Below are 57,671 nucleotides of genomic sequence, written 5' to 3'. Positions count from 1 at the left end.
GAACGTTGGAACGAAGCAGAAATGGAGCAGGCAAAAGAGCATACACGCCTTGGCTTTGATATCATTCGTAAACAACACGACATTTCGTTATTGTCTGCTCACGTGGCTTTTCAACATCATGAGCGAATGGATGGAAGTGGCTATCCCCAAAAGCTACAAGGAGACAAATTCCATGATTATGCCCAAATCGTAGCCATTTGCGACATATACGATTCTTTAACTACCCCTAGACCTTGGCGAAGACGTTATATGCCACAAGATGCACTTGAATACTTGCTTGGCTCTGGCGGCTTTCTATTCCATCACCATTTGGTGGATGCCTTCCGCAAGCATATTGCTGTCTTTCCACTGGGTAGTGGTGTCGTGCTCAACAACGGGGAAGGCGGCGTAGTCTGTAAAGTAGATCCAGAATGCTGTCATCGCCCAACGATTCGCATTTTACGAGATGGACGTGGCAATGATTTGCTTACTCCGTATGAAGTAAATTTGAAGTACAATTTAAAATTATTTATTACGCAATTTGAAGATGAGACCTTATTTACGTTTATGGAATCTAAGCATATTGCACCGGACTTTTAAGACATCTTAGTTATATCGAATATTCATTGGTCATCAGCACAAACTCCCTCTTCTTAATTATGAGAGGGAGTTTTGCTTTGTTCTACATCTATTACTGTTCGTTCTGTTGATAAACCTGATAGATCATCTCTGCCACTTCTGCACGCGTGACTGTTTTAGTTGGTTCCGCATTTGTTCCTTTTGGTGTTTTCAGATAACCTAAGGCATATGCAATAGAAAAAGCAGGAACCTGTTCTGTTTTTACGTCTGGGTATGGAGATTGGAAGGCATCTGATTTATTTAATAATGCTTCTAAATGCAAGGTTTGCAAGAGGAATTCTAGCGCTTCTGCTCGTGTAATAGCGCGATCAGGCTCAAAGCGAGTAGTTGCTGGTATAAGCTTCATGTTAGCAGCTTGGGAAATAGCGGCGTAATAAGGGTGGGTAGCAGAAACATCGGAGTAAGTAACAGGTTCGTCGCTGTCATTACGATCAAAACCACGATCCAGATCATTTGACAATCCAATCAACCAACCTACAAATTCAGCCCGAGAAACTTCTTTATCCGGTTCTACCTTACCATCTTCCAAATTGAAAAAGCTTCTATCAAGCATGGCTCTCAAAGCTTCTTCACTTTTGTGACCCTCAATATCGCTCGCTGATTTATTTTCTATATAGCTCCAAGGGGACACTAATTCTCCCGTCACAGCATTAACATTTTTATTCTCTCCTACATAACGATAGACAAGTTGTACAGGTATACCCTTCGCAACCTCTTCCTTTGAAATCCCTTCTCTTGCTACATAGAAAGGAGCTTGAAAATAGGTTAGCATAAATTTTTTCTGTTTTATTTCGTTTGCTACCGCTTCTTCTTTTGATATTTTACTCACTTCAAAATTCTCTTCATTTTTCCAAGTGAAGCTGTCTTCTCCACTATCTAGATTAATACTGCTTACTTCATTGGAGTATTTGTCTACCTCAACGTCAATCTCATTACTCGTTATCGGGATACCTTTGTATAAGTAGCCATATGTGAACCGATAAGGTGCTGCCTCGTTACTATAAAAACGCTCCTCATCTGATTTCAGATAGATTTGTCCCGTGTGATTCGGAAAGATTTTTTTGACCATCGCAGAAGCCGTTTTCTCTGCTTCTTGCTTATCGATTGTTTTTTTATCTGAAGCTACTTCAAATGTACTACCTCGTCCACGATAGTTCCTATCATCTTTGGAGTAACTGGACAACTGGCCATAATCATTAATTGAAATGCGAATCTCAGACTCCTGATTTGAAGAAGACTCATCATGTAGAGGAGAGGTAAAATGGAAAGACCATCTCTGTGTTTTAATACCAGTAGAGTCGTAACTGGCTCCTCCTCGACCAGAACTGTTGAGTAGCCAATCTTTAGCTAACGATGTACCTAATTCCACTGCAATTTTTTGGGCTTCTTCCTTGCTGATTTTTTGCTGTTTCTGATTATTGTCATAGGTTGTTTTATCGCCTAGTGGTTCAATTTTCATATTTCCCTCTACCTTACGACCATGTGAACCAAAAGCTTCGCCACTACTTGCATCTAATAGCTGTGCATTATTCGTTTCATATAAATAAACAGGAGTAAATGTTGTCTGGCTCTTTGCAGTTTTTGTGTGTCTACCTAACTCTGTGTACTGTAGTTGCGGATCTAATAGACTTTTCAATTTTTTCTCTGCTTCGTCTATAGATAAAGTTGCCTTGGAGGAAGGTAACTCTCCTTTGTGCCAAGTAAGGCTGTAGGATGAAATTTCCCCAGTAGCATCAACGATAACGTTTACTCCATTTTCGATAAATGGAATATCATCTACTAATCTTGTATAGGTAAACATCAGACTATTCTCATTAGACGAAGGAATAATTTCATTCGCTTTAGATAAGGAATCGGTTTTATCTTTGGCTACCTTTTCAACAAAAGCCCAAGCCGTTTTCTCCGCTTCTTTCTGGCTCACTTTCTTAGCTGTAGCTTTATTACCAGGATCATACTGAAAAAAATGTAAAAGTTCCCCTGTTTGAGCATCAATCGTCATTGCAAGTATTTTTTCCAGCTTTTTCCCACTCGTTTCCCAGCTTAAAGACCAAGTTGGCCGTTCAGTAGTTTCATCATCTTTAGTTAATTGCGAATTACGGAGCTTGTACTCGGTAGGAATGGTAATCCATTGCTTCCCACGAGCCTCTGCTTCTTGCTGGTTTAAAAGGGTACCATAGGATACTTTTTTCTCTGCAGCGTATACAACTGAAGGGCTTTCAAACACTTGAAACGGTGCTGTCAATACGCCAACCGCCAATACACAACCGCAACTAGCCGCTATCCATTTACGAGATGAATAGTTAGTCATATTATCCCCCCCTTGTTTAATGTAAAGAATTGATAAATCATCTCTGCCGCTTCTGCACGGGTGATTGTTTTAGTTGGCTCCACATTTGTTCCTTTAGGAGTTTTTATATATCCCATAGAATAGGCGAGTGCAAAAGCAGGCACTTGTTCTGTTTTTAGATCAGGATACGGAGATTGGTAGATTTCTTTATTACTTAGCAAAGCCTCTAATTTTAACATACGCATGAAAAAGTCCATCGCTTCCATTCGAGTGATGGCACGATCTGGTTCGAAACGGTTTGTTTTTGGAATCAGATTGATTTTTGAAGCCTGAGAGATAGCCGCGTAGTCTCTATGAGTAGAAGGTACATCAGAGAAGCTCTCTGGTTTAACTTCGTCCAATCGATGGGAACGATGGTCTAAGCTTGCTGACAACTGAAGCATCCAAACTATAAATTCAGCCCGAGTTACTTCTTTATCAGGTTCTATCTTGCCATCTTCCACCCTCAATAATCCTTGTTCAATTGCTTCTAATAACGCTTCTTCACTCGGATGCCCTTCAATGTCACTAGGCGTTTCTTCTTCTAGACCATAACTAGATACTAGTTCTCCTGTTACTGCATTTATATTCTCGTCAGCTCCTACATAACGATAAACAAGCTGTATAGGAATTTCTAACTCTTTGATATCTTTTTCCTCTAGACCTTCTATTGCCGTGAAATAGGGAGCCTTATAGTAGGTTAACAGTAATTTTTTCTGTTTGGTTTCAAGTTCTACTGCTTCTTCTTTTGAAATTTTATAAGTTTCAAAGGCATCTTCATTTTTCCAACTGAAACTTTTTTGTCCTCTTCCAAACCAACCACTCTCAATTTGATTCGTATACTTGTTTACTTCTACTTCAATCCTACTTTGGTCAATAGGAATGTCATTATATGAAAATTTGTAAGTGAACGTATAGACAAGGGGTTCTTCATAATAGTTACTCTCGTTAATGAGATAAATTTGGCCTGTATGCTGTGCATAAACTTTTTCAATAAATTCATTAGCCGTTTTTTCTGCTTCCTGCTTGGTAATAGACTTCTGTTCAGATTTATTCTGTATTTTACGCTCTTCTTCTTGGTCGTAAGCTACTATTTGTCCATAATCGTTAATATGAATAGTTATAGCAGGATCGGTTTGATTGGGGGGACTGAAAGTAAATGACCAGCTCTGAGATTGAATTCCACTTCTGTCACCACTACTGCTACTTCCACGCTGACCTGTGTATATCCAACCATCCGTTAGTTTTTTGCTCCATTCTTTGGCAATTTTTTCTGCATCTGATTTATCTATCTTTTGTGGACTTTCATTATCAAAAGATTTTTTATCTCCTAATGGTACTATTTTCTTTTTATCTTCTGCTTTACGACCAGTCATACTAAGTGCCTCTCCGCTATTCGCATCCAGAAATCTTGCACTACTGTTACCATATTGATAAACAGGAGTAAAGGTTCCTTGATCCTTTTTTCTTGCTGTATAGCGATCTAATTCCGTATATTGCAACTGAGGGTCTAATAGACTGTAAAGTTTTTTCTCCGCTTCTTCTAACGAAATAGTAGCCTTAGAGGAAGGGATTTTTCCGCTATCCCAATCAAGCTGGTAAGAAACTATTTCTCCCTTTCTATCGACCTTAATTGTCACCCCGTTTTCAATAAAAGGAATGTTATCTACCATTCGGGTATAGATAAATGTGAGATCCCCTTCACTAGTTACAGTAATAATTTCATTCGCTTTAGAAAGAGAAGCTTTTTTATCCTTTGCTACTTTTTCTACGAAAGCTTCAGCAATTTGTTCTGCTTCCTTTTGACTAATCTTTTTTGTAGACGGTTTACTATCACGTCCGTATTTAAAAAAGCTAGTCAGTTCACCCGTTTTAGCATCAATGGTTACATCAAGTGATGATCTCTTCTTTTTGTCTGCCGCTTCCCAACTAAAAATCCATGAAGTAGAGTTTCTCCATTCATCAGCTTTTTGTAATTGAGAATCATCTAGCTTGTATTCAGCAGGAATCGTAATCCATTGCTTCGCACGAGCCTCAGCTTCTTTTTGACTTAACATTTCACCAGCAGATACTTTCTCTGCCGCATACACAATCGTAGCAGTCCCAGAAATTTGAAACGGGGCGACCAGCACACCAGCAGCCAATACACAACCACTAGTAGCCACTATCCATTTGCGACATGACAATAGGTTCGCGTTTTTCATTTTGTTGATCTACTCCTCCTCAATCCCCACTATAAATTTCAATCATTCTGATTATATCAATAATTACCAATAAAATGGGAACACAAATATATATTTAACAAAAAGGCTAGCTACACATAAGAAAAAGGCCGATCCCCTTTATCTGAGGAATCTGCCTTTTTGTATGAATTCAAATAAAATCCATTTTTCTAAATGATAAATATAAAATTACTACACCCGCGTGCTACCTGTTAATATTCGTTTCGACTGATTTACATGCTCTGATACATGCTTTACCAAATCGAGCACTCGGCAGGAATATCCCCACTCGTTATCGTACCAAGCAATTACTTTCACATGCTTCTCATCCATCACCATGGTTGACAAGCCATCTACGATTGAAGAATTTTCATTACCATTAAAATCAGTAGAAACAAGAGGTGCATCCGTATAGCCTAGATAGCCTTTTAAAGCTCCTTCGCTAGCTTCACGCAACACACGATTGACCTCTTGGGCAGTCACGCTTTTTGAAATTTGAACAACTAGATCGACAACGGAAACGTTTGGTGTAGGTACACGCAAAGCAAAACCATTTAATTTTCCATTTAGTTCTGGCAATACCTTTCCTACCGCTCTTGCCGCTCCCGTCGTTGTTGGGATAATCGATTGCGCACAAGCACGTGCACGGCGTAAATCTTTATGCGGGTTATCCAGATTCACCTGGTCATTCGTGTAGGAATGAATGGTAGTCATAAGCCCAGATTCAATACGAAAGGCGTCATGGAGCACTTTGGCTACTGGAGCTAGACAATTGGTCGTGCAAGAAGCATTCGAAACAATATGGTGTTGCTCGTGATCGTATTGCTCTTCATTGACACCCATTACAATGGTCGCATCTTCTTCTTTGCCTGGTGCGGTAATAACTACTTTTTTGGCACCACTTTTCAGATGCTTCTCAGCCCCTAAACGGTCAGTGAATTTTCCAGTTGCTTCCACAACCACTTCCACTTTTAGGTTATCCCATGGCAAATTCAAAGGATCACGGTCGGATAATACCAACGTGCTTTTGCCATCAATTACAATGCGATTACCATCTACAGTAACGTCATGAGCTAAGGTCCCATGAACGGAGTCATATTTTAATAAATGAGCCAGGGTTTCAGGGGGATAGCTAGCGTTAATAGCCACAACCTCGATGGATGGATCTTGGATCGCTTTGCGAAACACCATGCGCCCAATACGTCCAAACCCATTTATCCCGATTCTAATTGTCATTTTATGTTGCCCCTTCCTGAAATAAGTTACTCTAATCACTATTTATAATATATTAAGTATGTCATATTTGACAATGTGTTTTACTCAGAAAGCAACAAATTTAGGCAGTTGTCTGAGTGATCTGACCAAAAAGCTAAAATAAGTTACCTTAAGGAAAAATAATGAGGAGAGTAGCTTGCCTCAAATGCATAAAAGAAAAATCCAGAGAATTGATCAGTGGTGGTAAAGTTCCTTGAAAGTTCGAAAAAAGATACCATTGAATCGTTAGAGAATTTATTTGAAATAGCCGGAACTTTCGGAAATAACGATGTGAGGTTAACTCTTTACGGTGTTATTATTAAATATTCCAGAACGCACGGACTACCATTATATACAGCTAAAGGATTATTTCAAAAATATCTAATTGACAGGCAAGATTTTAAACGAATGGACAAATCTTTTAGAGATGGCGAAGAAATCATTCATTATGTCGATTTTTTACCCCATGAAGATAAAGTCACGTATTATAAAGAACTATGAAGCATGCATCGAACTAGGGAAAACAGGTCATGCCGAAGATTATACAATAAATGAATTGAAAGAACGTGTTGCTTTAGCAATTTGTAATTCTTACTTGCTTCTAGGCGATTACACTACTTTGGAAGAACACCTCACGTTGTATGAGAAATTGAACTACACTTTTATTATTGAGCGTATACAATATTATCGTGCCCTCATACTTTCGAAAACGGGAAATTATGATGAAGCACTCCCTTTGCTATGGGGATGTTTAAAGGAAGTTACAGATTACCAGAGATTACACAGAGCCAACATGTTACTGGAAGCATTGTTTCAGATTAACGATTTTGATGCTATTGGAAGAATTATTGAATCAGAAGAGAAGAGGTTTTTACTTTTAGAAAATGAACCATTCCAGTGTTTAGAATTAGGTAAGTACTATAGGTTCAAAGGGACTTACCTTGTTAAAAAGGAATCATTTGAATTGGGAATGGAAGCTTATCTTAGTGGTATTTATCACTATGGTAAAATAAATGCTTATAAAGAAATTGTGGAATGCTCAAGAGACATTTATTTTTATCATTGTTTAATGAAAGAGGGGATAAGTAATGAAGAAACATATTGTGGGTATCATAACGTTTTCGTTAATATTTTCCTTCTCTCTTTTCGCTGTAGAAGCTAATAAAGCTGAACATGTTACAATGATTCAGCATCACGCAATAACCGTATATACTGATAACCCTGGTTATTAATTCATTCTTTTCGAGACGCTATTAATTAGCGTTCTTTTTTTATGAGAAATTTGTAATATTTTGTTGAAATATAGCAAACGTTTCATTTTTTACGTTTTTAGGTAGTCCCCGCAACACATGGTAAAATAATACACAGGAGGAAGAAAGGAGGAAAATATTTTTAGTCTATGCTTTTTAACAATACAAAAGGACGTTCCCTCCGCCGCTAAACTTACGGGAACGCCCCCACCTTGAGCAACAAAAAAAGTTACTCAAGGATATTCTACCACTCATTTATAGGATGGGAAAACAGAAAATTTCCAATTAGAAAATAATTCACAAAAGCTTATAGAAGTCCTCCGTAAAGAGTTAGAGCATCGGTATTTCAAAAAAGGTTCATTTTTACATCCAGAAGTATTGCGGATGAGCCAACAACTAGATGAGTACATTGTTGTCTTTCAAAATCTTACAAAACACTAAACTAGTTGTCGATGAGAATAATCTGTACGGAAAACCCTTAGAACAAAATAAAGTCGTTTTTCAGCTATTCCTTGAAGACAATTATGTTGAACGGGAACAAAGGAATTTTTGCAAGTTTTCATGTAAATATATCCCTTTATTGAAAGAATTCGGAAAAGAGGTTATGCTTTATGATGAACCAAAAGTTAATTAAAGGTATTGCAATTTTATCTACTGTTGGGTTTCTAGGGACTGCTATAGCTCCAGCAACCAGCGCGTTTGCCCAAGAAAAAGTATCACAATCAGTTTCTTATCAAACTCCAATGTCGCAACAAGAAATGGATAAGATAATTAAAGAAACTGCTAAGGAAATTTTAGAAACTGCACCAAGAGCAGTAGTAGAAAAAGGGCCTGCCCAAGTTGAGGCACAAGGTTTTGTTTCTCTTGGAACAAAGCTACTGAAATATTTTGGGAAAGGCTATGTAAAAAGGGATTTACCGAAAAAAATATATGCTAAATTCCCAGACATAGTAAAAGAAAAAATGACAGAAGATATGTGGATTGGAACTTGGAACACCTATATTTTGATGGGGCCGTTGGAGGAAGTGAAAGAGAATGTAACTGAAGCCTTGGAGCCGTATGTTTGGGGATGGGTCGCAAAATCTTGCGGAATTATTGCACAAGGTATCGTGTACGCTATACTTTAAAAACAGAAAGGAGATAAAATGAACTCAAAGACTTTAAAGTTCATTCTAACTATTTTTTCTGTATATGGTACTATGCAAGTTACAAAAGAAATGAATATAGCTAATAATTGGTTTATTACAGAGTTTGTTCGTTTCTTAATTGTTTTCGTAGTAGTCTTCGTTGTTTCTATCCTTTTAAATAAAATATACAAAGATAAAGAGGAGTAGCCGACCCTTTTAATCTTAACTGAAAAATCATTATATAGAGAAACGTCCGAATCACCCCCTCGTATTCGGACGTTTCTTGTTCAAAATTATTTATTTTGTGGGTCTTGTCCACTGGCGACACGTACCCGGTCAGCCAGATCGCCCAAATATTTCTTTTTCTCACTGTAACCAAGTGTATCGCTGATTACCCATTGCTCTTTCAAAACCTTAATGATTTCATTTGCTAACATTTTATCCACAGTTGTTTCCTCCTTCATGTGTATATCCCAAAAGTCTTTTTCCATCCAGTTCATGTCTACGTTGCCGTTAATACCAGCCACTTTCCCACAATCGGAATACTGGAATACCGCCCAACGGCTCCATGTGGGATTTGACATAGGTTGATTTGTTCCATAATGAGCAACCCACAATAGGAAGCCAGCAAGCGCTTTACCTAAGTGAGTCTTAGCAAAAGATGCCCCTGTATAAAGGATAGGGGTCTTATCTGTGCGAGCCTTGATGTAAGTAAGAAACGCTAGACAAAACGCGGTTATCTGTGGCGCTTGTAATCCTTTCGTTTTTTCTATATCCAGCATGTGAGCGACAGAAATGATCCCAAAGATAAAATTTTTTTGCTATCCCGATCAGTCCAATTTTGCTTTTTAGCTTCCCTTCTGCCGCACCTCTCGCTACACCACTCCCATAGTCGATACCTACAAACACGATTAAAACGGTGAGTAAAGACTCATGCTTACTGTAATACTGATCCATACATGTAAAAAAGCCTTCATCCTCTACCATTTGCAACACCCTTCCTTGCTACTGCCCTAATTGATAAGAAAATCTACTTCTCTACTACTTTTGATAACAAAACAGCCCCCTGACAGATTACCTTCAGGGAGCAAGATTGGGAAAGCTATTCTTGTACACTTCTTTATAACGATCTTCGTAGTACAAAACACGTTGGACATAGTGGCGTGTCTCTCCAAACGGGATATCTGAGATCGTTTCACGCGTACCTGCCCATTGCTTATTGTGCAGCCAATTTTTTACGTTACCTTGACCGGCATTATAAGCCGCTAATACAAGTACTTCATTGCCTTTAAACATTTGTAACAAATAAGCCAAATACCAGGTACCTAAATGAATATTGGTGTCAGGATGCTCTAAATCAGCAGAATACAGTATATCCAGCTTGCCGTGTGACTGAATCCACTCTGCTGTATTAGGCATCAACTGCATTAAACCGACCGCTCCTTTTTTAGAAACCAAATCCGGCTTAAATTTTGATTCTGAGCGAATAACAGCAAGCACGAGGTATGGATTTACCTCGTATTTCTTACTAACTAACTTAATCTGTTCCTCATATTTGATGGGGTACATCAATTTCCAAACAAAGGAGGAGTTCAGCAGCAGATAGATGATAATAAAAACGGATAACAAGAGAATAACAGAGCGTAGCGTTCTCATGGGGTTGTCTCCGCAAGTAAGCTAGTCACCAAATCATCCACCTGTTTCAAAGTGTCTGTGCGACTACCTTGGTTGTCGATTACATGATGAGCTACTTTACGTTTTTCCTCAATATTCATCTGAGCACGTAAACGCTTTGTCGCTTGCTCCTCGTCAAATTCATCACGTTCCATCAAACGTGTAAACTGTACGGATTCCGGTACGTAAACAACCACAACTTTGTCCACCATATAGGAAAGCCTGCTTTCATATAAAAGCGGAATGTCCATAAAGACAAGCCGTTCCCCACGCTGTTGTGCTAGGATAGCTTGTAGGCGCATCTCTTTGCGTACTTCTGGATGAACGATTTCATTTAAAACCATTCGTTTTTCTCTATCGCTAAAAATAATTTCCCCTAGTACCTTGCGATTCAATGCACCAGTATCATCCAAAACCCCCGTGCCGAAGTGCTTAACGATACCGTTGTAGGCTGGCTTTCCCACCTCTACCACTTCTCGGGCAATGAGATCCGCATCGATAACGGTGACTCCCCGTTCGCGCAACATGGCTGCAACCGTGCTCTTACCGCTTGCAATTCCTCCTGTTAGACCCAAAATCACGCTATCTCCTCCTTCCCGATGAGCGGCCTATTTTTGACAGGATGGGCAAAAGTGCGTTCCACGTCCGCCTACCACAATCTTAACAATCTCTGTGGAGCAACTCGGACATGTCTCTCCTTTTTTTCCGTAAACCTTTAATACTTGTTGAAACATCCCCATTTCACCTTGTCCGTTTACATAGGATTTAATGGAGCTTCCCCCAGCATCAATTGCTTCTTGCAGGGTCTGTACAATACTTTTATGCAAATTCTCTATTTGATCATTAGTCAATGTATTAGCTGTCCGCTCTGGATGTATATTAGCCCGGAAAAGAGCCTCGTCCACATAAATATTCCCCAAGCCCACCATAAATTCCTGATTTAATAACAACGGTTTGATTTTAGTGGTCTTGCTTTTTAACATACTCGTCAGCAAGGTAGACGTAAATGTTTCATCTAAAGGTTCTGGCCCCAGCTTTTTCAGTGGCTCCACATCCTGCTCCTTGCCCAATGGAATAATATCCATGGTACCAAACTGACGAACATCTCGATAGCGTAGTTCCGTTCCATCCGTGAAATGAAAGATCACGTGCGTGTGCTTCTCTATCTCTTCAGAAGATTGGTAGACTCCATATCTTCCTTCCATGCGTAGATGGGAAATTAATACATCCTGATCGAGAATAAATTTAATAAATTTTGCTCGTCGTTCAACGGCATGAATGGTTTGTCCCACCAAAACAGCTTTGAATTGCTCCACATCGGCAGGACGACGGATAATCCGTGGTAATAATACACTTACCCGTTCAATCGTCTTGTCCAGCACCAGTGTTCTCAGCGTGCGAACGACGGTTTCCACCTCTGGTAATTCTGGCATCAGATGTCCCTCCTATTTGGCGTCATACCAGGTCTCCCCATAATTTACATCCACTTTAAGTGGAACATCCAGTTGAAGAGCGCCTTCCATCACGTCGGCCACCAATTTTTGCATTGTTTCTAACTCATCTTCTGGAACCTCAAAAACTAATTCATCGTGTACCTGAAGAAGCATGCGACTTTTTAGCCGACTCTCTGCCAAGGCCTCTTGCATCCGAATCATCGCCAGCTTAATTATATCGGCAGCGGTTCCTTGAATCGGGGTATTCATAGCGGTACGCTCTGCAAAGGAACGCAGATTAAAGTTTTTGCTAGCAATATCCGGTAGATAACGACGGCGGTGCAGTAAAGTCGTTACATAGCCATCTTTCTTTGCCTGATGCTTAATATCTTCCATGTAATTCTGAACGCCTGCAAAAACATCAAAATAGCGGGCTATAAATTCAGCCGCTTCCTTGCGCGTTATATTTAAGTTCTGAGAGAGGCCAAAGTCACTAATTCCGTAAACAATTCCAAAGTTAACAGCCTTTGCTTGACGACGCATCAAGGAAGTTACTTCGTCTTCACTCACTCCAAAAACATCCATCGCTGTCCGTGTGTGAATGTCCATATCGTTGACGAAAGCGTCAATCAGGTTTGCGTCCTTCGAAATATGTGCCAAAATTCTTAGCTCGATCTGCGAATAATCGGCGGCGAGGATATAACAGTTTTCGTTTGTTGGAACAAAAGCTTTTCTGATTTTACGCCCCTCTTCCAAACGAATCGGGATGTTTTGCAGATTAGGCTCAGTGCTACTAAGTCGTCCAGTCGCAGTGGTAGCCTGATTAAAGCGCGTATGCACTCTACCTGTTTTGCCATGAATCTCTTTAAGTAACCCTTCAATATAGGTAGAACGTAGCTTACCTAATTGACGGTAAGTAAGAATATCAATAACGATTGGGTACTTTTGCGCCAGCTTCTCTAGCACATCTGCGCTGGTAGAATAACCTGTCTTGGTTTTCTTCTCAGGTGGAATCCCCATTCGTTCAAACAAAATTTCACCTAATTGCTTCGGTGAATTGATGTTAAACGTTGTACCTGCTTGCTCATAAATTTTCTCAGTCAAAATCTCCAGCTGTTTGTCTAGCTCTTCGCCCATCTGATACAACTGCTCCTGATTAACCAAAACCCCGACTTCTTCCATATCAGCTAGCACGAGACTAAGAGGCTGTTCAATATTTGTGTAAAGCTCTGTTAATTGGTTAGTCGTCAGCTCTTCTCTTGCTTGAAGAACACTTTGCCATAAAGCCGACGCCTTACGTGCTACGTGTTCACTAATGAGCTCCATGGACGGTAGGCTTCGCTTTGCCCCTTTGCCGTAGATATCATCATCGGAAGCTACTTTGACAGACGAGAACTTGGCAGTGGCATCTGACAGTGTAGGATTGCTCTCACTTGCATTAATCAAATAGGAAGCGAGGAATAAATCAAAATCAATCCCCTTTAAATCCAATTCATGCCAGCAAAGACCAACCGTTTCACGTTTCCCATCAAAGACCCATTTCTGTTTGGAAGTATCTTGCAACCATTCCGTAAAGGCTGTCCAATTTTTGGCGGTTTCATATGGTACAAACAAAGCTTGCTCTTCTGTAGCTAAACCAAAACCAACAATGGGGGCATAATGATAGTTCTCCCCGTCCATCTCTACTACCAAGCTCATTGGAGAGGTCAACAGAGGCTCATAATCGGCCAGCTTGCCTTCTTCTACCATGGTATAAGTGAATGACTTATCTGATTGAGAAGTGCCCTTAGAAGAACCTTCAGAAGCTTCAGCGCTGCTTTCCCCTTGTCCATAACTATCAGCAACACTACTAGCACCTTTTACTTTAGAAAGTAGCGATTTAAATTCCATCTTTTTGAAGAACTCAATTAGCTGGTCAGGCTCGTATCCCGTGTATTCGGAATCTGTAATACTTATGGTTACCGGAGTATCTCGCATAATGGTTGCAAGTGATTTACTCATCTTTGCTTGCTCCACATTGTTACGTAGATTTTCCTGTAATTTTTTACCAGACAACTGATCGATGTTAGCTAGCACCTCTTCAACAGAACCATATTGATGCAATAGTTTAAGAGCCGTCTTCTCTCCTACCCCTGGAACACCTGGAATATTATCGGAACTATCGCCCATCAACCCTTTCAAGTCAATGATCTGTTCGGGCTTCAATCCATATTTCTCAAAAATTTCTTCCGTAGAATACAGCTCGATTTCACTTATACCTTTTCTCGTAATGGCTGTAGATACGTGTGAGGACACCAGTTGAAGCATATCTTTATCCCCGGTAATTACAGTCGTTTTCATTTGTTCATTTTCCGCACGTAATGTTAGCGTTCCAATAATATCGTCAGCTTCATAGCCTTCCAATTCAAATCTTTTTATCGAAAACGCGTCTAACAACTCGCGAATTAATGGAAATTGCTCGGATAGTTCAGAAGGAGTCTTAGCGCGTCCTCCCTTGTACTCTGTATATTCAGAGTGGCGAAACACCACTTTACCTGCATCAAAAGCAACTAAAATATGAGTCGGTTTCATTTCATCTATTACTTTTAGCAACATGGTCGTAAAACCAAGCACAGCATTCGTGTGTAGTCCTTGTGAGGTGGACAGCAACGGCAACGCATAAAAGGCACGGTTGGCGATACTATTCCCATCAATCAGCACAAAATGGCTCATGTACGTCCGACCCCTTTCTGTTAATTCATTACCTTTCATCTTACCACAGGTGGACCTAAAAGAAAAAAGGAAACTGGGCAATAGCCTAACAGAGAAAATCCGTTACTTGCCAGCTTTTCCACATAGTTGTGAGTTCGTCTGTACTCTTGTAAAATAAGAACAGACTAATTATGGTCTGACCACTGATTACGCCTTGTTTTTTTGCATTTTTCCAATAACTATTACTGTCATAACTGAGAGGATATTGCCATCATGGAGAGACCTATCATACCGCCTTATTTTGCCTTATTTTTAGCTGTTCTAGCCATTTCCACTTCTGCTATCTTTGTTAAACTATCATCAGCTCCAGCACCGGTCATTGCTACCTATCGGCTGTTATTTTCCGTTATATTAACCGTCCCTTTTATGTTCATGACCAAAGGAGCTTGGCGAGAAATCATTCAATTAACCAGCAAACAGTGGATATTAAGTATTCTATCTGGGGGGTTTCTAGCGGCTCATTTCCTACTCTGGTTTGATTCGCTTAACTATACCTCCATCGCTAGTTCTACAGTGCTTGTCACGTTACAACCGTTATTTGCTTTTATTGGTGGATATTACCTATTCAAGGAACGCTTGAGTAAAATGGCTATATCTGGCGGCCTTTTTGCCATTATGGGTAGCTTCGTAATTGGTTGGGGAGATTTTCGTGTAGGGGGATTGGCTCTATACGGAGATTTGTTGGCATTACTTGCAGCTTTTGTAGTGACGTTATACTGGCTCATCGGGCAGTATCTTCGCAGTGGTATTTCATCAACCGTGTATAGCTTCGTTGTCTATTTCATTAGTACTGTCTTTTTACTTGGTCACAGTTTATTTTATGGACATCCACTCACAGGATATCAGCTCGCGGACTGGGGCTGGTTTATCTGTTTAGCTTTCTTCCCTACCTTGCTTGGTCACTCTATATTGAACTGGGTCATCAAATGGTTAAACACAACCACAGTTTCCGTAGGGATTCTTTTTGAACCGATTGGTACTTGCATCCTTGCTTATTTCATTTTCGGTGATATCGTCACCTTGCCTCAATGGATTGGTGGCTTCATTATTCTGTTCGGGATTTTCCTTTTTATCCGCTTTAATAAGTCAAAGGAGGAACTAGATCAAAATGAAACGACGTAGTTTTATTAAAGGAATGGGTGAATATATAGCAAAGCTTCCTAGATGGGGAAAAGTGATCTGGACGATCGTGCTTGGATATATGGTTGCTCGGGTGATTCATTTCCTATTATAAGTATAAGCAAAAATCCCTTGTTCTTCCGACAAGGGATTTTTGTTTTTGTTTAATGAATATCTTTTTTAGTAAAATTTCCGCCTGTTACATCAGATACATGCTCAATGGCTATGAAAGCATTATTATCAATCTCGTGAATGATGGCTCGAAGCTTAGCCACCTCCAGACGCGTAACAACACAATAGATCATTTGGGTCTTTTCCTTACTATATCCACCTCGTGCGTAGATATAAGTCGTACTGCGACCCAAACGAGCATTGATTGCCTCAGAGATTTCTTCGTATTCTTTCGAAATAATCGTCACTGATTTGGATTCATTTAAACCCTCTACGACGATATCAATCAGTTTGAATGCTATATAATAGGTAAAAATAGAATACATGGCGGAATCCCATTCAAACACAAAACCAGCCATGATAAAAATAAACACGTTGATAAACATGATAAGCTGACCAACAGGGATTTTTGTTTTTTTGGAAAGCAGAATTGCAACGATTTCTGTTCCATCTAATGTACCCCCAAAACGGATGACCAGACCTACACCCACCCCGAGAATAACCCCACCAAACATTACAGCGAGCATTTTTTCATTCGTAAATGCGGGTACATGATGGAGCATGGCAGTCGTTACAGACATAACCGCGATTCCATACAAAGTAGAAATAGCAAAGGTTTTACCAATCTGCTTAAATCCCACAATCAAAAACGGTAAGTTGAAGAAGAAAAGAAATAGTCCCAACGGTAAATTAGTGATGGAAGACATCATAATGGATATCCCGGCAATTCCTCCGTCGATCACTTTGTTAGGAACAAGGAAAAGCTCCAGTGACACACCCATCATAATAGCTCCGATGGTAATAAAGATAAACTTTAGTAAAAACGAAGATAGGGTCGTTTTTTTGTGTTGCTTAGGCATATATTTTCCGCCACTCCCTCTTACTTTTGTATCGTCTCTAGTAGAAACCTACTAATAATGATAGAAATATTTTTAGTTCATTGCAACTTTTTTCAACTATTTTTTATACTTTGTTTATATCTAACCAACTAATATGGGAGTAAATTCTTTTTAAAAAAATCAGTCAAAAAAGAAGTTTACTCAGCTTCATTATGTTTTTTTATGTGTAACTTACTACTTTCATTGTCTGTCTGTTGGTCTGTTTCTTCCGGTAGTCGCTTACGAACAGTCGGTACCTCACGCGGGTCATAATCTAGATCAGAAAAAGAAAATATTCGAACAACCATCATGCCATGCATAGCTCTTGATCGTATAAGGATGGGATATGCGTAGCGATTTTGAAAGCGAAAATCAGGACCATACCAACTCACTGTCGCATCTCTGCCTGGAGGCACATAAGCCACATTACGGCTATGAGCATAGCGCTGTATAATTTTTAGCCCTGACTTGTCAACTGCATTATATAAAGTAGAAGAAACCTGACAAATTCCTCCACCAATTCCTTCTGATAATTCTCCGCGAACGATAACGGGAGCAGGTAAATACCCTTTCCCTTTTGATCTTTCTCCTACTATTTGGTTAAAGGAGAATATTTCACCGGGAAACACCACTACATTGTCGATGGCTCTGCTAGAGAGGGCAATGTTATTAGCTCGATTCTTATTATGAGAATTAAAATAAGTGACATAAGCTCCAATCTGTTTTTGCGAAACTTCTTTCAATAATGAAGTATCGACTTTAGGTAGGACAAGATGAGTAGGAATTTGCAATTGCGATTGCTCATTCGTATAAAAATAAGAAATAAATGATTCCATAAATGCTTGACGATCTAAACGCTGCCCACGTTTTTCAGGAATGATTTTCCCACGTTCATCCCACCTAGCATTCACTGGGGAACGATACACTTGTCTCTCTAGCCTTACCATATAAGCATCTAATTTAGCTATATCCAAGATCGAAAACTGTGTAAACGGTAAAATAAATGCTTTGCGGTCTATAGACACGATATCTTCATTCATATTTTGAACAACCGGTACGCTTCCTTGCAATTGTAAGATCACCATAAAGCCTGCCATCCAACTAATCACAGATTCCTTCACCTCCCTTTTTTAGTATGAACAAGAGGTGGTTATTTCACTCGATGGCAGGTGAGCAGGAAATCTTTTCAATCAAAAATAGAGTGCTACAACTGTTATCAGTCCGCACTCTATTTTTAGTTTCCTCTTTTTATGAGATTGGATTATCCAGTGGTAATGTAACAGAAAACACAGAGCCAACACCCTCATTACTGCTTACTGTAATTGATCCGTGTAAAGACTCACATATGTGCTTTACGATAGCTAAACCTAAACCAGTTCCACCTGAGTCACGTGACCGAGCTCTATCTACGCGATAAAACCGCTCAAAAATACGTCCAAGATCATCTTCTGGAATTCCTATACCCGTATCGGCCACATCTAGGTACAAATTATTCTCATCTTTCTTCAGTTCAATCGTAATTTGACCACCCTCTGGCGTATATGCAATCGCATTGGCCATTAAGTTAAGTAAAATCTGTTGAAAGCAATCTTTATCCGCCCTTAGCATAATTCCTTTGTCAGAAGGTAAAATGAGGCGTAACTCTTTTCGTTGTAATTGTTCCCGAAGCAGGACAGCTGTTTCTTGTATAAGCGGGTGCACCTCTACTTCAGTATACGTAAGCGTTATCCGTTTCTGCTCAATTTTGGATAAATCAAGAATGTCACTAATTAACCGGAAAAGACGCTCACTTTCATCATAAATAATTTGCAAAAAATGCCTGCTAATTTCCTCATCTTTAAGTGCTCCATCTAATAAAGTCTCCGTGAAGCCCTTAATAGAAGTGATAGGTGTACGTAATTCATGTGAAACATTGGCAACAAAATCACTACGCATCTTTTCCAATCGGCGAATATCTGTAATGTCATTTAACACAGCCAAGACGCCTTTGATTTCTCCACGGTAGTTCACATAAGGTGAAAAATCAGCATAGATAATGCGCTCTGTTGGATAAAAAATATGGATCTCGTCACGCCTCTGTTCTCCAGTGCGCATTACGTGATCAATATGCTTGCTAAATCCGTAATTATGCCCTGCTTCAAAATGTAATTTTCCTACCAATTCGGAACTCGGAATATTCAACATTTTTTCGACTGCATTGTTAATAAGCTCGATTCGTCTGTTCTCTGAAATTAAAATCACGCCACTCGGCATCGTCGCTAACACTCCTGTTAGACGTTGCTGATTCTCCGATATCTGATACATCTGTTGTTCTAAACTAGACGCCATGAAATTAATCGCAGTTGCCAATTGACCTAATTCATCCCGTGGTTTAATTTTGACGCGACTCTCGTATTGACGTTGCGTAATATTTCTTGCTACACGGATAATCTCCTCGATTGGTTTCGTAATGCCATGAGAAATACGCGAACTGACAATGCTACCGATAATTAGAGTAATTACAAGCCCCATGACCAAACTAAACCACATCTGATGAACAGATTGAGTAATGGTCTCCATTGACATCGCTGAGCGAACAGCTCCAACAACCTGCCCTGTGCCATTGTCTTTTAGCGGTACAGCCACATAGATCATCTGTTGGTGTAACGTATCACTTTCCCGATGTGCGATTCCAACTTGCCCATGAAGGGCTGCTTCGATCTCTGGTCGATGTGCATGATTTTTCAGCGTCTGGTCCACACCTGCCGTATCAGCCATTACAATTCCCAAGGGATCAACAACGGTAATACGTACCTCCATAGATTCAGTAAAATGCTTAATTTGAGCTTCCAAACGTTCATGCTGAGTTAATATTTTGGGATCAATGATCGTTTCCGAGATAAATAAGGCTTCTTTTCGCAAAAGATCATACTGCATCTGAAGATAGGATTGTTCCATGACTTTCCCAATAAAAATTCCAATAACAATAAGGACAAGTGAAATTAAACTTAATATGGTAAAGGTAAGCTTGAGGCGAAATCGATTCACTGTAACCTCCCTGGCCTAGCCTTCTAATTTATAGCCGAGTCCACGCACTGTTTTAATATAACGTGGGTTCTTAGTGTCATGCTCCAGCTTTTCACGCAAATGGCTAACATGTACATCTACAATGCGAGAATCACCTACAAAATCGTAATTCCATACCGCATTAAGCAATTGGTCACGCGTTAATACGCGGCCAACGTTACTAGCTAGATATTGAAGCAATTCAAATTCTTTAGGTGTCAATTCCACCCTTTCATCACGTAGGAATACTTCATATTTTTCTGGATAGATAATGATTTCTCCAAATGAGTACTGACGCTCTTCCTCTTTTTCCTGATCTGGTTCTGGCTTAGCATTAAAACGGCGAAGAATAGCTTTTACCCGAGCAACAACTTCTCTAGGGCTAAAGGGCTTTGTGATATAATCATCTGCCCCCAATTCAAGTCCTAAAATTTTGTCCAGCTCATCTTCTTTTGCCGTCAAGATAAGGATAGGTGTATTGATTCGTTCTTGACGAAGTGTTTTGCAGACATCTAGACCATCCATATATGGAAGCATTAAGTCTAAAATGATGAAATCTGGCTTCTCTTCACGTGCCATCGTTAACGCCTGTCTACCGTCAAAAGCGGTAATAACCTCATAGCCCGCCTTTTCCAAATTAAATTGAATCAATTTAGAAATAGATACCTCATCTTCAACTACCAATATCTTCGTCACTTATGCTTCCCCCTACACGTAAGTCTCAACTTTTCTCTCATATATAGTATTCCCTTTATGTTCTCAATTCTAGGCTTGTAATCTCAGTCTGACAGATGACATTTAGTGGTGCAAGTTATTTTCTTGTAAAGATTAGGTTTCCTTACTGAAAGGATTAATGGATGGCTTAGTGGTGGGGATGAAGAGAGCCGTTACAAACAAAAAAGGAGAGCAACGATGGCTCTCCTTTTTGTCTATTTTTTCTATTGAAGAACTTTCATGACATTACGTACAGCATCAGCAGATTTTTCCAAAGCCGCTTTTTCATCTTCTGTCAGTTCTAGTTCATAGATTTTTTCAATACCATTTTTACCTAGCAAAGTTGGTACGCCTAAGTATAGATCTTGGTAGCCATACTCGCCTTGCAATAGAGTGATGGATGGAAGAATACGTTTTTTGTCTTTCAAGATTGCTTCTGCCATTTGTACTAAAGAAGCAGCTGGTGCATAGTATGCGGAACCATTGCCTAGCAAGCTTACGATTTCACCGCCGCCTTTGCGTGTACGTTCCACAATTGCATCCAGACGATCTTTTGGAATTAATGTTTCTAGTGGAATACCACCAGCATAGGAGTAACGAACAAGTGGAACCATGTCGTCACCGTGTCCACCCAATACGAAGCCTGTTACGTCTTCTACGGACACGTTCAATTCTTCTGCAACGAATGTACGGAAACGAGCTGTATCTAGGACACCTGATTGACCAATAACGCGCTCTTTTGGGAACCCGGATGCTTTGAAGAATGTGTATGTCATTGCATCAACAGGGTTAGACAACACGATGATCGTTGAGTTTGGTGCATAGATTTTTACGTTTTCTGCTACCGATTTCATGATGCCAGCATTGGTGTTTACCAAATCATCACGAGACATACCTGGTTTACGAGCAATACCTGCAGTGATGATAACCATATCAGCATCTTGGATGTCAGCATAGTTAGAAGTACCTGTGATTTTTGAATCAAAGCCTAGCACAGGGGAAGATTCCATCATGTCTAAAGCTTTCCCTTTTGTTGGATTCTCTAATTGAGGGATATCAACAAGAACAACATCACCCAATTCTTTTTGAGCTAGGATAAAAGCTGTTGTTGCACCTGTGAAACCACTACCGATGACTGCGATTTTTTTGCGTTGGAAAGACATGTAATAGACCTCCTCAAGTTTATAATTCCTATAAATTTTTAATTAATGCATCTGCGAATTCAGATGTTTTTAATTCATTAGCGCCTTCCATCAAACGGGCAAAATCATACGTAACTTCTTTAGATGCAATGGTTTTTTCCATTGCTGTAATCAACAATTCAGCTGCTTCATTCCAGCCTAGATGACGAAGCATCATTTCACCAGACAAGATCACTGAAGATGGATTCACTTTATCTAGACCTGCATATTTTGGAGCTGTACCATGCGTTGCTTCAAAAATTGCATGACCAGTCAAATAGTTGATATTAGCACCTGGAGCGATACCAATACCACCAACTTGCGCAGCCAGTGCGTCAGAAATGTAATCGCCGTTTAAGTTAAGTGTAGCTACTACATCATATTCTGCCGGACGAGTCAGGATTTGTTGCAAGAATGCATCAGCAATAACATCTTTAACGATCAACTTGCCTGCTGCTTCTGCTTCTTTTTGAGCTTGATCAGCATCTTTACCTTCTGCTTTTAAGCGGTCGTACTGCGCCCATGTAAATACTCTATCACCATATTCCGCTTCAGCAACTGCATAACCCCAGCTTTTGAATGCGCCTTCAGTAAATTTCATGATATTACCTTTATGAACAAGTGTTAGAGATTTACGGTTGTTTTCTAAAGCATAGTCAAGTGCAGCGCGAACCAAACGCTCTGTACCATCTTTTGAAACAGGCTTAATACCGATACCAGAAGTTTCTGGGAAACGGATTTTCTTAACGCCCATTTCACCTTGTAGGAATTGAATCACTTTTTTCACTTCATCGGAACCCTCTGCCCATTCTACACCAGCATAAATGTCTTCGGTATTTTCACGGAAGATCACCATGTCAGTAAGCTCCGGATGTTTAACAGGAGACGGTACTCCATCGAAGTATTGAACAGGGCGTACGCACGCGTACAAATCAAGTTCTTGACGTAGTGCTACGTTAATTGATCGAATTCCACCTCCAACTGGAGTTGTCAAAGGTCCTTTAATTGCGATCAGATATTCACGAATTGCTGTTAATGTATCTTCAGGCAACCACTCACCATATTGATTGAAAGCTTTTTCACCAGCAAATACTTCAAACCACGCGATTTTTTTCTCGCCTTTATATGCTTTATCCACTACTGCATCTAAAACGCGTACAGACGCATTCCAAATATCAGGTCCAGTTCCGTCCCCTTCGATAAAAGGAATAATTGGATTGTTAGGTACGATCATTTTGCCATTGTCTACGGTGATTTTTTCTCCATGTGTTGGTGCAGAAAGATTTTTAAACAAAGGAACCCCTCCATGTTTTTATAATCTGATCTTTTTTTATAATACCATGAAAATACTGCCAAAGGACATGCCTAGAACCGCCAATCAAAAACGATTGGCAGTTCCAGAATTTTCATTGTCTGTCAACTATCTTTGATCCATCGGAATAAAATGCTGATTTACTGGCCCAATATAGTCTGCACGAGGGCGAATTAAGCGATTGTTCTCATATTGTTCCATGATGTGAGCTGTCCAGCCTGACATACGACTGATCGCGAAAATAGGAGTGAATAGGTCGATATCAAGACCAAGGGATACGTAAACGGAAGCAGAATAGAAGTCTACGTTTGGTTTCAATCCTTTTTCACCTGTAACCATCTCTTCAATCTTCACTGACATTTCGTACAATTCCGGCTTGCCTTGTTGTTCAGTCAATTCTTTAGACATTTGACGTAACCATTTTGCACGAGGATCGCCATCTTTGTATACACGATGACCAAAGCCCATGATTTTTTCCTTGTTGTCCAATGCCTGACGGATAAAAGGAACGACTTCTTTTACAGAACCGATCTTCTTCAGCATGGTAGCAACAGCTTCGTTGGCGCCTCCGTGTAATGGACCCTTCAAGGTTCCGATCGCTGAAACCACGCCAGAATAAATGTCTGTCAAGGTAGCAACTGTGACACGTGCTGCAAATGTAGAAGCATTAAATTCATGGTCAGCATGTAGAATTAATGCTGTATCAAATGCTTTCACTGCCGTATCAGATGGTTCTTCCCCGTTAAGCATGTACAAAAAATTTTTCGCAAGGGAATACTCAACTCTCGGTGCAACCGGTTCCAGCCCTTTGCGAAGACGTGCATAAGCAGCAACAATAGTGGGCGTCTGAGCAGTTAGTCGGATAGACTTACGATAGTTTGCTTCCTTTGACATTTCCTGTGCCTCTTTGTCGTAGAGCGCTAGCGAAGAGACAGCTGTGCGCAATACCGCCATAGAGTGAACGCCTTCTGGAAAGTTACGAATGCTCTCAATAAGTTCTTGAGGGATTTGGGCGCTTGCTCCTAGTTCCTTTTGGAAGGCTTCCAGCTGATCGCGCTTCGGTAGGGCTCCATGCCAAAGTAGATACACCACTTCTTCAAAGGTAGCGTTTTCAGCTAACTCGTCAACATTAATACCTCTGTAGCACAATACGCCATCAATGATTGAACAGACTGCCGATTGAGCAGCAACAACACCTTCTAAACCTTTAGTAGCTGTCATATGCGTCTCTCCTTTTCTGTATAGGTTAATTGCTATTCTTCTTGATAAATCTTCTCCCCCCTATACTCTTTTGCGAAAAAAGAGAAAAAAATGAATTTTCTTTTTGCATAAAGTAAAAGGCAGGAAAGTAAGACATAAGATATATAACGGGTAAACTAGAAAAGAAAGAGTAAAACAACATTTCGACACAATTATAAAAGATATTGACGATTTTGTGAATGATAAAAATGCAAACAGCTATACTTTAGGGTCAAAATGTCTTAAAACTTGCGTAAAATGCCCCTTTTCCTGCATAATAAATACCAGACAGAAAAATCGACAGTTATTAGAATTGATAGATCAGGAGGGAACTACACTGACCCCAGACACTTGGCTAACGCGCCTTTTTCAAGGCATTCGTTTTTTATGGGTGATTCTTTGCATCGTTGCCTTGTATTTTGCAGTCATAAAGATCACTCCTCTTATTTACCCATTTCTAATCTCTTTAATCATTGCACTCATGGTAAACCGTCCCGTCAATAATTTAACTGAACGGCTTCGGTTTCCCCGCTGGCTCTCCGTAACCGTAGTGTTGTTACTACTGCTACTTATTGTCACTGGGGTCATTACATTGGTGATTAATACGACCGTAAACGAAATCGGAAATTTGGTCAAGTTATTACCACATCTTTCTAGGGAATTCACTGGATATATCCAAAATTTTTTAGCTCATGATTTTATATCCGGCTTATATCAACGTTTCCAGTTTTTCTATACACAATTGGATTTAAACTCCCAGACCACCATTGATTCCAACTTGAAAGAAGCACTACATACGATTAGTAATAGTTTCCAAACTATTATTGTTGGTGCTTTATCTGGCATTAATGCCTTCCTGTTGTCACTGCCAAGCTTGGGTACAGTTTTTGTCATCTCTTTGTTAGGTGCATTTTTCTTGAGTAAGGATTTTTATTTGTGGAAATCACGGATGCTCCGGATTTTACCAACAGGTGTTAACCATCGAATGGATCAAATCATACTTGATTTACGTACTGCATTGGTTGGTTTTTTAAAAGCACAGATCACCCTCATCTCGATTACGGCAGCCATTGTTATTGTTGGCCTTTTAGTCTTACGAGTGGAGTATGCTATCACCATAGGTTTATTAACCGGTTTAGTTGATCTACTGCCTTATTTGGGCACAGGTACTGTATTTGTCCCATGGATCATCTTCCTGTTCTTTAAGGGGCAATATGGGCTTGTAGTAGGTCTTTCCATTTTGTATGGCATTGTTGTGATCTTCCGTCAAATTATCGAACCAAAGATTGTGGCTGAAAATGTAGGACTAGACCCCTTGCTTACCTTGGTAGCCTTGTTTGCAGGGTTAGAACTGTTCGGCGTGCTAGGTTTAATTATTGGACCAGTCAGTCTAGTGATCATCAATGCTTTAATTAAAGCTAAAATCTTCGAGGATTTATGGATATATGTGGTAAAAGGTAAATAGTGATTGCTTAAAACGTTTAGGGTTGTAATATATCGAAAGGTGCCTTCTGAAATATGGGCTTGGCACCTTTTTCTTATTTTCGGATATTATAGTTACAACTCTTTTTTCTCTCTATCATCCTCGGCTATCCACCCAACCATCCCCGCCTTCTTTCTAAAAAAAGAGGCCTGTCTCCCAAAAGGATGTTGGCCCCTCTCCCACTATCTTCTAAAATGAATAAACCTTATCATTTTCCCTGAAGCAATCATCGACATAATCCATGCTTTTAAGAAATAGCGTAACACCATTCTCGTATATGGAATCAAAAAGATAATCCCAATTACATCTGTGAAAAAACCAGGGAACACAAGCAAAAAACCCCCAAATAAGATAAACAAACCGTCCAGCAGCGCGTCCGTTGGCATTTGTCCACGAGATAGCTGTAGCTGTAATAATTTTAATGTCTGAGTTCCTTGCTTCTTAGCAAGATATGCCCCTACCACTGATGTTAAAATAACCAAAAGGATCGTCCAAAGTCCTCCAATCATTTTCCCTACCACAATAACTCCCCAAATTTCCAAAATCGGTATGATTAAAAAAAACACAAACAAAATACGTAACCACATGGGCATATCACTTCCTCTGCCTAATAATCAAACCAACTATTACTTGAGACATTTTTCATACTCTATTTGTAAACAAGCATACAGTTCTGGAATCACTTTTGAAAGACGAACTGGTTTTATTTGTGGGGTAGTAAAAACATGCTCCGTTTTTCCCGACACCAATAATTTACAGTCGCTTATCCGATAAATCTCATAACCAAAATTCATACGGATAGGGGTAAGATGCTCAATAAACGTACGAACCTCAATTTCGTCGTCATATCGTGCTGGTGAATGAAACGAAAGCGTAGCACCTGTCACAGGTAGCAGGACTCCTCTTTCCTCTACCCCTTTGTATGACATTCCTGCTATTTCTCTAATATATTCAGTTCGTCCAAGTTCAAACCACGTCAAATAGTTTGTATGATACACAATTTGCATTTGATCTGTCTCGCTGTAGCGAACCCGAAGATGATAGGTATGATAAAAAGCTGGATTCATCTATAATAGCCTCCTATCTTTGTAAATCCTTCCCTCATAATAGTAGCACAAAAAGGACTATCGAATAATCTCGATAGCCCTTTTCTTAGGAGAAAATCTATACGTTTGTTACAGAACAGAAGCCATACCTGTGAAGATTTTTCCACGCTCTGAATCAACAGTTACTTCCATACCATCTTTTAAGATAGCAGTAGCATTGTTTACACCGATAATAACTGGTGTATTTAAGTTCAAACCCACAATAGCTGCATGAGAAGTAAGTCCGCCTTCTTCTGTGATAACCGCTGCTGCGCGTTCAAACGCAGGAATCATATCAGAATCTGTACCTAGGCAAACCAAGATGGAGCCTTCTTGTACTTTATCCATTGCTTCTTTTGCTGTACGGGCAACTACAACATTACCTGTTACTACTTTTTGTCCAATGCCTTGGCCTTTTGCAAGTACGTCGCCGATCACATGGATTTTCATTAGGTTCGTTGTACCTGTTTCGCGAACAGGAACACCTGCTGTGATTACAACTAGATCACCATGTTTTACCATACCTGTTGTCAAAGCTTCACGTACAGCGATATCGAACATTTCATCTGTTGTTTCCGCTTGTTTTGTTACAACTGGATACACACCGTACATTAAGGAGAGACGACGAGCAACACCTTGATGTGGAGTTACTGCGATAATTGGCGCTTTTGGACGGTATTTAGAAACTAGACGTGCTGTGTGTCCGCTTTCTGTAGAAGAGATAACAGCTGCTGCATTTAGATCAAGTGCAGATTTTACTACCGCTTGAGAGATCGCGTCTGTTACAGTAACCCGGTTGCAAGATGCGTGAGCCTTCATTACTTCACGATAGTTCAAGCTTTGTTCTGCACGTAGAGCGATGCTGTTCATTGTTTGAACAGATTCTACTGGATATTTACCTGCTGCTGTTTCACCAGACAACATAATAGCATCCGTGCCATCATAAATTGCATTCGCCACGTCACTTGCTTCTGCACGTGTTGGACGAGGGTTACGTTGCATAGAATCCAACATTTGTGTTGCTGTGATAACTGGTTTACCAAGCAAGTTACATTTTTGGATCATCATTTTTTGGCAAACTGGTACTTCTTCAACTGGAATTTCAACACCAAGGTCTCCACGAGCTACCATTAAACCATCAGATACTGCCAAAATTTCATCGATGTTGTCAACGCCTTCTTGGTTTTCAATCTTGGAGATGATGTCGATTTTTGCTCCATGTTTTTCTAGGATTTCACGGATTTCCAATACGTCAGAACCCTTACGTACAAAGGAAGCTGCGATAAAGTCAACGCCTTGCTCGATACCAAATTTGATATCCGCTGCGTCTTTCTCTGTGATACCCGGCAGGTTGATGGAAACGCCAGGAACGTTAACACCTTTTTTACTTTTTAGCGTACCACCGTTTTTGATTTCACAAATGATTTCAGTACCTTCAATTTTTGTAACTTCCAAACCGATCAAGCCATCATCGATTAGGATTTGGCTGCCTATTTTTACATCATTTGCAAGCTCGGGATATGTGATAGATACACGCTCTGCTGTACCAGCCATCTCTGTTGTTGTTAGGGTGAAAGTATTGCCTTCCACTAGCTCAACAGAGTCTACGGACATGCTACCTGTACGAATTTCAGGTCCTTTGGTATCCAAAAGGATAGCTACCAATTTTCCTGTTTCTTTTACTGCTTGACGAATATTTTTGATACGAGCGCCATGCTCTTCAAAATCACCGTGAGAAAAGTTTAAACGGGCTACGTTCATACCCGCGTTGATTAATTTCTTTAGTGTTTCCACCGATTCAGATGCTGGTCCAATAGTACATACGATTTTAGCCTTGCGTAACAAAATAATCCCTCCAAAAATTGCGTAGTAAGTCTTGTATTTATACAAAAGAACAGGGCGTTCATTAACCTGTTTTAAGCCATCAGAACGCCACTGGAGTTTTTATGTCCCTTGAAAAATTACCAATTAAATGGATAAAGAGCGAGCTAACTGGTAAATTGACAAGTCTAGTTGATGTTTTTGATCAAGCGCTTCATCAATGTCAACGTCAACAATATTATTGTTCTTAATTCCAACCATACGATCTGCTTTACCCTCAAGCAGCAAATCTACAGCAGCTGCGCCTAAACGGCTTGCTAGCATACGGTCGAAAGCAGTCGGAGAGCCACCACGTTGAATGTGTCCCAATACAGTTACACGAGTTTCCCAACCTGTTTCTGTCGTAATGACATCGGCGAATTGAGAAGCTTGACCTACTCCTTCTGCAACAATGATGATGGAATGCTTTTTCCCACGGCGATGACCAGAACGTAAACGCTCCAGAATATCTTTCATATCAGTATTTGCCTCTGGGATGATGATGGATTCTGCTCCAGCAGCCAGACCAGCCCACAAAGCTAAGTCACCTGCATCACGTCCCATTACCTCAACAATGTAGGTACGCTCATGAGAAGTAGCCGTATCACGGATTTTGTCAATGCATTCTACTACAGTGTTTAATGCTGTGTCAAAGCCAATTGTAAAGTCTGTGCACGGAATATCGTTATCAATGGTACCTGGAACCCCAATTGTTGGAAATCCAAGTTGTGTTAGTTTTTGTGCACCACGGAAAGAACCGTCTCCCCCCACAACAATTAGTCCTTCGATTCCATGTTTCTTTAATTGCTCAACGGCTTTCGCGCGTCCTTCTTCTGTTCTGAACTCGTCACTACGAGCTGTGAAGAGCATCGTACCACCACGATGAATAATATCACCTACAGAACCAAGCGTTAATTCTTGGATGTTACCGCTAATAAGACCATTATATCCATTGTAAACTCCAAAAATCTGAACGCCTTTGTAAATTGCTCGACGTACCGCAGCACGGACAGCCGCATTCATACCTGGAGCATCGCCACCACTAGTTAAAACAGCAATTTTTTTCATAGCACTCACCTCTTCATTTTCTCCTTTCCTTAGAATGGCTCTCTGTTTCATTTTCTATTGGTAACAAAATGAGAACCGCGGGGAAAGTTTTGTAAACAGAACCTGCTACAGGTTACAAAACGCCACATTCATACAATCGACACAACAATTATTTATCCAATAATTTGGAAAACACTATGGTGTTATACCAATTCAGGTAATTGGTCATGCAGTATGAATAAATGACGTATATTGTTAGGCTGTTATACAACAAACTTCCGGTTTTAGCCATTCCACATTGGAAATTGTGACATACTTTTTGTTAGTTTTTCTTTTTTTGCCAAGTTCATCTTCCGAATACTGATTCTATCAGATTTTCAGCCTCTAAAAAAGCAAAAAACTCCCCTTTTTTACGAAAGGGAAGTAAATGTGCCAATTTGTTTAAATTTGTTATAACGATGCTGTACTAATTCCTTAGGGGACAGTTTCTCTAGTTCAGTCAAACCGTTAAGCAATGACTGTTTAACAAAGCCTGCCTGTTGGATTAAATCGCGATGTGCCCCACCAAATGGTTCTGGAATAATTTGATCAATAATACCTAATTCTAATAAATCTGGAGCAGAAATTTTCATGGTTTCGGCTGCTCGCATAGCAAGACTAGAGTCTTTCCACAAAAGCGCTGCCGCTCCCTCTGGAGAGATAACCGAATAAATGGAGTTCTCTAGCATATAGATATGGTTCCCGACACTAATGCCCAAGGCACCCCCACTACCGCCTTCTCCGATTACCACACAAATAATAGGTACCGTAAAGTTAGCCATTTCAAGCAGATTTCGAGCAATCGCTTCACTCTGTCCGCGCTCCTCTGCTGCTTTACCTGGATAAGCCCCTTGCGTATTAATAAACGTAATGATCGGACGACCAAATTTCTCAGCCTGCTTCATCAATCGCAACGCTTTACGATAGCCCTCTGGATGAGCCATACCAAAATTACGACTAATATTTTCTTTGGTATCTTTTCCTTTTTGATGCCCGATAACAGTGACAGCTCGGCCTTCTAGGCGTGCAATACCACCAACAATCGCCATATCATCTCCATAGGAACGATCCCCATGTAACTCCATAAAATCAGTAAAAATATGCTTGATATAATCAAACGTAGTGGGACGCTCTGGATGACGAGAAATCTGTACGCGTTGCCACGGGGTCAAGTTACCGTAGATTTGCTCAGCCAGATCTTTCGCTTTTGATTCCAGACGTTTTACCTCATCCGTAAAATCAATCCCTTTTTCTTCCGTAAACTTACGTAGTTCTTTAATTTTATCGTGCAGCTCTACTAATGGTTTTTCAAATGAGAGATCTGTCGCCATTTATTCTCCCTCCCTACTTGTGTGCATAGCGACCAACGTACCTAAGGTCTCACGCATATCTTTGCGATGCACCACCATATCAAGCTGCCCATGCTTTAATAGAAACTCCGCAGTCTGAAAATCCTTCGGAAGCTCCTGACGAATCGTTTGTTCAATGATTCGGCGACCAGCAAAACCAATCTGTGCACCCGGCTCGGCAATATTAAGATCACCAAGAGATGCAAAACTAGCAGATACACCACCGGTAGTCGGATGAGTTAACACGGAGATGAATAACAATCGTTCATTTGCCAATTGAGCTAATGCAGCGCTTGTTTTAGCCATCTGCATTAAACTGATCATTCCTTCCTGCATACGTGCTCCACCTGAAGCAGAGAACAGGATAAACGGGAGCTTGCGCTCAATAGCGCGTTCGATCGCACGGGTAATCTTTTCACCAACAACCGCACCCATACTTCCCATACGAAAACGGGAATCCATGACGCCCAATACAACAGGCATACCCTGAAGCAAGCCTTCTCCAGTAATAATAGCTTCATTCAAGTTTGTTTTGGTACGATCTTGTTCCAATTTATCTTCGTAGCCTGGAAAATTGAGAGGGTTATCAGAAATGAACTCAGCATCAAATTCCTCTGTAAAGCATCCATTATCCAATAACGATTGAACACGCTCTGGAGAGGACAGGGGAAAATGATGTTGACACCCCTTACAGACCTTTAGATTCTTCTCCAAATCCTTGGAATAATGAATAGATCCACAATGGGAGCATTTATGCATAAGGCCTTCTGGAACCTCTTTAGGTTCAGCAGTCGGGACTTGTTGCGTTATTGACACGTTCGGTACAGTCGCAAACTTGCGCTTTTTCCCAAAAAGATCTTTGAGCACACTATCACCTCACATTTGTTTCAGTGAAGAACCGTGCCGAGAACCTCTTGCACTTCGGACAGTTCGCCTTCTGGCACCAGTATCTCATATTGTTTAGATACCTTTGCCTCACGAACCTTCACCAGAAATCCTTCACTTGTTAAACGGTGTTGAATACGTTCGGCAATCTTGGCGCTAGGAGCGATGTAGATGACAGTCCACATGATAATCCTCCTTACTGCTGCAAATCTGACAATCTGTGCCTCATCATATCACAGCCCCTACAGCACCTGCAATTTATAGCATGCTGTTGTCAAGATGTACCTTCATATATTCCATTGCCTTTAATTCGTTACCTTCGCGAATCGCTTCCATCACTTGTACGTGTTCCTGATGGGCAATATGCGATCTTCCTTCACGCGCCAAGGAGTCTTTGCGAATTCCGCCACTATATTCCACGAGAGGAGTCCATATCCGATGTAAGACGGAATTACGACTAGACCTACATATTACCCGATGAAATAAGTAATCTTCCTCCCACGGAATGTCTCCTCGCTCCAACTTTTCCCAAGCAGAATCTAGAATGCGCTCCATTTCTTCAAAGTGCTTACTGCCTGCTCGGGTGCACGCGAGACGTACAGCATCCAATTCTAGGATTTTGCGCATTTCAACGAGATCTTTTTTTGTTTTGGCATCCCGTAGAATGTAAGACCCTAATAAATCGATCAACCGGTTATGCCGATAATTCTTCAAAAAAGTGCCTTCACCACGTCTCGTCTCAATTAGACCCAACAGCTCTAAAGCTCGGAGCGCCTCACGTACAGAGGAACGTCCAACACTTAATCGATCGGAAAGCTCTCGCTCTGAGGGGAGCTTATCCCCTGGACGCAAATTCTCTTCTGCAATGATTTCGTTCAGTTGCATGAGAATTCCTTCATACACTTTTCGATTAGTGGAGGAGTCTGTCATATACTCCACTCCTTCGGCTAGAAATCATGAAAAGGCGATTGATATCGCCTTCTCTTATACGGCTATTTGCTATTCTTGATATGATAAAGCAGAAAGTTTTTCTGTTTTTGTTTTTATTTCTTCAAGATCAACGATAAGACGGGCTACACCGCTATCCATCGCTGCTTTAGCAACCGCAGCGGCTACATTCGGAGCAACACGTGGATCAAATGGAGCTGGGATAACAAAATCAGCATTCAACTGACCATCTTCTATTAGATCAGCGATAGCATAGACAGCGGCTAATTTCATTTCCTCATTGATACTAGTTGAACGTGTATCTAACGCACCGCGGAAAATACCTGGGAACGCCAATACGTTGTTAACCTGATTTGGGAAGTCCGAACGGCCTGTCCCTACAACAGCAGCTCCTGCTTTTTTAGCCTCTTCCGGCATGATCTCAGGTGTTGGGTTGGCCATTGCAAAAATAATAGCATCACGGTTCATAGATTGAACCATCTCAGGTGTAACAGCTCCTGCCGCAGAAACACCAATAAATACATCAGCACCAACCATAGCATCTGCTAATTCGCCCTGTATTTTTTCACGATTGGTTAACAAAGCAATTTTTTCTTTTACTGAATTCATACCAAATTCGCGACCTTCATACACAATTCCTTTGGTATCGCACATAATTACTTCTTTTACACCCATGCTAATTAAGAGCTTAATAATAGCGATACCAGCGGCACCTACCCCATTGGCAACTACGCGGATATCTTCAATTTTTTTATTTACTAATTTTAGAGCATTAATGAGGCCCGCTGCTGTTACGATTGCAGTTCCATGCTGGTCATCGTGGAAAATTGGAATATTGGTTTCTTTTTTCAGACGTTCCTCGATTTCAAAGCATGCAGGTGCTGCGATATCTTCTAAATTAACGCCTCCAAAAGTCGGCTCTAGAAGTTTTACCGTTTCAATAATCTTCTCTTTGTCCGTTGTATTCAAGCAAATCGGAAACGCGTCTACCCCAGCAAACGTTTTAAATAAAACAGCTTTCCCTTCCATAACAGGCATAGCTGCTTCTGGACCAATATTGCCAAGTCCTAGCACTGCCGTTCCATCACTGACTACGGCAACCAAATTGCCTTTCATGGTATATTCATAAACTTTGCTTGGGTCGTTAAAAATCTCTTTGCAAGGTTCGGCTACACCAGGCGAGTATGCTAGGCTTAAATCATGTGCATCACGCACTGGCACCTTCGTAACTGCTTCTAGCTTTCCTTGATGTACTCTGTGAAGTTCAAGAGCTTCTTCTCTTAAATTCGACACCTAAATCACTCCATTCTCGCCCGAGTAAAATACCCATATTGTTGTATGTCGAAGTGGTCAGACCACTCAAACGTCGTTACTGTTCATTATATCAAATCATTTTCAACTGTAAACCTTCTATAAAGCGCAAAAAAGGGAGGACTTGGTTCATCCTCCCCCGTTTATCGGCAATTCTTTCTGAATTACACACTTATCTCCCACAATTTCTTTGATTTTCTCTAGTATTTCCATATTCGCCTCAACTCGATATTCGTTTGGTAAGCGTAAAATTTGTTTTTTCTGTTCGTAATAAAGGAGAACTGGGGTCAACCCGTTTTGGTTAGTAAACAATTCTTTCAGACGAACCAAGGCATCATCTCTCTCATGTTCTGGGGAGATTTTAATGAACAACACGCTTTCCATCTGTGGCTTGGGTAAGGTTTTGCCATCCCAGATTCTGTTAGCGATCAACTTAGGCGTATCTCCCTGACGATCTACACGTCCTTCAATGACAACAATTGACTCTTTATATAAAAAGGCTTGCGCCGATAGAAATATTTTCGGAAAGACAACGACCTCTACTTGTGCCATTTTATCTTCTACCTGTAAAAATGCCATCGGGTCTCCTTTTTTTGTTTGAATCCGCTTAGCCTCTGTTATCATACCTACGATTTTTACCACATGCTGATGGGGTAAATCATCAAAAATCGGAATTGCAGTTACTTCTTTATGCTGTGTTAGATAAGAATAGGGATCAAGTGGATGACCAGATAGATAGACACCCAACAATTCTTTTTCCTCTTTTAAGCTTTGCAAATGAGAGAATGGGGGAACCTCTGGATACTGGTCTGGCGTCAATTGATTATGCATATTCCTCTGATGATTGCCTCCAACATCGTGGTTCACTTCGTTTGTAAATGCAAACAGATTAAGCTGAGCAGCCTCTGTCTCTTTTCGGCGTGTACTGCCCTTCTCCATAGCCTCATCTAGCATCAATAAAAGCTGAGCTCTGTGACCTGGTAACGAATCCATCGCACCACAAATGATCAGAGATTCAATCACACGACGGTTAACCAACCGACTATCTACTCTGGAACAAAAATCAACCAGATCAGAAAACGGAGCTTTTATCCGTTCTGAGACAATTGACTCGATAGCGCCATATCCTACATTCTTGACAGCAGCCAGTCCAAAGCGGAGGGCCTGTTTATCTGGCTCTACACTAAATAGCGCTTCGCTAGCATTTACGCAAGGAGGGAGCACTGCAAGACGTAAGCGCTTGGCCTCTTCTACATATTCTGCAATCTTCCCCTGGCTACCAATCGACATAGATAGTAAAGCTGCCATGAAAGCTAGCGAATGATTGGCTTTTAAATAAGCCATTTGGTAGGCAATAATTGCATACGCGACTGAGTGAGCTTTGTTAAAACCGTAATCAGCAAATTTAACAATCAAATCATATACTTCATGGGCAAGCTGTTCATCATAACCTTGAGCAATGCTTCCTGCTACAAATTTTTCACGTTGTTCCATCAATAGCTCACGTTTCTTTTTCCCTACGGCTCGCCGTAAGATATCAGCCTCACCCAGGGTAAATCCGGCCATTTTAGAAGAGATTTGCATGATTTGCTCCTGATAAATGATAAAGCCATGCGTTTCTTGCAAAATCGCCTCTAAATCGGGATGAGCATAATGTACCGGGGTTTTGCCATGTTTCGCTTTGATATAGTCTGGGATAATTTCCATAGGACCTGGACGATATAAGGCTAAGACAGCTATGATATCACCAAGACAGGTTGGCTTTAAATCTCGAAGAACATTGCGAATTCCAGAAGACTCCAACTGGAACACACCTGTTGTTTCACCGCGGGTTAACATCGCAAAGCTCATCGCATCCTCTGCCGGTAATGAATCTAACGACAACGGAACGCCTTGACGATTGATTTCTTTTAACGTTTCCTGAATGATCGTCAGGTTGCGTAACCCTAAAAAATCCATTTTTAACAAACCGACCTGCTCCAGAATATCCATCGGAAATTGTGTAAGTAACAGGCCCTCACTACCTTCTTGCAATGGAACATATTCTGTTAACGGTTCACGTGAAATCACCACACCCGCCGCATGTGTAGAAGCATGACGTGGTAATCCTTCCAACCCACGCCCTAGACGAATGAGCTTGGCTACGTCCCGATTCTCCTCTGTCAAACGCTCCAGGTCAGGGTTAAGCTTGAACGCTTTATCAAAAGTCATAGATGGAGACTGTGGTATCATTTTAGCTACGCGATCTACTAAAGAAAGGGATAATCCTAATGCCCGACCAACATCTCGAACCGCAGCCCGTGCAGCAAGTGTACCAAAAGTAATAATCTGTGCGACCCGATCATGTCCGTATCTGTCTGCTACATAACGAATCACTTCATCACGTCGCTCCACTGCAAAGTCAATATCAATATCTGGCATAGTAATGCGCTCTGGATTGAGAAAACGCTCAAATAGCAGATCATGAGCAAGCGGATCTACATTGGTAATAGAAAGAGCGTACGCTACCAGACTGCCTGCCGCTGATCCACGCCCTGGACCGGTGGCGATTCCTTGTTCATGGGCATATTTCATAAAATCCCAAACGATCAGGAAGTAATCAGTAAAGTCTGTTCCTGTAATGACAGATAGTTCATAATCCAAACGCTCCCGCACCTCAGCATGTAGGGCACCAAAACGCTTCAGACATCCTTCTTCGCATATTTGTCGTAAAAACCGCTCCGCCTCTACCCCTTCTGGCAACGGAAAACGTGGCAGAATGTGCTGATTTAATTTGATCTCCACCTGACAGCGGTCCGCTATACGCAGAGTGTTTTGAAGCCCCTCCTTAGCGTAGGCAAACAAACTAGTCATTTCGTCAGCTGATTTGAGGTAGTATTCTTCCGTTTCGTAGCGAAATCGGTTATCTTCTGTAATCGTTACACCATGACCAATCGCCAGCAGAACATCGTGTAGCTCCGCTTCCTCCTTCTCCACATAATGAACATTATTTGTGACTACTAGAGGAACTTGTGTTGCTTCATGTAATCGCAACAAGCGCTGATTCAGACGTCGTTCTTTTTCCGTACCATGATCCTGAAGCTCTAAATAGAAATGTTGTGGACCAAAAACATCTACATACCAGTCTGTAGCTTGCTTCGCTGCATCTAAATCACCCGCTAGTAGCAGTTGCCCAATCTCGCCTTCTGTGCAACCGCTTAGTGCAATCAGCCCAGCTGCATGTCGTTTCAGCCTTTCACGATTTACGCGAGGTAGCACCTGAGCTCCCTCTGTATGAGCAATCGTAGACAACTGGATTAAATTTTTATAGCCTTGCTCGTTCTCTGCTAGTAGCGTCAAATGATAGGGAGCCTTGGTTTGCCTCGTTACCCGATCGCGCAAGTCTCCGTCAATTAAGTAGATTTCCATGCCAATAATCGGCTTAATGCCTTTATCAAGACATGCTTTATAAAAAGGAATGGCTCCGTATAGATTGGCATGATCCGTAATAGCTAGGGCTGGCATGTTAAGTTCGGCAGCCTTTTGCACCAATTGCTCAATCCGTGCGGCCCCATCTAATAGACTACATTCACTATGCACATGTAAATGAACGAAGGATGCTGTCATCATCTTGCTCCTTCCTATCCTGCTAATCTTCGTATATACCTATTATACCCGAAGGAGCTATGGAGGCGAACCTTTATTCGTGTAACAGAAAGATACAACTTGCAAGAACATGCGCATTTTTCCGTCAATAAGTATGCTATAATACAGAGGTCTTACTATCAAATTTAATAAGTAAGGGTAGGTGTTGAATTATGTGGTTTGCTATTTATTTTACTGGTATGATTGCCTCCCTCATCATGGGAGTCTACTATAGCATTAACGCACGCCGCCGTGGTCTACATCCATTGCAATCCCGTATGACACTCGGAAAAATGAATATCTCTCTAGGTTGCTTGCTCATTTTGTTTGGTCTTAATCAATTTTCCTTCCAAGATTTGGATTCAATTCGAATTGGTGTAGCTTTTGTGATGTTGTTGGTTGGTATTATTAATCTAGTGCTTGGAATTAAACATTATACCCGTAATAAACAAGAATGGTTACGAGTAGCAGAGACACTAAAATAAAGCGATCTACATAGTAAAACCCAACTATCCTTCATGTTGAGAAGAGATGTCGGGTTTTTTTGATATTGTTATTACAGTAATTGCCGACTGAAAGCCCACGGTTTTAATCGTGGGATGAAAGACGGCTTTGCCAGAACATCCTTTCATGGGATGGGCGGGGCAAACACCTAGCACATGTGCGTGTACTTTCCTTTTCGTTCAATCGTTGTAGTTGTATAGTTAAACTGATACAATTGTTTTATGGGACAAGAATATAGACGTACAACTACAACAGTATCTCTCATTAACTATCATTTTGTTTTCTGCCCTCGTTATCGAAGAAAAGTGTTAGTAAAACAAGTGGAAATTCGATTCAAGGAGCTAGTGGCTGAAATATGCCATCAGAATAGCTGGCTTATTGTGACAATGGAAGTTATGCCCGATCATGTCCATCTGTTCCTGAACTGTCTTCCCACCGATTCTCCATCAGACGTAATGGCAAAAGTGAAGGGAGTGACCTCTCGAATAGTAAGGCAGGAGTTTAAGCATCTTGCTCATTTGCCTAGTCTGTGGACACGTTCTTTTTTCGTTAGTACAGCAGGAAACGTATCAAGCGAAACAGTAAAGCGTTATGTTGAAGAACAAAAGAAAAGGGGGTGAACACATGCAAGCTTTAACCGTTAAGATACGCATATTTCCTGATCAACCAGCCATTCTACGTCAATTAGGAAATGAGTACATTCGGGTAGTCAATCAACTAACCAAACGGGCTGAACAACGAGGGGCATTTCCGAAAATGACTACAAAAGATGTAGAAACAATTCTTCCGTCTGCCGTTTGTAATCAAGCGATTCGTGATGCCAAAATTGTTTTCAGTAAAATCAAGAAACTTGGTGTTCGTCCAATTCTTAAAAAATCTGTATATTTCGTTAACAATCAAAACTACACGGTATCCGAAAATACAGTTGCTTTCCCTATCGTTGTAGATAAAAAGACGAAGAAAACAGCGTTTCGTGCTACAGCGACTAGCAGAGATATGGAACTGTTAAGAAAAGCCAAACTTGGATTGATGCGCATCGTCGAAAAGTCAGGGAAATGGTACGCTCAAATTTCGGTAGAAGTACCTACAAGCGTAACAAACAACGAAAACATCATGGGTATTGATCTTGGTTTGAAAGTTCCTGCTGTTTCTGTAACTTCTATAGGTAGAACCCGATTCTTTGGAAACGGCAGACAAAACAAGTACATACGAAGAAAGCACCAACAACGTAGACGTACATTAGGTAAACTCAAAAAATTGTCTGCCATTCGTAAGCTAGGTAATAAAGAGCAACGTTGGATGAAAGATCAAAACCATAAGATTAGTCGGCAAATTGTAGATACAGCCATTCAGGAAGGTGTGTCAATAATCAAGCTTGAACGACTAGAGAATATTCGCAAGACGGCAAGAACAAGCCGCAAAAACGCAAAGAATCTGCATAGTTGGACTTTTTATCAGCTTCAACAATTCATCTCCTACAAAGCAAACCTTGTCGGCATAAAGGTTGTGGAGGTAAATCCTGCCTACACTTCTCAATCTTGTCCTGCCTGTGCGGAGAAGAACAAAGTGAAAGATAGAAGGTACGAATGTTCATGCGGATTCAACGCTCATCGTGATCGGGTTGGAGCGATCAATATCATGAATCAACCTGTGGCAGATGGTAACAGTCTGTCAGCCTAAGATGCTATATGCACTGTCTTAGGACGGGCTGATGAGACAGCCCTGAACTTGGGGGAACTACGGTTAGCAGAAATGCACGACCGTCTACCACCCAAGAATCCCAATAATACCGAAGGTGTCAGCTTGCGGCTTTAGCCGTGGGAGTCTCAAACCATGTAGTAAGGCATACCAATATTGGTAAATAATATTTCTGAAATAAATATACAAACCATCTACCTCTTTCTCTCATTTCACAATATAATGGATAATGTTTGAATTTTTTTTAGGACATATGTAACAGGAGGATGGATTTATTCGTCATATAAAGAGTATTAAATTCATGCCTGTTCATCAGTATGTATGAAAACACGCTAGAATTTTGTTTAGGAGCAATTGTATGGAGAGAATTGGATTTGTTATGAAAGAAGCACGGATTTCAAAAGGAATTACCCTAACAGATATTCAACAAAAAACGAATATCCCTTTGTCTTATTTGGAAGCAATCGAACAAGAGGAATTTTCTAAAATTCCTCATCAGGTGTATGTCCAAGGATTTGTTAAAAGTTATGCTAGCGTTTTAAAACTGGATGTCACAGCATATATGGACCAGTTACCCAAGCCGGAGCCCTCTGCTCCGCCTAACTATGTTACACACGCGCGAAAATGGAAATTTGGTAGATTTTCCCTGTCCGGTACAGGCTTTTCTCAATTTCTGGTGGTGATCTTTATGTTATTCATCGCAGGTGTGACTTATATGGGCTTCCGTATGTAAAGAAAACTCGGCAGATCGTATCAAAAACCGGAGCAGGGACATCCATCCCTTGCTCCGGTTTTGCTATTATATAAGCTATCTTTCCAAAATCTGCGCTGTAACCATTGCTTTTCCTACCATTTGGTCGCGGTGGAAAACTTCTACTTCTACCTTACCAAAACGACGGCTCACATCTAGCACGCGCGGTTTAATTTTTAATTGACTTTCAATCTGAGCTGGTTTTAAGAAATAGACAGTAATGTTCTCAGGCACCATATCACCACGGCGATGACGGCGCAATTCATTACAGGCTACTTCGGTCATGACTGTCGTCAGTACACCACTTGCGATCGTTCCCAAATGATTGGTCATCTGAGGGGTTACCTCACCAATATAGGTTACTTCATCTCGATCCTTTTCTTCGCGGAACGAACTCATAATTAAGTTAGGAAAGGTTTCGCTTAATTGCGGCTGCTTCTGCATATACTGCAACGCTTTCAAAACTTCTTGGCGAGTAATTACACCCAGTAGCTTTTTGAAATTATCCACAACAGGTAACAACTCAATTCCTTCCCATGCCATCAGATGGGCAGCGGAAGCAACAGAAACTCTCGGTGATGTTGTGATTGGACTACGTGTCATCACTTTATCCACGGTAACATCATCTTCATTGCCAATGATGTCCTTGGAAGTAAGGATGCCAACCAGCCGACGAAATTCATCCACTACGGCAAAGCGTGTCTCTTTATATTTTTCTGTATACAGATGCCACTTTTTCACCTGATCTGTAGGTAATAAAATAGGAACCTCATCTAATGGCTTTACGATATCTTCTACCATGACAATCTCCTTTTTGATGAGACGGTCATAAATAGCACGATTTAATAAAGAAGCCACACTAAACGTGTCATAGGTAGTAGAAATAATAGGCAATTCCAATTCATCTGCTAGTGCTTTAACTTCCTCACTCGTATCAAAACCACCTGTCACCAATACAGCAGCACCGTTTTGTAAAGATAGACGATGGGCCTGCTCTCGGTTTCCGACAATTAACAAACTACCTGGTTGAATATATTTCACCATGTTTTCCAATTTCATGGCACCTATTAAAAATTTATGTAAAGTCTTATGCAGACCCTCTTTACCGCCTAACACACTACCATCCACAATATTTACCACTTCAGCAAAGGTTAAACGATCAAAGTTTTCCTTATGCTTTTTTTCGATCCGGACGGTTCCTACTCGCCCAATGGTACTAACATACCCTTGCACTTCCGCCTCTTTGATCGCACGGTACGCCGTTCCTTCGCTTACCTCAAGATCCTTGGCGATCTGTCGGACCGAAATCTTGGTTCCGATGGGAAGGCGATTAATATGTTGTATGATTTGTTCATGCTTTGTTGCCAAGTCTGCCACCTGCCCTTTTCTTACCGTTTTTACCAATGAAGCATGATATATGGTCATCATACGATTCGTGTATGTACTTCATTAACTTAAAAAGGCTCCTTGCAACATATTACCGCATGCCTAGACAAAAAAAAAGGGTGTAACGGCGCCCGTTACACCAAATCACGTATATAATTTAAGGGGGTTTTCATCATGCTTTTATCATATCCCCTTAATATTACAGGAATGTTACAAACGAATTACAAATGCATTTCATTTCAGTTAGTTCTTTGTTTACAAACAAGATTACTCTTGAATACCGTACAAAATCTGCAAAGGCTCAGCAATGATACGGTTAACATCTTCCATAATTTGCCCAAGCATACGCTCTGCTTCCAGTACTTTGCGAATTTCTGGATGAAGTTGAATCGTTTCATATAATTTTTGGATTTGCTCGATTTCTTCTTGTCCCAATTCCTGTCCGCTCATTTGTTTCATTTGAAATTCAAATTGTTTTTGACGGAAATCAGCTAGCATGCGACTAGCTTCTGGGTCTGCACTTACATTTTGTTGAGCTGTCAAGAATGTTTTGTACTCATCGCTTTCTTTAATGGCACGTGCCAATTCATGTGCTTTATCGTAATTCACGTTTTTCCCCTCACTTTTAATAGGATGTCATGTAAATAGTGTAACAGATTTGCTTTTATGCTGACAATCTATGGTTACTCACAACGCCTTTTAGCTATTACGCTGATGGATGTACTTCTACTAATTGGGAAGTGCATGCAGGACAACGTTTTGCCTCTAAAGGAATGCTAGAGATGCAATATGGGCACTCTTTGGTTGTAACTGCTTCTTCTTTTTGTAGTTCTTCCTTGCTCTTACGCAATTTATTTAATTGTCGAATCACTATAAAGATAGTAAAAGCTACAATGAGAAAATCCAAAACGGAATTCAGGAAGGAACCGTAGTTAAGCGTTGCTGCACCTGCCTTTTTTGCCTCGGCTATCGTATTGTAATGGGTTCCTGACAAATTTATAAACAGATTAGAAAAATCAATGCGCCCTAAGAGTAGACCTACCATTGGCATAATTAAATCATTAACGAGAGATGTGACGATTTTACCAAACGCTCCTCCTATCACAACCCCGATCGCCAAATCTACGACGTTTCCTTTCATCGCGAATTCACGAAATTCTTTCCACATGTTCATCACCTTTCTTCTGCCTTATTCATTGTAGTATTATGATCAAAACCAAAGGATGAAACAACTAGCAAACTCTCGATTTACCTTCCTTATATCCAATCATAAGCAATATAACACATCAAAAAAGACTCTTCGTATAAACTAGGCTTAGCTCCTGTTGTTAACAATAAGCCTGCTGTGGTTAAAAGAGCAATTCGTTTTTTCGTTGTTCATTACCTCCAGTTATTTTTTAGCGATTTCGCCCCATTAGTCGTAAAAAATGAAGAAGAGGTTACACTCTTTTAATGTCAGAATATAAAAACTATTATTAGTTTAATTGTAAACTTTTTTATTTTCAGGTAAAATAAAAATATATATAGTGACTTTAGTGCTTGAAAGCGTATAAGCGTTAAAGCGACACTAAAAAACGTTTATTTATAAAAGAAAAGAAGGAGGTCACTCAGATGCAGCATCAACCATCATCTACTTGGACAAAAATACCAGACTCACTTGCTCTTATTATCATTTTATTGGTGGTGATTGGTTATCTTGTGCTCAATCTGCAGGCTCCTCCACAAATCGCTATTTTATTGTGCATCATGATCTCTGTCGCTTTTGGTTTTTGTAGAAAAATACCATGGAATGTGATGGATAAAGGAATTCGTGAGGGGATTAGTTCCGGTATTCCTTCTATAGTAATTTTTTTACTGATCGGGGTATTAATTGCGGTTTGGATTGCCTGCGGAACGATTCCAACCATGATTTTATACGGCTTTTCTCTTATTTCCGCTGACTACTTTTTGGTTACAGTCTTTATTATGTGCGCACTTGTTGGAACCAGTATTGGGAGTGCCTTTACGACAGTAGCTACTATAGGTGTTGCCTTTCTCGGAATGGGTAAAATGTTAGGAATTGATCTAGCACTGATTGCGGGTGCGATTATTTCTGGAGCATTCTTCGGTGATAAAATGTCCCCATTGTCAGATACAACCAATCTTGCTCCTGGGGTCGCAAAAGTAGATTTATTTGAACATATTCGCCATTTAATGTGGACAACCATTCCTGCGTTTATTATTTCTTTAGGATTATATTTTTACTTGGGAAGCGTTGGGACTAGCCAGGCCCCTCTAGATTTTGAAATCATGCGCAAAGGTTTGGAAATGAATTCGTTCATTCATTGGAGCACATTCTTGCCACCATTCCTTCTATTTATCATGGCTTACAAGCGTATTCCAGCTATTCCCGCTCTGTTCGTGGGTATTGTATCCTCTTTACTATTAATTGCGATTACCCAACCAAATCAATCGTTGGTCTCTCTATTAACGATTATGCAAAACGGCTTTGTCTCAACAACAGGTCAAGTTGAAATAGATTCGCTGCTCTCTCGTGGGGGCATTCAAAGCATGCTCTCTTCTGTCTCGCTTATTTTATTAGCGCTAGGTTTGGGTGGTATTCTTTACGAAATCGGTGTTATTTCTAATTTGGTGTCCTGCATTCAACGATTTGTGAAAACACGTGGACGATTGATTTTTTCTACCGCCATGTCAAGCTTCAGTATCAATGTGCTGGTTGGAGAACAATATCTTGCCATCATTTTGCCTGGGAGAGCCTTCTTACCAAGCTTTGAGAAGCTAGGACTAGCTCGCAAAAATTTGTCTCGGGTGCTAGAGGATGCCGGTACTGTAGTTAATCCGTTGGTGCCTTGGAGCGTATGTGGAGTTTTCTTAACTGGTGTGCTTGGAGTAGGAACCTTGGAGTATTTGCCATATGCCTTCTTCTGTCTTCTGTGTCCAATTATTACTGTAATTCTAGGTTTTACAGGAATTGGTGTTCCAAAAGCGATATCAACACCCACTTCACAAGAACAAACAGGAGTTTAAAAACAATAACTGATTAAATGGAAGACAACCAACAGAAAACAAACGATTTGTCATTGATTTGGCAGATCGTTTGTTTTCTTTTTGCAAAATAAGCCATTAGTATAGATAGGAGGTATGAACAACATGGGGCTATTCTTCACCCTGACTTTGATGTCTCCAAGAAGTATATACCACATGCTCTACGTGTTTAGATAGCATCTTTACAATGACGAAAGAGGAAAATGCTTTAGTAACCACTTCCCTGCTAGCTCTTCAACAATCGACAGATGATTGTTAAAACTATGTCCAAACAAAGCGATCTTATTATAGCCTAATGAAGTAACGTACATCATAGCTGCCTTTAGATCGTCTACCTTTTTAGCCAAGGTCAGACTATCATCATCACTTTCTCCACAACCACTAAAGTCAAAAGCTAACACGTTATATCCCTGTTGTTGAAAGCTTTGGGCCAAATAATCAAATCTGCCTCTCGATGATTTATCAGAAGTAAATCCATGGCACATGATAATGATAGATGCAGAAAGGGACAGGTGAAGATGCCCCACCAAAATTTTATTTCTTCCATTGGTAAAGGTTACTCTCTTCATCACTTGTCCCCCGCGTACATATTTTTCAGTTCCTATGTTAAAAAGTTAAGTAATCCTTGCACAAGTCCGATAATCGCTCCCAGTACAAAACCAAGTACCGTAATCATCCGGAATTCTTTACCTGAAATACCGATAATCATTTCCTCTAGACGTTCTAAAGGAAATCCCTCTACTTGTTTCGTTACAATTTCTTTGATATGAAGCGAGTCGAACAGTCGATCTACGTTATCCTCTAATTTCATTGTAAACCAACGGGCTACTTTAGGTAACCAAAACGTAGAGATCTTCTCCTCAAATCTACTAAGCACCACTCCCACACGCTTGTCCAACAAACCAAGCCCAAGTTCTTCACCTTTAGAAAATAACTTCGCTTTCCACATCTCCAAATCTTCTTGGCTCATCATGTCAAGGAAATCCCCTAATGGACGCTCCAATTGCTTATTTGCTTCTATAGAAAGCGTACTTTTTAATTTGTTGATAAGCTGTGGATTGCTTAGGATGGATTCCAAATGGGGCATAATTTTGGCAACCAGCTTTTCGTCCCCTAAAAACATCCCGACTAAGCCACCAAACATGCCACCGCTCCCCCCTATAAATTGGCGGATCATGGCTTGAATCTGAGCCTGGCCTTCTGGTGCATGTAGATAGTCCTTCAATCGACTAATCAACATCTCTCCAAATTGATTAACAAGTCCCTCTACTTTATCCAAGACTTCTGGCGGTAACAATGACCGTACGGATTTGTCCTCCATGCCCATTAACCAGTTTGTTACTCGCTCATCGTAGGCTAAATATAAGGTTTCTCTCAGTTGAGGAGGTAGTCTACCTTCATCCACAAATGTACTTGGCATCGCTTTTTCGATAAGCTCCCGAAAGGTTACATCACTTTCTATCCATTTTTGCATGAAACCCTCAGCTAGCTGAACAAGCTTTTGTTCCACTCCAGCTGCTCGTAGCCCCTGCCTTACCCCTTCTCTCGTCAGCAAGTGATTTTCTACTAATTTCCCCATTTCTATCGAGATTTGCTGATGCCGTCTTGGGATAAGCCCTGGAGTAAACGGTACCCGAAATCCGCCTATTTTTATCTCACGATGTGGGCGGAACAGCATCCGGATAGCCAGATCATTCGTAATCCCGCCAATAGCTGAGCCAATCCCCACATTGAGGAGTAATGTTATCCAAGCATTCATGTTAACACTCCTATCTGGAACCAATTATTTTTGAAACTCATAAGATAGACTAACCTAACGCCTATGGAAAGGGGATCATCATGTCATATGTTCACACTACTATTCAAGCATCTAGAACCATAAAAGAACGGTCTGATCTACAGATCCCCCTTCGTGTCATGAAGAGCCTAGCCATTCCCTCAGGTGTCTCCATCACCGTTTGCTTTGGTGCCGCACAGGCACAGGCAAGCGTTAGTGGAGTAGATCATGCTTCATGCGTCACTATGTGCCCGTCTCTTGTTCGTACCCTCCATATTCCTATCAGTACCAAATTTCTCATGCGATATGATTCTCAACAGCAAACGCTTTATTTCGGCCCCTTTTTGGGTATTTTGCTCACTAGTTATCAACAGGGTCATCCGCAAGAGCCTTTTGGTCATCTCTCTTCTTTTTTGAACGAAATGGTTGATACGTTCAATCAGAAAGGCGGCTTCGCTTGCGTCTTTTCCATAGATGACGTTGATTGGGAGAATAAAACGGTTCGCGCGTTGATCAGACAGAAGGGGCTATGGCAGAACTCTCCCCTTCCGCTTCCCCATTCAATCTATAATCGACTATCTTCACGCCAACGAGAGCAAAGTGAAAAAGTAGTAGATTTTGTGGGGCGCTGCAAATTATTGGAAATCCCTTTTTTTAATGAGCGTTTCTTAAACAAATGGCACGTTCATAAAGCTCTTCGGAATGATGAAACTGTCTCCTCTTATTTACCGGAAACCATGTTGTTTAGCCAAAACGGTGAGTTATCAACCATGCTAGAAACCCATCGTATACTGTACGCAAAACCCGCCAATGGCAGTATGGGAAAAGGTATTTTTCGTGTGATGAAAGAGAGCAATCATTATGGTGTTCGATATGTATCAAGGCAAAAGGTAGCAGCTTTAAAGCAAAAAAATCTAGACTCTTTGCAAAAGTTCTTGAAGAAACGTTGCAAAGGAAAATCTTATGTTTTACAACAAGGCTTAACTCTCATTGGTATCGGCTCCAATCCAACCGATTTTCGCGTATTGGTACAAAAGAACAGGCGCGGCATCTGGGCGGCCACCTCCATCGTTGCTCGCACAGGTCAAAATTCTATTGTCTCCAACGTCGCACGCGGTGGTAGCATGATGTCGGCTAAACAGGCACTTCAGACATGCGGCCCATGGAAAAGTAATAATAAGCCTACTATTAGCACACTGAGGAAAGTGGCTCTGCTCATCGCTAAACGCTTAGAATACTCTTTACAAGGAGAATACGCAGAGTTTGGGATTGATCTAGGCATTGATGTAGATGGGCAAATTTGGCTTTTGGAGGTAAACAGCAAACCATCCAAAGGCATTACCAGCTTACAGGTAAAAGAAAACGAAACTGCTCCTCGACGACCAAGACCTTCCGTTCGACGTTTAGTAGACTACTCCGCTTTTTTAAATGGTTTTGACGAGCCAATCCGTCAAACAGACACTTCTCATAAAAAGAAGAAAAGATAAGACAGCGTAGGTGATCGTTATGCGTAATCAAGCAAAAACATTAGGAATTATGGCCATTTTCAAAGGATCGCCTAACCAGCCAACCTTCCGGGAAAAATCTTATTATACCACTTTAACACGTATCGGAAGCAAGCTAGGTATACGCGTCGTCGTCTTTTCTCCTCGTCAGGTTGATTTCACCTCGCGTATGGTAATTGGCTTTGAACTTATCGAGCGTGTTTGGAAACGTATAAAAATTCCCTTTCCACAATTGATCTATGATCGTTATTTTATGGGACCCCATATCGCTAAATATAAACCGATTATTGAACGACTGCAAAACGATCCACAGATAACATTCTTAGGTCATGGATTATCGGGAAAATGGCAAGTGTATAATATCCTTATTAAATCAGACATTTTACAAAAATGGTTGCCACACACGCAACTCTTTAGCCCTACTCTTCTTGAAAAAAATCTAGCTGAACAAGGAGCTGTCATTATAAAGCCTATGGCTGGAACCCATGGAAGCGGAGTAATCCGTGTCTCTTCTGTAAATAAAGGCTATGAACTGATGGGTAGAACTCAGGATAATAAACCCTTTACACGAATGATACCTACCAAAGAAGGCCTACTCACCCGTATTCAAAAATTAACAGCAGGACGCAAGTACATCCTACAACCCTATCTGAGTTTGCACACCACAGATGGATTACCCTTTGACATACGTATTTTAGTTCAGAAAAACGGGCAAGGCAATTGGACAACAACAGGCAAAGCTGTACGAGTAGGGAAGAAAGAAAGCATTACATCCAATCTGCACGGAGGGGGAATCGCCGTACGATTAGAAGACTTCCTTAGTCAACATTATCCACACAACTTGTGTAAAGAAATCGCAAAGGAAGTGAACTTGCTGGCTCAACTCCTTCCCCCTTTTTTGGAAGAAAATCATGGCCGATTGGTAGAGCTAGGAATAGATGTAGGGGTCGATACGCAAGGGCATGTATGGATTATTGAGGTAAATTCACGACCAGGCCGCACGGTATTCCGCCAAATTGAAGATGGGAATGCCAGATTACGTTCGGTCGCACTGCCAGTAAAATACGCCGAATATCTCTTGAAAGAGCGTATAGGAGGTTAGGAGTACATGGAAACCATCGAAGTACGGTTACGATTTCTTACCTACTCCCGTATCAAAGGCATCGTGCTCCCTTCCCATCTATGCCGGGACTGGGGATTTAAAAATAAACAACGAATTGCTTTCTCACACGGGCAAATAACGGTACATGGAATCATTATTGAAGATAAAAAACAAAAATCCGGTAATCTAGTCAAAGTAACATCACCACTAAAAGAGGCCCTATCTATCCCTCATACCGGTACGATTAATTTAAAAAACGAAGATGGAACCATTCGCGTTGGTCCATCCATTGGTATCGTCACTACAGGCATACGCGATGGAGGTAGAGCACCTATTGGACCGAGATCGGGCTTTTTTCAAAAATTATTGAAAGCACAAAAAGGTAAAGGGGTCTATTATTTTATCTTTTCACCCAACGATGTAGATTGGTCAACTAATCGGGTGTACGGCTGGTTCCTTCGCTCTACTAACAAGGGGCAGTACGTATGGAAAAGATTTTGGACTGCTATGCCAGATGTATTGTATGATCGCGTTCCCTCTCGTGCAGCGGAGCGCCTAGAGTCCGTCAAAGACTTTAAATTTCGCGTAGCCAATGAGAGACACGTTCCTATGTTTAATCTTGGATTTTTCGATAAATGGGGCGTTCATCAACGCTTGTACCCTATGCCGGAAATAAATGAGTTCATTCCAGAAACTCACGTATCTCCTACACTCCCCCTATTAACAAGCATGCTAGAGAAACATACCATGGTATATCTAAAACCAAAAGACGGTAGTCTTGGTTATGGAATTCTAAAGATAAAACAGCTTTCAAAGGGGTACCGACTCTCTTACCATAGCAGTGCAGGTAATATCACCCGACGCTTTCAAAAACTATCCAAACTGTATCAGCATGTGTTTCAAACACGTCGATCAAGTAACTACTTAATTCAGCAAGGCATCGATTTATGCACCTATTCCAATCGTCCACTTGACTTCCGTGTTCATTTGCATAAAAATCTCGAAAATTCTTGGGTGGTTTCCTGTATTGCAGCTAAGGTAGCAGGTTCTGGAAGTGTCACTACCCATGTTCGAACTGGGGGAATGGTTATTCCAGGTAGCGAATTGCTAGAGACTCTTTTCCCGGGACAGCATGATGCTTTAGAAGAACGCGTAAGTGATGCCTCTATCCGCTTAGCTAATGCGATCGAGTTCGCGTATGGTACCAATCTAGGTGAACTCGGTTTAGATATAGGTATTGATAAAAAGGGAAATGTATGGATGTTCGAAGCTAATTCTAAGCCAGGTCGCTCCATTTTTAAACATTCACGTCTAAAGCGAGCAGATGAAATGTCACGTAGCTTACTCGTTGATTACAGTCGCTATTTAGCGAATTTTTAACATGGGCTGAAGGAAGGAGGAGTTTCTAATGTCCCACTGGAAATCCGGTTGGCTGACCATACTCCCCTCAGGAAAATGGTATGTAAAGGGCATCCGCTTTCCCATCCCGCGCGGTTCCAAACGACATATCACCGTTCCATTGGGTCCGCTCCATGTTGAGCAAAAAATAACGCTAGGGTTGGCTCCCACTTTAGCAGGTCGCTATCGTACCCGAATCCGATGGAGCATGAATAACAATAAGTTACAAATCGCTCCTCTTATCGGCATCCTTACTTCTGGTCGAGGGGAGTCATTTAAAGGAAATCGGGAGAACTTTCAAGAGATAAGTAAAACAGGAAAAAAATTGGGGGCACTCGTATTTGTATTCACTCCAGACGGCATTGACTGGGATACTCATAAGATACGAGGCTATTTATATGATGAACACAAAGAATTCTGGCAGGAATTTGCTACTCCCTTTCCCCATGTCATATATAATCGCATTCCAACACGAACAGTGGAGCAAAAAGAATACATGCAGAAAACTCTCGAACGCATTTCACAACTAAAGAACGTAACTCTGTACAACCGTCAGTTTTTTGATAAGGAGAGCTTGTTTACCACACTAAAAGCTATGGAGGAAGCCGCCCCTTTTTTGCCTGATACTTACAAATTGGATAAAAGTGAGCGATTGAAGGCTTTTGCTGAAAAACATGATGTACTCTACCTTAAGCCTGTACGTGGAAAAGCTGGTCAAGGAATCATGCGTCTTGAAAAACGAGATGGCATCTGGATTTTACGCCGTGTTCATCAACAAAAATCACTATGCACATTATTCTCCAATCTCGATCAGCTATGGGCATATCTCAATCCAATTATCCAGCAAAAGCCTTACATCATTCAGCAAGGCATCAAGCTTGCCACCTATAATAATCGTCCTTTTGATGTTCGTGTCCTAACACAAAAAAACGGTACTGGACATTGGGATATAACTGGGGTCGGAATTCGACAAGCAGGGATTCATAGTATTACCACTCATGTCCCACGTGGCGGTACTATTCTTTCTCCAGCTAAAATCTTTCCCGAGATTTTCGGAGAAGAGCAAGCCCTTTTCATTAGACAAAACATTTCCAAAATCGTACTCACTATAGCTAAAGCCTTACAACAGAATATGATAGATCTTGCAGAGATGTCCATGGATTTAGGAGTAACAGCAGAGGGTCACATCTGGTTTTTTGAAGCGAATTCCAAGCCAGAAAAATTCGATGAACCAGGTATTCGCCGTGCTTCGCTACGCAACATTATTTATTATTCCCAACACATATGTAAGTAGATGCCCCTTACATCCTTCTGTTTATTTAGCCCTTCCAACTCGGAAGGGTATTTTCCTATTTTTACTGCCTACTCCACGGACTTACTAATGACTGAGTCTTCTTTACATATGACTTACGTTTCTCGTTTTTAATACTAAGGCTAAGTTGGTTTTAAATAACATTGTTTTCTAAACACCATGTCTTGTACTTGTACATATTAACAGGGATGCTAAACATTGTAATGATGCCGGTTCCCTGTTTTTTCATTGAAGAAAAACGAAATTTTTTTCCTTTGTATGCATTGAGTTTCCTTAATTGGTAAAAACTGAAGGTAGGAGGTGGTCAACATGACCTACAATCAAAATTACAATTCATCTGCTTACAACCAAATTTCTGGGCCTGCAAGCTCGATCTTCAACTCAAATTTCGCTGGTACAAACGTGCAAGAAGTGAAAGCTTTAAACAATGGTTATTATCCAACAAACCAATCATACAGCCAAATGTCCAATCCCTCCTATGGAACACAAGGTGGTTTCGGATCTGCTAACGGTATTTACAGACACGGTTTTGCTGGAACAGATGTACAAGAGGTTAGGGCTCTGAATGCATCTCATTATACTCCTGCTGCCACACAAGGTTTTAATGCTGGCATCAATAGTGTATACACACAAGGTTTTGCTGGTACAAATGCTCATGAAGTACAGGCGCTAAACACAGGTCAATCTGCTCCTGCTGTAGCAAACCAAGCATATGGACAATATGCTTCTTATGGAAACCAAAATTATGGCACACAAGGTGGGTATACTGGTGCGAACACCGTATTCCACCCTGGATTCGCTGGTACAAACATTCAAGAAGTACGTCAATTAAACGCAGGTCAAGCAGGCACTACTTTATCTCAAGGATTGAACAGTAATAGTAACAATGTGTTTGGTCAAGGTTTTGCTGGTACAAATGTACATGAGGTACAAGCACTTAACTCTGGTTATTCCATGCCTGCAGTATCTCACCATGCTCACCAATCATACACACCACAAGCACAAACACAATCATATCAAATTCAAACTCCTTCTTATAGCAATCAATTGAGCTATGGTGGAGCGAACAGTGTATTCCATCCTGGTTTCGCCGGCACGAACGTCCAAGAAGTACGTCACTTGAACGCAAGTCATCCTGCTCATGCTGTTTCTCAAGGATTAGGTAGCGGCATTAACAGCGGATTTGCTTCTGGATATGCGACCCCAGCTTTTTCTCAGCAATCGCAACAAAGCTATCAAAACTATAGCTCTCCTGCTCAAACCATTTATCAAAATGGATTCGCAGGTACAAATGTCCAAGAAGTAAAAGCACAAAATGCTGGTGGATACGGTACACTAAACTCTTATAGCGGCTTGTAAGCCCTATCCTATTACCTAGTCGTACACAAAAAGACCGCTCTCGACGGGCGGTCTTTTTTATACTTAGGAAAGGAGAATGAGCATGAAGCCGTATGGAGACTTTCGTAAACTGTATCAATCTCTTAGGCGATACGATTCGCAACAGATTGCTGTTCAATGCAGTGAGGATCTGTTAGAAATCGAAGAAATTTGGCACTTTTATGAGACGCTCACCGTTCATGAACTGCGCATTCTCTGTGCTGCTATCAAAAAAACAGAAGCCCAACTGGGGTACATACCGTTTTGTTTTTCCACCGTCCCCATCGTCTTCATCATTTTTTCCAGCAAACTGACCCATTACATCGCCAATAGCATCCCTTTGCTCTCCTTGCTAATTGTTGGATTTGTTACGTTAATAGTCGTTTTGATTTTCCGTCATTTTCGCAACAAATCATACAATGCCCTGCACTTATACATTGTGGAGAGTTTATTGCAAGTCAAATCTGAAGAACCGAGTCATGAAGACGAACAAAGCTGTCCGATTGCGGCTTCTCCGCTATTATAGGGATACGCCTATGCTTCCCTCTCCCTTTTAGAGAGGGTTCGCCGTCTTCAAAATAACATAGTTACCAGTCCACATATTGCTTGTAACCACCTGTTTTTGTCCATTACGATCAAAGAAATATCCTGCACCTTGTTGTTCCACGAATCGATATCCATTTTTATCCATTTTATGTTTTAGTAGTTCCGCCGCCTCTTTTTGACTGCCTTCCATCATGTAATACTCATAACCACCTTCTTTTCCGATGTTGACCAGATGATCAGGCTGTTCTTTTACCATTGCCATCGCTCGTTCGACCGGCATTGATGCAAGTGGTAACGGGGGATATGGTAAATTATCAATCCATAGATAAACAACAAAAACACCCAATAAGACCCAAATCACTTTCCAACTCGTTTTCATAAGCTTCCTCTTTTCTCCATGATGGCATGATATAGTTCATTAAGTGTATTCAGACTGGTCGCATCAACAGTAAATCGTTGTCCATCAAACCAGTAGCTGTCGCTTGCCAGTTGACTCAAATCACCCTGAGTGTACTCCATTTGGGTCAAAACACACGCCTCAGTATCTTCTACACAATGGCGTACAGCAAGATGTCGTTCTAGATCATCGGAAAATCGTTGTTTTATCCGACAAAATTCAGCACCATTCTGATGATTACACAAACGATGTAGTGCCAAATCAATTTGCAACCAGCAAGTCACATAAAAATGAAACTCTAGTAACAAGGTAGTCAGCTCTTTCCGAACAAACTCCTCCGCTTCTAGTTCGTCGTTACTTCTCGTCTCTATACAAGCCTCCCATTCAAAAACAGCTAGGCGTACTTGCTCTTTTGCTAGCTCAATGACAGGATAATGACTAACAGCCCCACGATAAAATTTTTGAACAATCTGAAATAACAAAGCAGGGGGCCGCGGAGGTAAGTTTCCGTAACGGCTATATGTATCACGCATACGATCATCCCCTTACTCGATGGCTGTTCCTTGTTCTTTTAAGCGATCAATAATCTCATCTGCCCATTCTTTAAAAACATGAAGAGCTGATTCAATATCAGCATGTAACTCCTTTTGCAAACAAATAAAATTCGGGAAATCGGTAATTTGATTCTTTTGAACGCGAACTCCATCTTGTGTAAGTTGAATCTCCAAAAAGATAGGTACATTTTCGTCCGCACCATACGTATTTTCTACATATTCATAGGTACGAACCCATTCAAGAACCCTAATTTCATTTGGTTTTAAATGAATGGCTTGCGTTATCGACATAATCGTTTCATTTCCGTAGTAATGCATACTTTATACTCTCCTTTAATGCTTCCGATATTTGAAGCATACAGCAAACTAATCTTGTTCACAAGCTTGTAACATATAAGAATTTACTTGAAAATGGTTTCTAAGTAAACCCAATAAAATTATGTTTTCATGGGTATTCGCGAGCTGCTCAACATGTTTTCAATGTAAAAATCGAATAAAACATCCATGACATATAGATATATAAAGCTTTTCTTCTTCCTTACTGTCCCATGTGCAGGCATTCACCGGCGAATTTGTTATGACCAACTAATCCCTGTCATGACAGGTCGCTGGTGAAATAAAGATATGAAGGATTAGGGACGAATATATAGAGAAGCATTAAAATTGCGTGATGAACGATTAATGCAGTCTCTCAATGAAATAATGGAAACCAAAAGGCTAATAGCTGTTGCCCAGCAGGAGCCAAAAAGAAAATGGTATCAATTCTGGAAAGTGTAGGAAGTAACAAAAAACCCCCGCCTTCACCAGCAGGGGTTAAAAAACTACTTACACGTTTCAATTACTCAGCCTTTGCTTCAGGTTGTTTCTTGTTTTGCATTTTCTCTAACCACTCTTGTAGCAGTTTGTTCACTGTATCTGCATCATCCGCATCAGCGGCTACTTTAATCTGTTCCATGATATTTTCTTTGCCTAGGTAAAAGCCTTTCACACCAAGCTTCTCATTAGCTTGTTCTTGAGTTAACGTACCATTCTTCACTTGTTCACGAATTTCATCTAACTCTTTCTTCTTTGCTTCATCCATTTCTACTTTCACTTTTACCGCATTGCCTAGGTAAAAGCCTTTCACACCAAGCTTCTCATTGGCTTGTTCTTGAGTTAACGTACCATTCTTCACTTGTTCACGAATTTCATCTAACTCTTTCTTCTTTGCTTCATCCAATTCTACTTTCACTTTTTCCTTACCAAAGTCAAAGCCTTTCACACCAAGCTTCTCATCGGCTTGTTCTTGAGTTAACGTACCATTCTTCACTTGTTCACGAATTTCATCTAACTCTTTCTTCTTTGCTTCATCTATTTCTACTTTCCCTTTTTCCTGCTGGTCAAATAGCTTCTGGAAATCGTCAGCTAGATCGGGGTTGTATTTGTTGATAATCTTCATTAATTCCTGTTGATTGGCTTGTCTATCCTCAAGTGAATAGTATACGTGTTTTTGATGAAAGGTTTGCTCTACTTTTGTTTCATCTACATTTGTATTCGTTGCCGCAAAAGCCGCAGTTGGTGCAAAGACTGCTAGTGCTAACGCCCCAATCATCCATTTTGATACTTTTTTATTCATTAGAATCAAACTCCTTCATAGTTAGTTTTGCAAGAGTACTTCTTACAAGTACCAATTTACTAGGGTAGAATGTCAGATGAATGTTCATCTAAAGGAAAAGTTGTAGAAAAGCTAAGGAGGAGAATCCCTAATTTGAGGGATTTTTCTTTTTTATGGGTCAAACCTAGTAACCATCGCTATTTTGTGTTGCATGGAATAGAGTTTAGCCTTTAAGGGGTATGAAAAAGCCCCTGCTGGTAAAGGCGGGGGTTTAAGAAAGGGTAGGAATGGGCTGACATTCCTACATGACTGAAAGTTTATAGAATAATTCTACCACTAGGTGTCTTATTCCTCTATTTGGAAATAAAATTTTAGTTTTAGAAACGATAAGTGGACTTGCCCCCGTCAAGTAGACAGTAAAAAGAACGACAGTTACTGTTAACCTGGAGGGGATAATATCACAGGAATGGAGCCATTCTTCAATGTAAACTACTACTTATCTAAGAGACCTTCACAAATCAGCAGAGGAATATCTGCTACTTTACCTAGACTCTCTTTATACTAAAGGCATTATTATGCTAAATGAAAAGCAAAGGTCATCACAAAACCAAACAGTGAAAGTAAAATCGACCCTACTAGGCCCGCTGAAAACGATTTTAAGCCCATACGTTTAAAGGCAACCAAATCTACATTTAACCCTAATCCCGCCATGGCCATCGCAATTAATAAATAGGCAATGTTGACGATTTGAGTAGCGATTTCCTGAGGAATAATACCAAA

General features: G+C 40.7%; 55 protein-coding genes and 1 pseudogene (2 of these 56 cut by a window edge). 21 read left to right on the top strand and 35 right to left on the bottom strand.

What is annotated here, in order from left to right; all coding sequences use genetic code 11:
• Positions 1-579, top strand: the 3' portion of a protein-coding gene (locus EEL30_11030) for an HD-GYP domain-containing protein (GenBank protein QDX92793.1). The gene continues 555 nt to the left of window position 1, outside the view; 579 of the gene's 1,134 nt are visible here — the last part of the coding sequence; the start codon falls outside the window, past its left edge; it ends in the stop codon at positions 577-579.
• 91 nt (positions 580-670) lie between these two features.
• On the opposite strand, the gene EEL30_11025 is transcribed toward EEL30_11030, so the two are convergent.
• From EEL30_11025 to EEL30_11015, 3 genes are all read right to left on the bottom strand, one after another.
• Entirely contained in the window at positions 671-2,926 is a 2,256-nt protein-coding gene (locus EEL30_11025) for a peptidase (protein QDX92792.1), read from the bottom strand.
• The gene (locus tag EEL30_11020) at positions 2,923-5,148 is read right to left on the bottom strand and encodes a DUF4901 domain-containing protein (GenBank protein ID QDX92791.1); all 2,226 of its coding nucleotides are present in this window, start codon (positions 5,146-5,148) and stop codon (positions 2,923-2,925) included. The genes EEL30_11025 and EEL30_11020 overlap by 4 nt, the downstream gene beginning before the upstream one ends.
• Positions 5,149-5,358: 210 nt before the next feature.
• Entirely contained in the window at positions 5,359-6,402 is a 1,044-nt protein-coding gene (locus EEL30_11015; protein ID QDX92790.1) for a glyceraldehyde-3-phosphate dehydrogenase, read from the bottom strand.
• 216 nt (positions 6,403-6,618) lie between these two features.
• On the opposite strand from EEL30_11015, the gene EEL30_11010 reads away from it, so the two are divergent.
• The 6 genes from EEL30_11010 to EEL30_10985 all read left to right on the top strand — a co-directional run bounded on the left by EEL30_11010 (position 6,619) and on the right by EEL30_10985 (position 9,004).
• Positions 6,619-6,921, top strand: coding sequence for a hypothetical protein (locus EEL30_11010; protein ID QDX92789.1), 303 nt, complete (start codon positions 6,619-6,621; stop codon positions 6,919-6,921).
• Positions 6,887-7,582 carry a hypothetical protein gene (locus EEL30_11005; GenBank protein QDX92788.1) on the top strand — a complete coding sequence of 232 codons (696 nt, stop codon included), beginning with the start codon at positions 6,887-6,889 and terminating at the stop codon, positions 7,580-7,582. The genes EEL30_11010 and EEL30_11005 overlap by 35 nt, the downstream gene beginning before the upstream one ends.
• Positions 7,583-7,979: 397 nt before the next feature.
• On the top strand, positions 7,980-8,111 hold the full coding sequence (locus tag EEL30_11000; GenBank protein ID QDX95738.1) for an aspartyl-phosphate phosphatase Spo0E family protein: 132 nt from the start codon (positions 7,980-7,982) through the stop codon (positions 8,109-8,111).
• On the top strand, positions 8,071-8,304 hold the full coding sequence (locus EEL30_10995; GenBank protein QDX92787.1) for a hypothetical protein: 234 nt from the start codon (positions 8,071-8,073) through the stop codon (positions 8,302-8,304). Before EEL30_11000 ends, EEL30_10995 begins: the two co-directional genes overlap by 41 nt.
• Positions 8,282-8,797 (top strand): hypothetical protein, encoded by a 516-nt coding sequence (locus EEL30_10990; protein ID QDX92786.1) that lies wholly within the window; start codon positions 8,282-8,284, stop codon positions 8,795-8,797. The genes EEL30_10995 and EEL30_10990 overlap by 23 nt, the downstream gene beginning before the upstream one ends.
• A gap of 18 nt (positions 8,798-8,815) precedes the next feature.
• Entirely contained in the window at positions 8,816-9,004 is a 189-nt protein-coding gene (locus EEL30_10985; GenBank protein ID QDX92785.1) for a hypothetical protein, read from the top strand.
• Positions 9,005-9,090: 86 nt separating this feature from the next.
• Here EEL30_10985 and EEL30_10980 read toward each other — a convergent pair whose 3' ends face one another.
• The 5 genes from EEL30_10980 to polA all read right to left on the bottom strand — a co-directional run bounded on the left by EEL30_10980 (position 9,091) and on the right by polA (position 14,616).
• Positions 9,091-9,579, bottom strand: coding sequence for a hypothetical protein (locus tag EEL30_10980; protein QDX92784.1), 489 nt, complete (start codon positions 9,577-9,579; stop codon positions 9,091-9,093).
• Between the two features lie 298 nt (positions 9,580-9,877).
• Complete coding sequence (locus EEL30_10975) at positions 9,878-10,453, bottom strand: lytic transglycosylase domain-containing protein (protein ID QDX92783.1); 576 nt, start codon at positions 10,451-10,453, stop codon at positions 9,878-9,880.
• Positions 10,450-11,052, bottom strand: a complete 603-nt coding sequence (locus tag EEL30_10970) for a dephospho-CoA kinase (GenBank protein QDX92782.1) — start codon at positions 11,050-11,052, stop codon at positions 10,450-10,452. Before EEL30_10970 ends, EEL30_10975 begins: the two co-directional genes overlap by 4 nt.
• 27 nt (positions 11,053-11,079) lie before the next feature.
• Positions 11,080-11,904, bottom strand: coding sequence for a DNA-formamidopyrimidine glycosylase (gene mutM, locus EEL30_10965; GenBank protein QDX92781.1), 825 nt, complete (start codon positions 11,902-11,904; stop codon positions 11,080-11,082).
• Between the two features lie 12 nt (positions 11,905-11,916).
• Positions 11,917-14,616: a DNA polymerase I gene (polA, locus tag EEL30_10960; protein QDX92780.1), complete on the bottom strand. Its 2,700-nt coding sequence runs from the start codon at positions 14,614-14,616 to the stop codon at positions 11,917-11,919.
• Between the two features lie 252 nt (positions 14,617-14,868).
• Here polA and EEL30_10955 point away from each other — a divergent pair, with 252 nt between their 5' ends.
• Positions 14,869-15,777: a DMT family transporter gene (locus EEL30_10955; protein ID QDX92779.1), complete on the top strand. Its 909-nt coding sequence runs from the start codon at positions 14,869-14,871 to the stop codon at positions 15,775-15,777.
• 161 nt (positions 15,778-15,938) lie between these two features.
• On the opposite strand, the gene EEL30_10950 is transcribed toward EEL30_10955, so the two are convergent.
• The 7 genes from EEL30_10950 to citZ all read right to left on the bottom strand — a co-directional run bounded on the left by EEL30_10950 (position 15,939) and on the right by citZ (position 24,296).
• Positions 15,939-16,805: a YitT family protein gene (locus EEL30_10950; protein QDX92778.1), complete on the bottom strand. Its 867-nt coding sequence runs from the start codon at positions 16,803-16,805 to the stop codon at positions 15,939-15,941.
• Between the two features lie 176 nt (positions 16,806-16,981).
• The gene (locus EEL30_10945) at positions 16,982-17,932 is read right to left on the bottom strand and encodes a hypothetical protein (GenBank protein ID QDX92777.1); all 951 of its coding nucleotides are present in this window, start codon (positions 17,930-17,932) and stop codon (positions 16,982-16,984) included.
• Between the two features lie 139 nt (positions 17,933-18,071).
• Positions 18,072-19,850, bottom strand: coding sequence for a HAMP domain-containing histidine kinase (locus EEL30_10940; GenBank protein ID QDX92776.1), 1,779 nt, complete (start codon positions 19,848-19,850; stop codon positions 18,072-18,074).
• Positions 19,851-19,865: 15 nt separating this feature from the next.
• Positions 19,866-20,564 carry a DNA-binding response regulator gene (locus EEL30_10935; protein ID QDX92775.1) on the bottom strand — a complete coding sequence of 233 codons (699 nt, stop codon included), beginning with the start codon at positions 20,562-20,564 and terminating at the stop codon, positions 19,866-19,868.
• 242 nt (positions 20,565-20,806) lie between these two features.
• Positions 20,807-21,745 (bottom strand): malate dehydrogenase, encoded by a 939-nt coding sequence (gene mdh / locus EEL30_10930; GenBank protein QDX92774.1) that lies wholly within the window; start codon positions 21,743-21,745, stop codon positions 20,807-20,809.
• Positions 21,746-21,773: 28 nt separating this feature from the next.
• Complete coding sequence (locus tag EEL30_10925; GenBank protein ID QDX92773.1) at positions 21,774-23,057, bottom strand: NADP-dependent isocitrate dehydrogenase; 1,284 nt, start codon at positions 23,055-23,057, stop codon at positions 21,774-21,776.
• Between the two features lie 126 nt (positions 23,058-23,183).
• On the bottom strand, positions 23,184-24,296 hold the full coding sequence (citZ, locus tag EEL30_10920) for a citrate synthase (GenBank protein ID QDX92772.1): 1,113 nt from the start codon (positions 24,294-24,296) through the stop codon (positions 23,184-23,186).
• A gap of 331 nt (positions 24,297-24,627) precedes the next feature.
• On the opposite strand from citZ, the gene ytvI reads away from it, so the two are divergent.
• A complete protein-coding gene (gene ytvI / locus EEL30_10915; GenBank protein QDX95737.1) occupies positions 24,628-25,779 on the top strand; it encodes a sporulation integral membrane protein YtvI in 1,152 nt (383 codons plus the stop codon).
• A 200-nt stretch (positions 25,780-25,979) separates the two neighbouring features.
• On the opposite strand, the gene fxsA is transcribed toward ytvI, so the two are convergent.
• The 10 genes from fxsA to EEL30_10865 all read right to left on the bottom strand — a co-directional run bounded on the left by fxsA (position 25,980) and on the right by EEL30_10865 (position 37,930).
• On the bottom strand, positions 25,980-26,384 hold the full coding sequence (fxsA, locus tag EEL30_10910; protein QDX92771.1) for a membrane protein FxsA: 405 nt from the start codon (positions 26,382-26,384) through the stop codon (positions 25,980-25,982).
• A 39-nt stretch (positions 26,385-26,423) separates the two neighbouring features.
• The gene (locus EEL30_10905) at positions 26,424-26,864 is read right to left on the bottom strand and encodes an acyl-CoA thioesterase (protein QDX92770.1); all 441 of its coding nucleotides are present in this window, start codon (positions 26,862-26,864) and stop codon (positions 26,424-26,426) included.
• Between the two features lie 108 nt (positions 26,865-26,972).
• A complete protein-coding gene (gene pyk, locus EEL30_10900) occupies positions 26,973-28,727 on the bottom strand; it encodes a pyruvate kinase (GenBank protein ID QDX92769.1) in 1,755 nt (584 codons plus the stop codon).
• Positions 28,728-28,850: 123 nt separating this feature from the next.
• Entirely contained in the window at positions 28,851-29,810 is a 960-nt protein-coding gene (gene pfkA / locus EEL30_10895) for a 6-phosphofructokinase (protein QDX92768.1), read from the bottom strand.
• Between the two features lie 389 nt (positions 29,811-30,199).
• Positions 30,200-31,159, bottom strand: coding sequence for an acetyl-CoA carboxylase carboxyl transferase subunit alpha (accA, locus tag EEL30_10890; GenBank protein ID QDX92767.1), 960 nt, complete (start codon positions 31,157-31,159; stop codon positions 30,200-30,202).
• Positions 31,160-32,044, bottom strand: a complete 885-nt coding sequence (locus tag EEL30_10885) for an acetyl-CoA carboxylase carboxyltransferase subunit beta (protein ID QDX92766.1) — start codon at positions 32,042-32,044, stop codon at positions 31,160-31,162.
• 20 nt (positions 32,045-32,064) lie between these two features.
• Positions 32,065-32,247: a glutamate decarboxylase gene (locus EEL30_10880; protein QDX92765.1), complete on the bottom strand. Its 183-nt coding sequence runs from the start codon at positions 32,245-32,247 to the stop codon at positions 32,065-32,067.
• Positions 32,248-32,320: 73 nt separating this feature from the next.
• Positions 32,321-32,992 carry a FadR family transcriptional regulator gene (locus EEL30_10875; GenBank protein ID QDX92764.1) on the bottom strand — a complete coding sequence of 224 codons (672 nt, stop codon included), beginning with the start codon at positions 32,990-32,992 and terminating at the stop codon, positions 32,321-32,323.
• A gap of 69 nt (positions 32,993-33,061) precedes the next feature.
• A complete protein-coding gene (locus EEL30_10870; protein ID QDX92763.1) occupies positions 33,062-34,303 on the bottom strand; it encodes an NAD-dependent malic enzyme in 1,242 nt (413 codons plus the stop codon).
• A 147-nt stretch (positions 34,304-34,450) separates the two neighbouring features.
• Positions 34,451-37,930, bottom strand: a complete 3,480-nt coding sequence (locus tag EEL30_10865) for a DNA polymerase III subunit alpha (GenBank protein ID QDX92762.1) — start codon at positions 37,928-37,930, stop codon at positions 34,451-34,453.
• A 185-nt stretch (positions 37,931-38,115) separates the two neighbouring features.
• Between EEL30_10865 and EEL30_10860 the strand changes: the two genes are divergently transcribed.
• The 4 genes from EEL30_10860 to EEL30_10845 all read left to right on the top strand — a co-directional run bounded on the left by EEL30_10860 (position 38,116) and on the right by EEL30_10845 (position 40,880).
• The gene (locus EEL30_10860) at positions 38,116-38,430 is read left to right on the top strand and encodes a hypothetical protein (protein ID QDX92761.1); all 315 of its coding nucleotides are present in this window, start codon (positions 38,116-38,118) and stop codon (positions 38,428-38,430) included.
• Positions 38,431-38,670: 240 nt separating this feature from the next.
• Positions 38,671-39,069: an IS200/IS605 family transposase gene (gene tnpA / locus EEL30_10855; GenBank protein QDX92760.1), complete on the top strand. Its 399-nt coding sequence runs from the start codon at positions 38,671-38,673 to the stop codon at positions 39,067-39,069.
• Between the two features lie 4 nt (positions 39,070-39,073).
• Positions 39,074-40,129, top strand: coding sequence for a transposase (locus EEL30_10850; GenBank protein ID QDX92759.1), 1,056 nt, complete (start codon positions 39,074-39,076; stop codon positions 40,127-40,129).
• A gap of 376 nt (positions 40,130-40,505) precedes the next feature.
• Entirely contained in the window at positions 40,506-40,880 is a 375-nt protein-coding gene (locus tag EEL30_10845) for a hypothetical protein (GenBank protein ID QDX92758.1), read from the top strand.
• Positions 40,881-40,955: 75 nt separating this feature from the next.
• On the opposite strand, the gene EEL30_10840 is transcribed toward EEL30_10845, so the two are convergent.
• The 3 genes from EEL30_10840 to mscL all read right to left on the bottom strand — a co-directional run bounded on the left by EEL30_10840 (position 40,956) and on the right by mscL (position 43,452).
• Positions 40,956-42,266 (bottom strand): CBS domain-containing protein, encoded by a 1,311-nt coding sequence (locus tag EEL30_10840; GenBank protein ID QDX95736.1) that lies wholly within the window; start codon positions 42,264-42,266, stop codon positions 40,956-40,958.
• A gap of 285 nt (positions 42,267-42,551) precedes the next feature.
• Positions 42,552-42,893, bottom strand: coding sequence for a YlbF family regulator (locus tag EEL30_10835; protein QDX92757.1), 342 nt, complete (start codon positions 42,891-42,893; stop codon positions 42,552-42,554).
• Between the two features lie 97 nt (positions 42,894-42,990).
• Positions 42,991-43,452 carry a large conductance mechanosensitive channel protein MscL gene (gene mscL, locus EEL30_10830; protein ID QDX92756.1) on the bottom strand — a complete coding sequence of 154 codons (462 nt, stop codon included), beginning with the start codon at positions 43,450-43,452 and terminating at the stop codon, positions 42,991-42,993.
• A gap of 443 nt (positions 43,453-43,895) precedes the next feature.
• Here mscL and nhaC point away from each other — a divergent pair, with 443 nt between their 5' ends.
• Positions 43,896-45,311 (top strand): Na+/H+ antiporter NhaC, encoded by a 1,416-nt coding sequence (gene nhaC / locus EEL30_10825; protein ID QDX92755.1) that lies wholly within the window; start codon positions 43,896-43,898, stop codon positions 45,309-45,311.
• Positions 45,312-45,511: 200 nt separating this feature from the next.
• Here the strand turns inward: nhaC and EEL30_10820 are convergent, their stop codons facing one another.
• Together EEL30_10820 and EEL30_10815 are read right to left on the bottom strand one after the other, a co-directional pair.
• Positions 45,512-45,898: an alpha/beta hydrolase gene (locus EEL30_10820; protein ID QDX92754.1), complete on the bottom strand. Its 387-nt coding sequence runs from the start codon at positions 45,896-45,898 to the stop codon at positions 45,512-45,514.
• A gap of 32 nt (positions 45,899-45,930) precedes the next feature.
• On the bottom strand, positions 45,931-47,088 hold the full coding sequence (locus EEL30_10815; GenBank protein QDX92753.1) for a DUF445 family protein: 1,158 nt from the start codon (positions 47,086-47,088) through the stop codon (positions 45,931-45,933).
• An 80-nt stretch (positions 47,089-47,168) separates the two neighbouring features.
• Here EEL30_10815 and EEL30_10810 point away from each other — a divergent pair, with 80 nt between their 5' ends.
• The 6 genes from EEL30_10810 (at position 47,169) to EEL30_10785 (ending at position 54,326) form a co-directional block, all read left to right on the top strand.
• A complete protein-coding gene (locus EEL30_10810) occupies positions 47,169-48,593 on the top strand; it encodes a YheC/YheD family protein (GenBank protein QDX92752.1) in 1,425 nt (474 codons plus the stop codon).
• A gap of 19 nt (positions 48,594-48,612) precedes the next feature.
• The gene (locus EEL30_10805) at positions 48,613-49,713 is read left to right on the top strand and encodes a YheC/YheD family protein (protein ID QDX92751.1); all 1,101 of its coding nucleotides are present in this window, start codon (positions 48,613-48,615) and stop codon (positions 49,711-49,713) included.
• A gap of 6 nt (positions 49,714-49,719) precedes the next feature.
• A complete protein-coding gene (locus tag EEL30_10800; GenBank protein QDX92750.1) occupies positions 49,720-51,093 on the top strand; it encodes a YheC/YheD family protein in 1,374 nt (457 codons plus the stop codon).
• Between the two features lie 28 nt (positions 51,094-51,121).
• Complete coding sequence (locus EEL30_10795; GenBank protein QDX92749.1) at positions 51,122-52,405, top strand: YheC/YheD family protein; 1,284 nt, start codon at positions 51,122-51,124, stop codon at positions 52,403-52,405.
• A gap of 327 nt (positions 52,406-52,732) precedes the next feature.
• Positions 52,733-53,782: a hypothetical protein gene (locus tag EEL30_10790; protein ID QDX92748.1), complete on the top strand. Its 1,050-nt coding sequence runs from the start codon at positions 52,733-52,735 to the stop codon at positions 53,780-53,782.
• An 82-nt stretch (positions 53,783-53,864) separates the two neighbouring features.
• On the top strand, positions 53,865-54,326 hold the full coding sequence (locus tag EEL30_10785; GenBank protein ID QDX92747.1) for a hypothetical protein: 462 nt from the start codon (positions 53,865-53,867) through the stop codon (positions 54,324-54,326).
• Positions 54,327-54,353: 27 nt separating this feature from the next.
• On the opposite strand, the gene EEL30_10780 is transcribed toward EEL30_10785, so the two are convergent.
• From EEL30_10780 to EEL30_10770, 3 genes are read right to left on the bottom strand one after another with little or no spacing between them, the layout of a single operon-like run.
• The gene (locus EEL30_10780; GenBank protein ID QDX92746.1) at positions 54,354-54,725 is read right to left on the bottom strand and encodes a hypothetical protein; all 372 of its coding nucleotides are present in this window, start codon (positions 54,723-54,725) and stop codon (positions 54,354-54,356) included.
• Positions 54,722-55,276, bottom strand: coding sequence for a hypothetical protein (locus tag EEL30_10775; protein ID QDX92745.1), 555 nt, complete (start codon positions 55,274-55,276; stop codon positions 54,722-54,724). The genes EEL30_10780 and EEL30_10775 overlap by 4 nt, the downstream gene beginning before the upstream one ends.
• A 12-nt stretch (positions 55,277-55,288) precedes the next feature.
• Positions 55,289-55,615: a hypothetical protein gene (locus EEL30_10770; GenBank protein ID QDX92744.1), complete on the bottom strand. Its 327-nt coding sequence runs from the start codon at positions 55,613-55,615 to the stop codon at positions 55,289-55,291.
• 336 nt (positions 55,616-55,951) lie between these two features.
• Between EEL30_10770 and EEL30_10765 the strand changes: the two are divergent.
• Positions 55,952-56,074 (top strand): annotated as a pseudogene (locus EEL30_10765) (DUF3967 domain-containing protein).
• Between the two features lie 61 nt (positions 56,075-56,135).
• Here the strand turns inward: EEL30_10765 and EEL30_10760 are convergent.
• Complete coding sequence (locus tag EEL30_10760) at positions 56,136-56,912, bottom strand: hypothetical protein (GenBank protein ID QDX92743.1); 777 nt, start codon at positions 56,910-56,912, stop codon at positions 56,136-56,138.
• 552 nt (positions 56,913-57,464) lie between these two features.
• Positions 57,465-57,671 carry the end of a YeiH family putative sulfate export transporter gene (locus EEL30_10755; GenBank protein QDX92742.1) on the bottom strand. It continues 846 nt past the right edge of the window, so the window shows 207 of its 1,053 coding nt (coding positions 847-1,053); its start codon lies beyond the right edge, outside the window; the stop codon is at positions 57,465-57,467.

The organism is Brevibacillus laterosporus (genome assembly GCA_007833815.1).
GTDB lineage: Bacteria > Bacillota > Bacilli > Brevibacillales > Brevibacillaceae > Brevibacillus_B > Brevibacillus_B laterosporus_D.
Note: the sequence above shows the minus strand (reverse complement) of the source record. Positions and strands in the feature narration are given on the sequence as shown.

Excerpts from the sequence above, each read along its gene's own strand:
- EEL30_10850 (QDX92759.1), top strand. The coding sequence starts at position 39,074 with ATGCAAGCTTTAACCGTTAAGATACGCATATTTCCTGATCAACCAGCC.
- EEL30_10785 (QDX92747.1), top strand. The coding sequence starts at position 53,865 with ATGAAGCCGTATGGAGACTTTCGTAAACTGTATCAATCTCTTAGGCGA.
- pfkA (QDX92768.1), bottom strand. The coding sequence starts at position 29,810 with ATGAAAAAAATTGCTGTTTTAACTAGTGGTGGCGATGCTCCAGGTATG.
- EEL30_11025 (QDX92792.1), bottom strand. The coding sequence starts at position 2,926 with ATGACTAACTATTCATCTCGTAAATGGATAGCGGCTAGTTGCGGTTGT.
- EEL30_10955 (QDX92779.1), top strand. The coding sequence starts at position 14,869 with ATGGAGAGACCTATCATACCGCCTTATTTTGCCTTATTTTTAGCTGTT.
- EEL30_10980 (QDX92784.1), bottom strand. The coding sequence starts at position 9,579 with ATGCTGGATATAGAAAAAACGAAAGGATTACAAGCGCCACAGATAACC.
- accA (QDX92767.1), bottom strand. The coding sequence starts at position 31,159 with ATGGCGACAGATCTCTCATTTGAAAAACCATTAGTAGAGCTGCACGAT.
- mdh (QDX92774.1), bottom strand. The coding sequence starts at position 21,745 with ATGTCTTTCCAACGCAAAAAAATCGCAGTCATCGGTAGTGGTTTCACA.
- EEL30_10810 (QDX92752.1), top strand. The coding sequence starts at position 47,169 with ATGTCATATGTTCACACTACTATTCAAGCATCTAGAACCATAAAAGAA.
- EEL30_10760 (QDX92743.1), bottom strand. The coding sequence starts at position 56,912 with ATGAATAAAAAAGTATCAAAATGGATGATTGGGGCGTTAGCACTAGCA.
- citZ (QDX92772.1), bottom strand. The coding sequence starts at position 24,296 with ATGACAGCTACTAAAGGTTTAGAAGGTGTTGTTGCTGCTCAATCGGCA.
- EEL30_10880 (QDX92765.1), bottom strand. The coding sequence starts at position 32,247 with ATGTGGACTGTCATCTACATCGCTCCTAGCGCCAAGATTGCCGAACGT.
- EEL30_10845 (QDX92758.1), top strand. The coding sequence starts at position 40,506 with ATGGAGAGAATTGGATTTGTTATGAAAGAAGCACGGATTTCAAAAGGA.
- EEL30_10780 (QDX92746.1), bottom strand. The coding sequence starts at position 54,725 with ATGAAAACGAGTTGGAAAGTGATTTGGGTCTTATTGGGTGTTTTTGTT.
- EEL30_10865 (QDX92762.1), bottom strand. The coding sequence starts at position 37,930 with ATGATGACAGCATCCTTCGTTCATTTACATGTGCATAGTGAATGTAGT.
- EEL30_10875 (QDX92764.1), bottom strand. The coding sequence starts at position 32,992 with ATGACAGACTCCTCCACTAATCGAAAAGTGTATGAAGGAATTCTCATG.
- EEL30_11005 (QDX92788.1), top strand. The coding sequence starts at position 6,887 with ATGAAGATAAAGTCACGTATTATAAAGAACTATGAAGCATGCATCGAA.
- EEL30_10950 (QDX92778.1), bottom strand. The coding sequence starts at position 16,805 with ATGCCTAAGCAACACAAAAAAACGACCCTATCTTCGTTTTTACTAAAG.
- EEL30_10820 (QDX92754.1), bottom strand. The coding sequence starts at position 45,898 with ATGAAGAGAGTAACCTTTACCAATGGAAGAAATAAAATTTTGGTGGGG.
- EEL30_10995 (QDX92787.1), top strand. The coding sequence starts at position 8,071 with ATGAGTACATTGTTGTCTTTCAAAATCTTACAAAACACTAAACTAGTT.
- tnpA (QDX92760.1), top strand. The coding sequence starts at position 38,671 with ATGGGACAAGAATATAGACGTACAACTACAACAGTATCTCTCATTAAC.
- EEL30_10790 (QDX92748.1), top strand. The coding sequence starts at position 52,733 with ATGACCTACAATCAAAATTACAATTCATCTGCTTACAACCAAATTTCT.
- EEL30_10990 (QDX92786.1), top strand. The coding sequence starts at position 8,282 with ATGATGAACCAAAAGTTAATTAAAGGTATTGCAATTTTATCTACTGTT.
- mscL (QDX92756.1), bottom strand. The coding sequence starts at position 43,452 with ATGTGGAAAGAATTTCGTGAATTCGCGATGAAAGGAAACGTCGTAGAT.
- EEL30_10800 (QDX92750.1), top strand. The coding sequence starts at position 49,720 with ATGGAAACCATCGAAGTACGGTTACGATTTCTTACCTACTCCCGTATC.
- EEL30_10775 (QDX92745.1), bottom strand. The coding sequence starts at position 55,276 with ATGCGTGATACATATAGCCGTTACGGAAACTTACCTCCGCGGCCCCCT.
- EEL30_10985 (QDX92785.1), top strand. The coding sequence starts at position 8,816 with ATGAACTCAAAGACTTTAAAGTTCATTCTAACTATTTTTTCTGTATAT.
- EEL30_10905 (QDX92770.1), bottom strand. The coding sequence starts at position 26,864 with ATGAATCCAGCTTTTTATCATACCTATCATCTTCGGGTTCGCTACAGC.
- EEL30_11015 (QDX92790.1), bottom strand. The coding sequence starts at position 6,402 with ATGACAATTAGAATCGGGATAAATGGGTTTGGACGTATTGGGCGCATG.
- EEL30_10770 (QDX92744.1), bottom strand. The coding sequence starts at position 55,615 with ATGCATTACTACGGAAATGAAACGATTATGTCGATAACGCAAGCCATT.
- EEL30_10795 (QDX92749.1), top strand. The coding sequence starts at position 51,122 with ATGTCCCACTGGAAATCCGGTTGGCTGACCATACTCCCCTCAGGAAAA.
- mutM (QDX92781.1), bottom strand. The coding sequence starts at position 11,904 with ATGCCAGAATTACCAGAGGTGGAAACCGTCGTTCGCACGCTGAGAACA.
- nhaC (QDX92755.1), top strand. The coding sequence starts at position 43,896 with ATGCAGCATCAACCATCATCTACTTGGACAAAAATACCAGACTCACTT.
- EEL30_10815 (QDX92753.1), bottom strand. The coding sequence starts at position 47,088 with ATGAATGCTTGGATAACATTACTCCTCAATGTGGGGATTGGCTCAGCT.
- fxsA (QDX92771.1), bottom strand. The coding sequence starts at position 26,384 with ATGTGGTTACGTATTTTGTTTGTGTTTTTTTTAATCATACCGATTTTG.
- EEL30_10975 (QDX92783.1), bottom strand. The coding sequence starts at position 10,453 with ATGAGAACGCTACGCTCTGTTATTCTCTTGTTATCCGTTTTTATTATC.
- polA (QDX92780.1), bottom strand. The coding sequence starts at position 14,616 with ATGAGCCATTTTGTGCTGATTGATGGGAATAGTATCGCCAACCGTGCC.
- EEL30_11020 (QDX92791.1), bottom strand. The coding sequence starts at position 5,148 with ATGAAAAACGCGAACCTATTGTCATGTCGCAAATGGATAGTGGCTACT.
- EEL30_10805 (QDX92751.1), top strand. The coding sequence starts at position 48,613 with ATGCGTAATCAAGCAAAAACATTAGGAATTATGGCCATTTTCAAAGGA.